This is a genomic window from Synechococcus sp. MU1651 (assembly GCF_023630635.1).
Classification (GTDB): Bacteria; Cyanobacteriota; Cyanobacteriia; order PCC-6307; family Cyanobiaceae; genus Parasynechococcus.
Genome location: NZ_JAKUHJ010000015.1, coordinates 1 through 42,239, shown reverse-complemented (window position 1 = coordinate 42,239; position 42,239 = coordinate 1). Strand labels below are relative to the sequence as shown.

At 59.1% G+C, this 42,239-nt stretch carries 50 protein-coding genes; 17 read left to right on the top strand and 33 right to left on the bottom strand.

The window, feature by feature from the left end:
- A partial coding sequence (locus tag NCN05_RS10425; RefSeq protein WP_250398028.1) for a hypothetical protein occupies positions 1–197 on the top strand: 197 nt, incomplete at its 5' end.
- A gap of 334 nt (positions 198–531) precedes the next feature.
- Entirely contained in the window at positions 532–3,789 is a 3,258-nt protein-coding gene (locus NCN05_RS10420; protein ID WP_250398027.1) for an SBBP repeat-containing protein, read from the top strand.
- Between the two features lie 281 nt (positions 3,790–4,070).
- Here the strand turns inward: NCN05_RS10420 and NCN05_RS10415 are convergent, their stop codons facing one another.
- The 3 genes from NCN05_RS10415 to NCN05_RS10405 form a co-directional block, all read right to left on the bottom strand.
- Complete coding sequence (locus NCN05_RS10415) at positions 4,071–4,355, bottom strand: hypothetical protein (protein WP_250398026.1); 285 nt, start codon at positions 4,353–4,355, stop codon at positions 4,071–4,073.
- A 237-nt stretch (positions 4,356–4,592) separates the two neighbouring features.
- Positions 4,593–5,465, bottom strand: coding sequence for a hypothetical protein (locus NCN05_RS10410; protein ID WP_250398025.1), 873 nt, complete (start codon positions 5,463–5,465; stop codon positions 4,593–4,595).
- Between the two features lie 751 nt (positions 5,466–6,216).
- Positions 6,217–7,278, bottom strand: coding sequence for a tyrosine-type recombinase/integrase (locus NCN05_RS10405; RefSeq protein WP_250398024.1), 1,062 nt, complete (start codon positions 7,276–7,278; stop codon positions 6,217–6,219).
- 237 nt (positions 7,279–7,515) lie between these two features.
- Between NCN05_RS10405 and NCN05_RS10400 the strand changes: the two genes are divergently transcribed.
- The 5 genes from NCN05_RS10400 to NCN05_RS10380 all read left to right on the top strand — a co-directional run bounded on the left by NCN05_RS10400 (position 7,516) and on the right by NCN05_RS10380 (position 10,576).
- A complete protein-coding gene (locus tag NCN05_RS10400) occupies positions 7,516–8,064 on the top strand; it encodes a DUF3038 domain-containing protein (RefSeq protein WP_250398023.1) in 549 nt (182 codons plus the stop codon).
- A gap of 10 nt (positions 8,065–8,074) precedes the next feature.
- A complete protein-coding gene (locus NCN05_RS10395) occupies positions 8,075–8,689 on the top strand; it encodes a DUF4335 domain-containing protein (protein WP_250398022.1) in 615 nt (204 codons plus the stop codon).
- A gap of 59 nt (positions 8,690–8,748) precedes the next feature.
- Entirely contained in the window at positions 8,749–9,117 is a 369-nt protein-coding gene (locus NCN05_RS10390) for a hypothetical protein (RefSeq protein ID WP_250398021.1), read from the top strand.
- 184 nt (positions 9,118–9,301) lie between these two features.
- On the top strand, positions 9,302–10,126 hold the full coding sequence (ppk2, locus tag NCN05_RS10385; protein WP_250398030.1) for a polyphosphate kinase 2: 825 nt from the start codon (positions 9,302–9,304) through the stop codon (positions 10,124–10,126).
- 237 nt (positions 10,127–10,363) lie between these two features.
- Positions 10,364–10,576 carry a DUF8641 family protein gene (locus NCN05_RS10380; protein ID WP_011364797.1) on the top strand — a complete coding sequence of 71 codons (213 nt, stop codon included), beginning with the start codon at positions 10,364–10,366 and terminating at the stop codon, positions 10,574–10,576.
- A 166-nt stretch (positions 10,577–10,742) separates the two neighbouring features.
- Here the strand turns inward: NCN05_RS10380 and NCN05_RS10375 are convergent, their stop codons facing one another.
- The 3 genes from NCN05_RS10375 to NCN05_RS10365 all read right to left on the bottom strand — a co-directional run bounded on the left by NCN05_RS10375 (position 10,743) and on the right by NCN05_RS10365 (position 13,361).
- Positions 10,743–10,964 (bottom strand): hypothetical protein, encoded by a 222-nt coding sequence (locus NCN05_RS10375; protein ID WP_041435027.1) that lies wholly within the window; start codon positions 10,962–10,964, stop codon positions 10,743–10,745.
- Between the two features lie 127 nt (positions 10,965–11,091).
- Positions 11,092–12,342, bottom strand: coding sequence for an organoarsenical effux MFS transporter ArsJ (gene arsJ, locus NCN05_RS10370; protein ID WP_250398020.1), 1,251 nt, complete (start codon positions 12,340–12,342; stop codon positions 11,092–11,094).
- Complete coding sequence (locus tag NCN05_RS10365; protein ID WP_250398019.1) at positions 12,339–13,361, bottom strand: ArsJ-associated glyceraldehyde-3-phosphate dehydrogenase; 1,023 nt, start codon at positions 13,359–13,361, stop codon at positions 12,339–12,341. Before NCN05_RS10365 ends, arsJ begins: the two co-directional genes overlap by 4 nt.
- A 61-nt stretch (positions 13,362–13,422) precedes the next feature.
- On the opposite strand from NCN05_RS10365, the gene NCN05_RS10360 reads away from it, so the two are divergent.
- From NCN05_RS10360 to NCN05_RS10350, 3 genes are all read left to right on the top strand, one after another.
- Positions 13,423–13,740 (top strand): ArsR/SmtB family transcription factor, encoded by a 318-nt coding sequence (locus NCN05_RS10360; protein WP_186510191.1) that lies wholly within the window; start codon positions 13,423–13,425, stop codon positions 13,738–13,740.
- A gap of 2 nt (positions 13,741–13,742) precedes the next feature.
- The gene (locus NCN05_RS10355; RefSeq protein WP_250398018.1) at positions 13,743–14,360 is read left to right on the top strand and encodes a DUF938 domain-containing protein; all 618 of its coding nucleotides are present in this window, start codon (positions 13,743–13,745) and stop codon (positions 14,358–14,360) included.
- Between the two features lie 65 nt (positions 14,361–14,425).
- A complete protein-coding gene (locus NCN05_RS10350) occupies positions 14,426–15,451 on the top strand; it encodes a mechanosensitive ion channel family protein (protein ID WP_250398017.1) in 1,026 nt (341 codons plus the stop codon).
- Here NCN05_RS10350 and NCN05_RS10345 read toward each other — a convergent pair.
- Positions 15,412–15,726 carry a Tat pathway signal protein gene (locus tag NCN05_RS10345; protein WP_250398016.1) on the bottom strand — a complete coding sequence of 105 codons (315 nt, stop codon included), beginning with the start codon at positions 15,724–15,726 and terminating at the stop codon, positions 15,412–15,414. The genes NCN05_RS10350 and NCN05_RS10345 overlap by 40 nt on opposite strands.
- Positions 15,727–15,764: 38 nt before the next feature.
- Positions 15,765–16,154, bottom strand: a complete 390-nt coding sequence (locus NCN05_RS10340; RefSeq protein ID WP_250398015.1) for a hypothetical protein — start codon at positions 16,152–16,154, stop codon at positions 15,765–15,767.
- A 70-nt stretch (positions 16,155–16,224) separates the two neighbouring features.
- Between NCN05_RS10340 and purS the strand changes: the two genes are divergently transcribed.
- The 3 genes from purS to NCN05_RS10325 are packed head-to-tail and all read left to right on the top strand — an operon-like array spanning position 16,225 to position 18,079.
- Positions 16,225–16,479: a phosphoribosylformylglycinamidine synthase subunit PurS gene (gene purS, locus NCN05_RS10335; protein WP_011364806.1), complete on the top strand. Its 255-nt coding sequence runs from the start codon at positions 16,225–16,227 to the stop codon at positions 16,477–16,479.
- Complete coding sequence (gene purQ, locus NCN05_RS10330; protein WP_250398014.1) at positions 16,476–17,126, top strand: phosphoribosylformylglycinamidine synthase subunit PurQ; 651 nt, start codon at positions 16,476–16,478, stop codon at positions 17,124–17,126. Before purS ends, purQ begins: the two co-directional genes overlap by 4 nt.
- Positions 17,126–18,079, top strand: a complete 954-nt coding sequence (locus NCN05_RS10325) for a S66 peptidase family protein (RefSeq protein ID WP_250398013.1) — start codon at positions 17,126–17,128, stop codon at positions 18,077–18,079. Before purQ ends, NCN05_RS10325 begins: the two co-directional genes overlap by 1 nt.
- A gap of 98 nt (positions 18,080–18,177) precedes the next feature.
- Here the strand turns inward: NCN05_RS10325 and fba are convergent, their stop codons facing one another.
- From fba to hisA, 19 genes are all read right to left on the bottom strand, one after another.
- Positions 18,178–19,251 carry a class II fructose-bisphosphate aldolase gene (gene fba / locus NCN05_RS10320; protein ID WP_250398012.1) on the bottom strand — a complete coding sequence of 358 codons (1,074 nt, stop codon included), beginning with the start codon at positions 19,249–19,251 and terminating at the stop codon, positions 18,178–18,180.
- A gap of 60 nt (positions 19,252–19,311) precedes the next feature.
- Positions 19,312–20,394, bottom strand: coding sequence for a Gfo/Idh/MocA family protein (locus NCN05_RS10315; RefSeq protein WP_250398011.1), 1,083 nt, complete (start codon positions 20,392–20,394; stop codon positions 19,312–19,314).
- Position 20,395: 1 nt separating this feature from the next.
- Positions 20,396–20,767 (bottom strand): hypothetical protein, encoded by a 372-nt coding sequence (locus tag NCN05_RS10310; RefSeq protein ID WP_250398010.1) that lies wholly within the window; start codon positions 20,765–20,767, stop codon positions 20,396–20,398.
- The gene (accD, locus tag NCN05_RS10305) at positions 20,764–21,645 is read right to left on the bottom strand and encodes an acetyl-CoA carboxylase, carboxyltransferase subunit beta (RefSeq protein WP_186540812.1); all 882 of its coding nucleotides are present in this window, start codon (positions 21,643–21,645) and stop codon (positions 20,764–20,766) included. Before accD ends, NCN05_RS10310 begins: the two co-directional genes overlap by 4 nt.
- Positions 21,646–21,700: 55 nt before the next feature.
- Complete coding sequence (locus NCN05_RS10300) at positions 21,701–22,498, bottom strand: prepilin peptidase (RefSeq protein WP_250398009.1); 798 nt, start codon at positions 22,496–22,498, stop codon at positions 21,701–21,703.
- Positions 22,486–22,773 carry a hypothetical protein gene (locus NCN05_RS10295; protein ID WP_250398008.1) on the bottom strand — a complete coding sequence of 96 codons (288 nt, stop codon included), beginning with the start codon at positions 22,771–22,773 and terminating at the stop codon, positions 22,486–22,488. The genes NCN05_RS10300 and NCN05_RS10295 overlap by 13 nt, the downstream gene beginning before the upstream one ends.
- A 67-nt stretch (positions 22,774–22,840) precedes the next feature.
- A complete protein-coding gene (locus tag NCN05_RS10290; RefSeq protein ID WP_250398007.1) occupies positions 22,841–23,743 on the bottom strand; it encodes a phosphoribulokinase in 903 nt (300 codons plus the stop codon).
- 64 nt (positions 23,744–23,807) lie between these two features.
- The gene (leuB, locus tag NCN05_RS10285) at positions 23,808–24,881 is read right to left on the bottom strand and encodes a 3-isopropylmalate dehydrogenase (protein WP_250398006.1); all 1,074 of its coding nucleotides are present in this window, start codon (positions 24,879–24,881) and stop codon (positions 23,808–23,810) included.
- A gap of 32 nt (positions 24,882–24,913) precedes the next feature.
- Positions 24,914–25,957: a UDP-3-O-(3-hydroxymyristoyl)glucosamine N-acyltransferase gene (gene lpxD / locus NCN05_RS10280; RefSeq protein WP_250398005.1), complete on the bottom strand. Its 1,044-nt coding sequence runs from the start codon at positions 25,955–25,957 to the stop codon at positions 24,914–24,916.
- A gap of 35 nt (positions 25,958–25,992) precedes the next feature.
- Complete coding sequence (proB, locus tag NCN05_RS10275) at positions 25,993–27,066, bottom strand: glutamate 5-kinase (RefSeq protein WP_250398004.1); 1,074 nt, start codon at positions 27,064–27,066, stop codon at positions 25,993–25,995.
- A complete protein-coding gene (locus tag NCN05_RS10270; RefSeq protein ID WP_115081822.1) occupies positions 27,063–27,584 on the bottom strand; it encodes a YqeG family HAD IIIA-type phosphatase in 522 nt (173 codons plus the stop codon). Before NCN05_RS10270 ends, proB begins: the two co-directional genes overlap by 4 nt.
- The gene (locus tag NCN05_RS10265) at positions 27,572–28,126 is read right to left on the bottom strand and encodes a DUF3727 domain-containing protein (RefSeq protein ID WP_115009429.1); all 555 of its coding nucleotides are present in this window, start codon (positions 28,124–28,126) and stop codon (positions 27,572–27,574) included. Before NCN05_RS10265 ends, NCN05_RS10270 begins: the two co-directional genes overlap by 13 nt.
- 20 nt (positions 28,127–28,146) lie before the next feature.
- A complete protein-coding gene (gene ruvX, locus NCN05_RS10260) occupies positions 28,147–28,623 on the bottom strand; it encodes a Holliday junction resolvase RuvX (RefSeq protein ID WP_115132089.1) in 477 nt (158 codons plus the stop codon).
- On the bottom strand, positions 28,623–29,654 hold the full coding sequence (locus NCN05_RS10255) for a hypothetical protein (protein ID WP_250398003.1): 1,032 nt from the start codon (positions 29,652–29,654) through the stop codon (positions 28,623–28,625). Before NCN05_RS10255 ends, ruvX begins: the two co-directional genes overlap by 1 nt.
- Before the next feature lie 38 nt (positions 29,655–29,692).
- Positions 29,693–30,853 carry a F420-0:Gamma-glutamyl ligase gene (locus tag NCN05_RS10250; RefSeq protein ID WP_250398002.1) on the bottom strand — a complete coding sequence of 387 codons (1,161 nt, stop codon included), beginning with the start codon at positions 30,851–30,853 and terminating at the stop codon, positions 29,693–29,695.
- A gap of 64 nt (positions 30,854–30,917) precedes the next feature.
- Positions 30,918–31,484 carry a thylakoid membrane photosystem I accumulation factor gene (locus NCN05_RS10245; RefSeq protein ID WP_186497352.1) on the bottom strand — a complete coding sequence of 189 codons (567 nt, stop codon included), beginning with the start codon at positions 31,482–31,484 and terminating at the stop codon, positions 30,918–30,920.
- A 15-nt stretch (positions 31,485–31,499) separates the two neighbouring features.
- Entirely contained in the window at positions 31,500–33,095 is a 1,596-nt protein-coding gene (locus NCN05_RS10240) for a DUF3685 domain-containing protein (protein WP_250398029.1), read from the bottom strand.
- A gap of 68 nt (positions 33,096–33,163) precedes the next feature.
- Positions 33,164–33,532: a Fur family transcriptional regulator gene (locus NCN05_RS10235; protein WP_226424454.1), complete on the bottom strand. Its 369-nt coding sequence runs from the start codon at positions 33,530–33,532 to the stop codon at positions 33,164–33,166.
- Between the two features lie 128 nt (positions 33,533–33,660).
- Positions 33,661–34,428 carry a 1-(5-phosphoribosyl)-5-[(5-phosphoribosylamino)methylideneamino]imidazole-4-carboxamide isomerase gene (gene hisA, locus NCN05_RS10230; protein WP_250398001.1) on the bottom strand — a complete coding sequence of 256 codons (768 nt, stop codon included), beginning with the start codon at positions 34,426–34,428 and terminating at the stop codon, positions 33,661–33,663.
- Between the two features lie 71 nt (positions 34,429–34,499).
- On the opposite strand from hisA, the gene NCN05_RS10225 reads away from it, so the two are divergent.
- Entirely contained in the window at positions 34,500–35,420 is a 921-nt protein-coding gene (locus NCN05_RS10225; protein ID WP_250398000.1) for an NAD-dependent epimerase/dehydratase family protein, read from the top strand.
- On the opposite strand, the gene NCN05_RS10220 is transcribed toward NCN05_RS10225, so the two are convergent.
- The gene (locus tag NCN05_RS10220; RefSeq protein WP_250397999.1) at positions 35,389–35,925 is read right to left on the bottom strand and encodes a CDP-alcohol phosphatidyltransferase family protein; all 537 of its coding nucleotides are present in this window, start codon (positions 35,923–35,925) and stop codon (positions 35,389–35,391) included. The two genes, NCN05_RS10225 and NCN05_RS10220, sit on opposite strands and share 32 nt — an antisense overlap.
- Positions 35,926–35,956: 31 nt before the next feature.
- Between NCN05_RS10220 and NCN05_RS10215 the strand changes: the two genes are divergently transcribed.
- The 3 genes from NCN05_RS10215 (at position 35,957) to NCN05_RS10205 (ending at position 37,797) form a co-directional block, all read left to right on the top strand.
- On the top strand, positions 35,957–36,430 hold the full coding sequence (locus tag NCN05_RS10215; protein ID WP_250397998.1) for a CBS domain-containing protein: 474 nt from the start codon (positions 35,957–35,959) through the stop codon (positions 36,428–36,430).
- A 34-nt stretch (positions 36,431–36,464) separates the two neighbouring features.
- Positions 36,465–36,734 carry a hypothetical protein gene (locus NCN05_RS10210; RefSeq protein ID WP_250397997.1) on the top strand — a complete coding sequence of 90 codons (270 nt, stop codon included), beginning with the start codon at positions 36,465–36,467 and terminating at the stop codon, positions 36,732–36,734.
- Positions 36,735–37,506: 772 nt separating this feature from the next.
- Positions 37,507–37,797 (top strand): 2Fe-2S iron-sulfur cluster-binding protein, encoded by a 291-nt coding sequence (locus NCN05_RS10205; protein WP_025362165.1) that lies wholly within the window; start codon positions 37,507–37,509, stop codon positions 37,795–37,797.
- Between the two features lie 248 nt (positions 37,798–38,045).
- On the opposite strand, the gene NCN05_RS12545 is transcribed toward NCN05_RS10205, so the two are convergent.
- The 5 genes from NCN05_RS12545 to NCN05_RS10185 all read right to left on the bottom strand — a co-directional run bounded on the left by NCN05_RS12545 (position 38,046) and on the right by NCN05_RS10185 (position 41,617).
- On the bottom strand, positions 38,046–38,171 hold the full coding sequence (locus tag NCN05_RS12545; RefSeq protein WP_284500621.1) for a hypothetical protein: 126 nt from the start codon (positions 38,169–38,171) through the stop codon (positions 38,046–38,048).
- Positions 38,172–38,337: 166 nt separating this feature from the next.
- Positions 38,338–38,862, bottom strand: coding sequence for a dCTP deaminase (dcd, locus tag NCN05_RS10200; RefSeq protein WP_250397996.1), 525 nt, complete (start codon positions 38,860–38,862; stop codon positions 38,338–38,340).
- 632 nt (positions 38,863–39,494) lie between these two features.
- Positions 39,495–39,809, bottom strand: a complete 315-nt coding sequence (locus NCN05_RS10195; protein WP_250397995.1) for a DUF3303 domain-containing protein — start codon at positions 39,807–39,809, stop codon at positions 39,495–39,497.
- Positions 39,810–40,490: 681 nt separating this feature from the next.
- Positions 40,491–41,018, bottom strand: a complete 528-nt coding sequence (locus NCN05_RS10190; RefSeq protein ID WP_250397994.1) for a hypothetical protein — start codon at positions 41,016–41,018, stop codon at positions 40,491–40,493.
- Between the two features lie 125 nt (positions 41,019–41,143).
- Positions 41,144–41,617, bottom strand: coding sequence for a hypothetical protein (locus NCN05_RS10185; protein WP_250397993.1), 474 nt, complete (start codon positions 41,615–41,617; stop codon positions 41,144–41,146).
- Between the last annotated feature and the right edge of the window lie 622 nt (positions 41,618–42,239).

The following is a 42,239-nucleotide window of genomic DNA, read 5'->3' as shown; positions in this document are numbered from 1 at the left end:
GAGCTGCAGAAATTACTGCGATTGCATCTGATCAAGGCTTTGCTGAATCGTCCACCGTTGCAGGCCAAGCCACAGCTCAGGCTGACCAATCTGCCATCGGCATGGATGGTTATTCCATCAACAACAGCTCCGATCTGCAACTTAGTGCACTAGCCGAGGTTGACTCCTCTGCTGATTCCAACGCTGTCAGCCTTTGATTAAATCGAACCCCTTGATTCGGAGCACACTTTCAGCAGTCCATTGAACTTCTCTGCGCAACACTCAGCATCAGCTCAACTACTTGCCGATTTGCATTGACAGGCCTTACATCTGTATAAATCTGCATCAAGGTTGGGTGTCACCATGGCGATAACCCCAACCTAAATGCATCGGTATCAGCTTATTGCTGCATTTATATGTGCAAGAGAAGCAAAAGATAGACTGAGGAGAAAGCTTAAGCAGTTATACCTAAAAAATAAATGCCGAGGAACCTTTAAATGAAAGTTCTTCGCATTGACCTGCAGAACTTCTCCGCAAGAGCAAGTTTGGTATGTGACCACACATCAAAAGTGTTATAATATAAATAATCTCATGGCTGTTATGACAAGCCAGGGGCATACGACTGAAGTTCCAGAAGGTGAGTCTCTTTATTGGAGCGTAACTGGTGATGTAGATGCTAGCGACTTTGAATCGGGTGTATTCCGTCGCGGTGATTCTGCATACGTTATCGTAGAGGGACCAACATGGAGCGAAGCAGAGGCAAATGCTCAGAAACTGGGTGGACACCTCGTTGCTATTAATGACTCAGACGAAAATGATTGGCTCGTTGAGACATTTAAAGACAGCAATAAATCACCTTTCTCCGAAACATTACCGGGATCTATAAATGTTGATATTTACTGGAATGGTTTAAGGCTTGTAGACGGCTCTTGGGAATGGTCCAATGGGGAAGATGTAATTTATTCAAACTGGGGGTATAAAGAGCCGTTTGGAAATGGAGACCGGGGTCATTTCATTCTCGAAGCTGATGACACATTAACCATACCTCTCTGGACTGATACAGCTGGGAAATGGAATGATGTGTATGAACCATTGGTGGAAAATAATGTTGACCTGGGACATCATGGAATCGCTGAGATCCCATTGTCGTCGAGGGATCAAAGAGAGAATATAAATATCATTCAATATACAGATTCTGTCAATGAAGGAGGCACACTGACAACGTCTGTGGCGACAACTGGCGTTCCAGAAGGTGAGTCTCTTTATATTATGGATTCGTTGACTAATGAGTGGACACAACTCCTAGGAACAAATCAGTCTGACTATGTAAACTCAGTCAGCACTGCTGACGATGGATCCGTTTACGTCGGGGGATTAACCTATGGAGATCTAGATGGGCAAACAAATAGTGGATCTTGGGATGGCTTTATCAGTAAGTTCGATAGTGATGGATCTAAGCAGTGGACACAACTCCTAGGAACAAATGATAATGACTATGTAAACTCAGTCAGCACTGCTGACGATGGATCCGTTTACGTCGGGGGATTAACCTATGGAGATCTAGATGGGCAAACTAAAAATGGATTAGCGGATGCCTTTATCAGTAAGTTCGATAGTGATGGATCTAAGCAGTGGACACAACTCCTAGGAACAAATAGGGGTGACTATGTACACTCAGTCAGCACTGCTGACGATGGATCCGTCTATATCGTGGGGGAAACCGGAGGAGATCTAGATGGGCAAACAAATAGTGGACTTTGGGATGGCTTTATCAGTAAGTTCGATAGTGATGGATCTAAGCAGTGGACACAACTCCTAGGAACAAATCAGTCTGACTATGTACACTCAGTCAGCACTGCTGACGATGGATCCGTCTATATCGTGGGGGAAACCGGAGGAGATCTAGATGGGCAAACAAATAGTGGACTTTGGGGTGGCTTTATCAGTAAGTTCGATAGTGATGGATCTAAGCAGTGGACACAACTCCTAGGAACAAATAGGGATGACAGGAATGACAGTGCATACTCAGTCAGCACTGCTGACGATGGATCCGTCTATATCGTGGGGGAAACCGGAGGAGATCTAGATGGGCAAACTAAAAATGGATTAGCGGATGCCTTTATCAGTAAGTTCGATAGTGATGGATCTAAGCAGTGGACACAACTCCTTGGAACAAATAGGGATGACAGTGCATACTCAGTCAGCACTGCTGACGATGGATCCGTCTATATCGTGGGGGGCACCGGAGGAGATCTAGATGGGCAAACAAATAGTGGACTTTGGGATGGCTTTATCAGTAAGTTCAACAGCGGAGGAACACCTAAAACCTACAGCATTACACAATCACCTCCAAATTCTGTCAATGAAGGAGGCACACTGACAACGACTGTGGCGACAACTGGCGTTCCAGAAGGTGAGTCTCTGTATTGGAGTGCAACTGGTGATGTAGATGCTAACGACTTTGAATCGGCTGGATTAACTGGATCAGCAACGGTGAATGCTGCTGGAGATGCCAGTGTCACTCATGCGATCAAAGCTGATGACTTAACAGAAGGCGATGAAACGATGGAAATATCTTTTTATTCTGATAGCGACCGCACGCAGCAAGTAGGAAGCACTGCATCATCAACAATTAAAGATACCTCCCTAACACCTAAAACCTACAGCATTACACAATCACCTCCAAATTCTGTCAATGAAGGAGGCACACTGACAACGACTGTGGCGACAACTGGCGTTCCAGAAGGTGAGTCTCTTTATTGGAGTGCAACTGGTGATGTAGATGCTAACGACTTTGAATCGGCTGGATTAACTGGATCAGCAACGGTGAGTGAGGCTGGAACAGTCGTGGTTGATCATGCGATCAAAGCTGATGACCTAACAGAAGGCGATGAAACGATGGAGATGTCCTTTTATTCTGATAGTGATCGCACGCAGCAAGTGGGGGAAAGTGTATCGACCTCGATTAATGATTCGTCAAAAGAATATGGAGACACTTATGCATGTGTTAATAAAGGTCTTCAAGGCAATGAGAACAGTCTGGTAGGAATCGTTCTTGACAATTCGCGCTTTGACGCTGATGCTCGGTTTGAGTCTGAACTGATCTCCACTTCAAACGCATCTGCAACTACCGGTGATGGTAATGCAGAAACATGCTCCAATCATTCTATTCTTGGCATAGGTTTATCTGATACATATTCAGATGGGGAAGCATCTGCAATTTCTATAGTTAGACACATAACAGACAATCATTCGCTTTCGACCAATGGTGATTCACAGAACAGTGAAGTCATTAGTGGAGTTGGAATTGATATTAATGATTTGGGGTCTACTGATGATGGTTCATTTGAATCGTTTGTAGTCATTGATTCATCAAACCACTCGGAAAGCAAAGTATCTGGTGATTCTAAGACCACTCTTAATAGTGGTGATAGTACGAATGACCCCAATCTTCTTGTAGGGATAAAGTCTGAATCGCTTAGCTCCGGGGATGATATGTATATGGCTTCTGAGGTGGTTTCTACAAATGATTCCACATCAAGAGCTTTGGATGGCGACGCTACGACAGCCGTTCGTCATTCAGTTCTTGGAATCAAAATCGGCGAATCAAGCAGTATTGCTGGTGACGCAGAAGTTATAACTGTCGTGACACACGAAAGTTTTTCAGAGGCTAGCACGCATCAAGGTTCTGCATTGGTTGATGAAAAATCATCAGTTACTGGTATCGACGTAGGCTCAATGACAGTTGAAGGAAATGCAATCTTTGCATCCACTGTTGTTGTAAGCGTTTCTTCGGATAGTGGTAGTTGACTTCGGTAATACTATTAATTTGAAAATTGCATTAGATAAAGGCTCTGCAGAAACTTCGACTGCTGAAGGGCACACACAGCAGCTGCTGAGCAATCTCCCATCGGCATGGATAGTTATTCCATCGGCAATAGCTCCGATCTGCAACTGACTGCACTAGCGGAGGTTGATTCGGCTGCTGATAGTTCAGCCACGATGATTTAACTATCTGAGGCAAAGACAACCAGCCGGTAATGCTCCGGCTCCAGGTTCACTTGAAGGTTGTTGGGCTTAGTTAAGGATGATTAGAGATCAAGACACTTGTTGAGATGCTTCTTACAAATGCTCTGATGCCTTTCCTTGGCCTTTTTCATCCGAGATGTTGCATAGCCTGGTGTCATATCAAGCAAAGTATTAGCGATAAAGACAGCCATATCAATGCGGAAAATTTCCCACTCATCAAATGATCTGTCCAAAAGCTTCTCTCTCTTTGCCCTGTCACCAATTGGCGGCTCTTGCACGATGAGATTATCATCATCGTCGAGATAATTTCCGTAGCCGTCGTCTGGGATTTCAATTGTGATTTTCATTAGATACTGATTTAAAAAAGTATGTTAGTGATTGTGAATTGGTTAGCTATATAAAGGCTCAAGCTATTGGTCTAATTATGATCAGAGAACCCATTCACTGATCATCGCCTGTGCATCGACTGGCTTTGACGCAAGGATGTGGTCGATACGTTGTCTTGCAGTCACTGCGATCTGACCACGACACCAAAATCTGATGTGTGGTCGTACATAGTTACTGCGTGGTTCTGGATTCATAAATTAATTGACAGAGCTAACTTCAATGGTTTTGTTTTTACTGACAAACTCTTCAAGCAAGGTGATACCTGTTTTGATTTCATCTATCAGGTGAGATTGGAGGGAAGGAGGGCATTGGGCGAGGCCTTGTTCCATCGCACCTGAAGCAAAGAGCTGGAAAAAGTGATCTATGTATCTTTGAGCGGATTCAGGATGAGTGGTTAGAGGATCCGCATCAGCGTCTGCCATAACCACCAACGACTGATGATTAACCACAGCTTGCGTTGTATCAGTCTGAGCCATGCACGTACCCGCTGGCTTTCTACCCCTTCTTTCGTTGAGCTTGACCGGATGCTCCCGCTGCAGAGCTTCTAACGCTTTCTGACTCATTCGAATACCTCCTTTGGCAAAGTGTCGATAGGCTTTCTTTCTGCCTTGCATCGTCATTCGACCGAGTACGTCTAAAGACCCCGCTCCAAATCCTCCAAAGTATTCAGAGAGTTTGTCAATAAAATCCTGTCCTGTCATTTCGGAGTTTGATCCGAAGTAACACCTGCCCTCTTCGAACCAGTCATAAGTTTGAAGAAACCTACCTGCATTAATTATCTTTGTGACTTTAGAAGGCTTAAAGCCAAGTTCTTTAAGGGCAATAGTCAAAGCTTTTGTTATTCGCTTGCGCTGATACTCATCCATATCAATCTCAAATGATTTTCTAACGAGGTGCACTGCCGGACCAACATGCTCTGATTCGAGCTTGCTTGTCTTTTCGTAGAACTCCTTGAGCTTTGCCAGACACTTCTCCCCAGCAAGTCCACATATTTGATTTGAAATCGATTGATACCGATGATCGATACTTCCATCATCATTCTTTGGTGTGATTAGCTGCTTTAGGTCCATCAGTAATTTTGAGTAATTAGTTTTTTCCGCGCGGAAAAGATTTGACCACCTGCTGGTAGCTCATTGTCCTGGCAGATGGTTATGTGAAATAACTGAATAGATATTCACTTAGATTCGGCTTGGGAAGTGTTGTCGTAGGCTCCGCCTACAGCACGTACTCCGAAAACACGAACCATCAAGCCAATCCAAAGATGGATTGGTTTTCACTTGAGTTCCTGGTGGTGCCGCTGTGTTACTGCGTCACGCTGACGGGGTCAGATAACGGGCTCTACTAAGCAGTGCCTAAAGCTGCTTGATCCCTGGCGTCTGACGACGCGAATGACGACCGACTCCCGAAGGCATTCAGAGTCACTCCTTTCTTTTACGTGGATTCCAAACCACGAGTGTTTATGTCTTTGCTTTGACTTACAGGGTTAGCGAGCTTCTCCCCTGTATACGTGTGGGATGGCCGAGCCAACGATACCTCCCTCCATACGTGAGCTGTTTCTAAGGAAAGCTTTTCTCCCTGTATACATTGGCAGTTAACAGAGCTTGAGCTCTTCTCCCTGTATACGGGAGGGGTTAAGCAAATGCTTTTCCCTCTATACATGAGGGGTTATTAGAGCCGCCTGGAAGCGCCTACAAGAAGCAAAAGGCGCTGCGTGATGGATTGATCATTTAGTGTTTGCAAGAGGCCTTGCAGAGGTGCACAGGCGCAAGTTGCTTTGTCTAAGATGCAATGAAGCACTCTGCGATACATAGCGCATTCGACTTAATCAGCCAACCATGCGTCGATCTGCTTCCATACAGGCTTCAGGGCGCTTCTTAAGACCTCTGGGTCATATCCCTGTCCATAAACATTGGACATCTGACTGATAGAGAGCCTGTGGCCAAGCAAGGCCTCGATGTGAGCAGGATCAACGTGATTGTTTCTACCCAAGTCTGTGATTCCGTGCCGGAAGCTGTGGCTTGTCAGATCAGGATTGAGGCTTCTGAGTCTGATGTTGAGTTGAGATGCAGTACCCCAACCCTTTTCAAAGGGGAACTGCTTCAACAGGTCCACAACCCTTTGCGGCAAAGGGATAGTCCTGACAGAGGCCTTGTTCTTTGCAGTGCCTAAAGCGACTTGCATCGTGCCGCGCTCCAAATCGAAGTCTTCACGCTTCCGGTTTCTGACCTCACTGATCCGCGTACCGCAATAGACCTGAATCAAGACAGGGATCAGCTGTCGATCGAGGAGCTTCGGCAAAAGGCCCGACAGATCGCGGTAGTCCTGTTCGACTGCTGTGTAGATGTGGTCAGCTTCCCCAGCGCTGTAGTCGGCAGCATCGAAAGGGTTCATAGCCATCCCCTGCAGCAACCCAGACCTCATGCACTTGGAGACCAGCGAGGAGAGCAGTGAGCACTTGCTGTTGATGGTCAGACCACTAAGTCCTGAGTCCTGCATTTGATCGATCCACTCTCTGATGGCTTCCGGAGTGGCTTCAGCCAGTTCGAAAGGACACTGCTTCAGGGCGATACCCACGTTTCGGTGCCAGCTAGCTGACAGGGGCGACTGGTTCTTTCTCCTGCGGATCCGTTCCACTTCACGAATCAGATCGTTCCAGACGAGCGGCACCTGCCTCTCGTAGAGCGCCTGAGCGAGTGCATGGGTGTTCTTGTCCAAGTAATCCCCTGTCGCCTCGTCTCGCTCCTGCTGGCCCGTGTATCCCTCTGCGGCAGTTGGGATGTCGACAACATCCGCCAGATCAAGCAGGTGCGCGAACTCCTTGGCTTCTCTCCATCTGGTCGCACCTTGCTGCCGGGCCTTGTGCTCAGCCTCGAGTTCTGCCATTGCTTGGCCTGCTCGGAGGCAAGCAACCTCGAGGTCCCTGGTCTGCAAAGAACGCATCACACGCCTTCCATCCAGATGCATCTGAACGCAATACACTCCGTTCGACCTTCTTTGGATCGGCTTCTTCGGTCTGCCCATGGCATCAGTACTGCGAGAGTTCTGCGACAGAGAACTGCGAGAGAGTCGTAAAACCCTCGAGACATCCTGTCTCCGACTGACTTCATTGTCATCGCAGCCATGACTGAAGCCCCAGCTGCCAGCGCACCCATCGACGGCGCACGTCTCAGCCGGCGGGGCGTCGAGCGTCTCGACCTCTTGCTGCTGACCATTGAGGCTCTTGACCTCAATGCTGGAGAGGCGATGGTCTGGACCAGCCAGCAGATGGGTCTCCAGGCGCAATTCCCCAACCGGGTTGAACTCTGGAAGAGGCGCTGTCATAACCCGCTTCGGCGCACCACCCGGCGGGACCAGCTCGACCCGGTGGACGCCGAATCACTGATCTGTCTGGTGTGTGCCATGGCAGATCGGCTCTACCCCATGCTCCACCAACTCCTCTCGAGCCGCGAACCCGAACAGCTCACCCAGCAGCGTTGGCAACTGTTCCATGAGCGCCTGCGTGACCTCATCGAAGAGCGGATGAATCAGCGCCGGGAAGCCGTTGTTCGCCTCCTCACGATGGAGCCATCGGGCCCTTTGCACCGTCAGCTGATCAGCACCCTGGCGTTCTGCGCAGGCCCAGGTGGAATCGATCGACTCCGCGCAACCCTGCTCGACCCCACGCCCTAGGCCGACCACCATGTTGAAAACGACATATCAATACGAACAGACCGCAGCTCGTCTGGTGGTGGAAGGCTTTCCCGACCTCTCCGCCGGACAGTCCAATGAGGCGATCGGCATCCTGTCGTCCTGGCGGCTGCAGTTGATCGGAGCACCGGAACTGGAAGGAACCCGAGATCATCTCGAAGCTCTGATGGCAGCGGTGATGCCCTACGCCAGGCATCGCTTGTCCGGCGTGCAGCGCCGCTTTGGCCTGGAGAGCGGTTTTGTGAGCATCGCGCCGGATCAGGCCAACCACAGGCTGGAACTGCGCAGCAGCCGAGAGGGCGTTGAGCCGCTGCAGCTCAAGCTCGATGACGCCGAACTGGCCGATCTGGTGCGTTGCCTCGATCGCTTGCGGCTCGACAACCGGGTAAAGCTGACCTGGACGTTCCCCGAAAACCGCCCGTTGAGGCGTCAGGAGATCGTCGATCGCATTCCTCTGCAGAAACGCCTCGGACCACCCCTTCTGGCTGGGGTTGCTCTGGCGTGCAGCATCACCACCGCCTTGCTTGTGCCTCTGCCCCAGGAGATCAAGGAGACATCGCCAACACCAGCACCGGTGGACAAGCCTGAAACGCAGTCCGACCGTTGACGTGCAGGAAACACGCTTCAGAATCGCCGCAGTGACGGCACCCTGATCACACCGATGCCATGAGGAAGGCACGCCGAAGCAGCAAACGTGATCAACGACGGGTCTTTCGCCCCCGTCGCCGCTTCCCCTATGGCCCCGTTCTGCGTCAGTTGACGGTTGTCGTGCTGATGCTGGCTGCTGCCGCAGGGATCGCTGTGCTGCTGCATCAGCTGCCCCAGCAGGTGGACATCATGCTGCTGCTGAGCCAGGCCATTGATGACCTGATTGGCGGCGTTCAGCAACTGCTGGAAGCCATGCTCGGGCTCGCCGCCATCGTGCTGATCGCTGCCATCGCGCTTCTGGCGGGCATCCTCTTGCTTGGTGCGCTCTGGAGGTTGATTCGCATCATCCGCCTGGTGGTATCGCCCCCTATTCAAGGCAGACGCTGAAGACGAAAACACCAGACATTCCGTAAAAAATCGGACCAGATCGACCCCGCAGATTGCAGAGCTGGCAGAACTGAACTGGCGATCCACCGAAAGCATGAGCCAACCCGTCGGCCACGACATGACAGCCGTCCTCGAGGCCATCGATCACTACAGCGATGGCGACGTCGACCAACCGCAGGAAATCATGGTGGAGCTGCAGGAGGGTTGCTCCAACAAGCACAAACTGCTGAGCAAAAAGGTCTACGAAAAAGAGCTGGCCAAACTCCAGACGGAACTGGTGAAGATGCAGTACTGGGTGAAAGCCACCGGCTTTCGCATGATCATCCTGTTCGAAGGACGGGACGCCGCAGGCAAGGGAGGATCGATCAAACGGCTGACGGAGCCCTTGAACCCCAGGGGATGCCGGGTGGTGGCCCTGGGCACGCCTTCAGAGCATCAGAAAAGCCAGTGGTATTTCCAGCGCTATGTAGAGCATTTTCCCAGTGCCGGAGAAATCGTTGTCTTTGATCGGAGCTGGTACAACCGGGCCGGCGTGGAAAAGGTGATGGGCTTCGCGACACGCGAACAAGTGGAGCAGTTTTATGTGTCGTGCCCACAGTTTGAGCAAATGCTGGTGCAGGACGGAATCCTGCTGCTCAAATACTGGTTCTCCATCAACGATGACGAACAGGAGAAACGTTTCCAGGAACGCATTGATAACGAAGAGCGTCGCTGGAAGATGAGTCCGATGGACATCGAGTCGCGCAACCGCTGGGTGGAATACTCGAAAGCGAAGGACACCATGTTTGCCAAGACGCATATCCCGGAAGCCCCATGGTTCACCGTGGAGGCCAATGACAAGCGCCGCGCCCGCTTGAATTGCCTGCGCCACATTCTCAGCAAGGTGCCCTATGAAGACATGACACCGCCACCCATCAAGATGCCGAAGCGCCCGAAGCAAGGAAGCTACAAACGGCCTCCCTTCAATGAGCAATTCTTTGTACCCAACAACTATCCATATAAGAACTGAGAAAACACTGCGTAAAAAGAGAAAAGCAATAAGCTCAGATCAACTATTAGCTTGGGCTACTTCAATCAAGCAGCCCTTTTTCATGCGATAAATAATTATTTTCTGTTCACTTCCTCAATTAAAAGCTAGCCGACCAGCAAAAAATCACCTTGCTTGGCTTGAGTCCACACAGCAGCACGCTTTAAGGTGATCGACCATCCAGTTCTGCAGGCTTTGCTCGGTTCCTGGCAAGTCCTAATGCGGTGTATCGCCAGCGCGCTGTTCCTGGTGGCCCATGGTCTGCTGGTGCTGGAGCACATCACCATTGGAACGGCACTGCATGGGATTGCGGAGCTGTTCCTTGCCCCCTGGGCCATCCGCCACAAAGCCTGGGACATCATCGTGATCGGACTGATTTTCTGCGTCTTCGACCTGTGGGGAACGCTGCGTCTGACAGGCGTGTTGGTCTAAGGCCCTTCAACCACTCAGCCGCTGAGACCAAAAACCAAACAGCTGCCACGACGACCAGAGGAACATCCCCAGGAAGACCCAGTTCAGCCAAGCCGGACGTCGGTCGTTTTCAAACATCTCTCAGGACAGCGAAAGGCGACACCTGACCTTATCGGTGTCAACAGGATCACTTCGCCGAAGAACTCCAATCGGCCGAACGAAACGACACATTGGCGCCACCACTGCGCTTCAGGTCGTGCATGCCCTCCAGCTGGTTGTAGACCGACAAGAGCTGCCGCCGCATGTGGTCGGTATGGGGCAGATCAGCGATCAAACGCAGCACATCCTCCAGGGATCGCTTGGCATCGATCACCAAACGACAATCGGGGCTGCCAGGCTCGTCACGCATGGGATCAGAATCGATTTCATCCATTCAGCAGAAAATCTCTGCTTGCGGGTGTCTGAATCCCTACCAACGCGGCGATATTCAGCAGAAATTCAGAGTTTGGCCCCGTCCTGCTTCACCCATGCCCCGATCAAGTGGCGTTTCGCACAGCAGGAAGCCTGAGGCTGCTGAACCACGACAACAACACCAGCAGGGATGAAGCCCAGAGGCAGGCCTGCATGCCCGCGGCTTCGGTTCGGCCGAGCATGAACACGGCCCCCGAGAGCAACGTGCCCACCAAGCGTCCGGCCGCATTGGCCATGTAATAGAAGCCCACATTGAGGCTGACGCTCTCCGCATCGGTGTAAGCCAGCACCATGTAGGAGTGGATCGACGAATTCATCGCGAACACCACCCCAAAGGCGGCAAGGCCTGCGGTGATGGCGACCGCCACATCCACCTGGCGCCACAGCGCCACCGCGATCAGGGCGGGAATGGCGGTGAGCACAGCACTCCAGAACTGCACAGCAGAAGGTCCCGGGGATGTGGTCTGCCCCCAGAGCCGTCTCAGACCAGGCGCTGATCCCTGAACGATGCCGTAGCCAATCACCCAGAGACCGAGGAAGCCACCGATCTCCCAGAAACTCCAGCCCAGGGAGGCCTCAAGGAACACGGGCAAGGCCACCACGAACCAAACATCCCGGGCACCAAACAGAAAGAAGCGCGCCAGGGACAGCACGTTGATGCCCTGGGATTTGGAGAACAGCGACGAAAAGGCCGGTTTGGACTTCATCTTTCCGATCTCCCCGGGCAGCACCAGCGTGAGCAGGAAGGCCAGGGCCAGACCTGCCGCCATCCAGCCCACGGCAGCATTGAAGCCAAAGGCAGTGAGCAGCACCCCACCGAGGAAGAAGCCCACACCCTTGAGGGCGTTCTTGGATCCCGTGAGGATCGCCACCCACTTGAACAGCTGCTGCTGCCCCTGCTGCTGATCCTCCGGCGTTTCCAAAACCACCGTCTTGATGGCACTCTTGGCGCTCATCTTGTTGAGATCTTTGGCGATGCCGCTGATGGCCTGAGCGGTCATCACATAAATCACGCTCAACAGTTTCGGCCAACTGGCGGCGACGGGCATCAGCATCAACAACGCAAAAATCTGCAGCAGCGTTCCCACCCAGAGGGTGAGCCGAAGCCCATAGCGGGCACCGATCCAACCGCCGTACAGGTTGGTGAGCACCCCAAACAACTCATAAAAGAGGAACAGGAAGGCGATCTCGAGGGTGGTGTAGCCGAGTTGATGGAAGTGGAACACCACCAACATCCGCAGGGCCCCATCGGTGAGCGTGAAGGCCCAGTAGTTGGCGGTGACAATGCCGTATTGCTGCAGAGGGGAGAGCTTCATCCGTCCAGACCAATCACGTGGCAGGTGAGATCGGCCATGCGGCAGCTGTAGCCCCATTCGTTGTCGTACCAGGCAAACACCTTCAACTGGTTGCCATCAACAACCATCGTCGAGAGGGCATCGACAATCGAGCTGCGGTTGTCGTTGGTGTAATCGCAGGACACCAACGGGCGTTCCTCGTAACCCAGGATTCCTTTCAGAGGCCCTTCCGCAGCTGCTTGGAACGCAGCATTCACCTGCTCCACCGTGACGCTCTGCTTGAGCTCGAACACCGCATCGGTGAGCGATCCATTCAGCAGGGGAACACGAACGGCATGACCGTTGAGCTTGCCCTTCAGCTCAGGGAAGATCATCGCGATCGCCTTGGCCGAGCCGGTGGTGGTGGGAATGAGTGAGCTGAGCCCGGAGCGCGCCCGGCGCAGGTCGCTTTTGAAGGAATCGATCGGCACCTGGGTGTTGGTGATGTCGTGAATGGTGGTGATCAGGCCGTGCTCGATGCCGAAGCTCTCGTGCACCACCTTCACAACAGGCGCCAGGCAGTTGGTGGTGCAGGAGGCGGCCGTCACCAACTTGTGGCGCGCCGGTTCATAGAGGTGGTGATTGATCCCGTAAACGATGTTGAGCGCGTCCTCACCGGCAACCACACCCTTCACGGGACAGGCAACCACCACCCGTTTGAGGCCAAGCTGATCGAAATAGGGATTGAGCGTCTCCGGCGTTTTGATCTTGCCGCTGGCTTCAAGCACCATCTCCACCCCCCGATCGCTCCAGGGCACGGCGGTGGGGTCCTTGTCGCTGGACCAGGTGAGTGCGGATCCCTCCACGCTGAATCCATCAGCACTGCTGGTGATGCCTCGATCCCAGCGACCATGCACAGAATCGAACTCCAGCAGGTGGGCCGCGGTTGCTGCATCGCCAGCGCGATCATTGACATGCACCAGTTCGATGCCAGGCCGTCCCCAGAGGGCCCGGAACACCAGGCGACCAATCCGTCCAAAGCCATTGATGCCGATCCGCATACCAGCTCCCTTTGATCAATCAAATTATGTTGATCCAAACAGAGCGGGGGGCACTGCTCCTGTGATCCAGAACACCCTCAACAGGGAGCAGTCGAGGCAGCTGCTCAAAGCACTGGCCGACCCGATCCGTCTCGACGTGATCCATGCGCTGGCACAGGGGGAACGATGCGTCTGTGACCTCACCGGTGAGCTCAACCTCTCCCAGTCGAAGCTCTCGTTCCACCTCAGGGTGCTGCGAGAGGCGGGGCTGCTGACGGATCGGCAGAGCGGCCGCTGGATCTACTACCGGCTGCAACCGGATGCCCTGGCAGCCCTGGAAGCCTGGCTGGCCGAACTGCGCCGCCACTGCAGCCAGAGCGCTACCCCCTGCCCGAGCTGACGATGGACCAACGGCTTTTCTTCCCGGCCACGGAACGCAACCGCGGCCCCATCGGAGATCTGCTGAAACCGCTCTTACCTGGCTCAGGAGCCGTGCTGGAACTGGCCAGCGGCAGTGGTGAGCACGCCGTCTGCTTTCAGCAGCGCTTTCCCCATCTGCGCTGGCAGGCCAGCGATCCGGATCCAGACCATCGCGCCAGCATCAACGCCTGGATCCAGCACCAGGGTCTGAGCCAGGTGATGCCCGCAGCCCTCAACCTCGATGTTGAACACCGCCCCTGGCCCCTGCCCCAGAACCTCCAAGGGGCCGTGAAGGCTGTTGTGTGCATCAACCTGCTGCACATCAGTCCAGCCAGCTGCACGGATGCTGTGCTCGAGGAATCAGCCCTGTTGCTGCCCAGCGGCGCCCCCTTGATCATTTATGGCCCATTCAGGCGCAATGGTGCTCACACGAGCGCAAGCAATGCCGCCTTCGACCAATCCCTCAGGGAACGCAACCACCAATGGGGATTGCGGGAGCTGAATCAAGTAACAGCCATCGCCGCCAAGGCTGGCTTCAACACCGAAAACGTGGTCTCCATGCCCGCCAACAATTTGACTTTGGTGTTTCAGCGCGCTTGAGCCCCATCTCGCTTGCCAGCGCCTGGAAGGCCGTCGACAATCACGCGGTATCTCCGGTGTGAGCGATGGATCTGACTGATTTCTTAGCGAAGCTGCTGATCGGTTCAGCCATCACTCTGACCCTGGCGTTTCTTTGTAAGACAGTTTTTCCTCGGTTCACCAAGCGAAGCAAAACCGACTTCGACGACTTTGTGCTCAATGCCTTCGCCGCTTCGGTGGTGCCTTTCGGCTTGGTGGTCACTCTGATCCTTGCTCGGGATGATTTGGGCTTGCCCAACAACATTGCAAGGGCCTACGACACATCGCTGCGCATTGTTGGCACGATCATTCTGATTCGGTTGGTCAACCGAATCGGAGCGCGATTCCTTTTCGGATTGGTGCGCCGTGCAGGCGCGGATGATCTTCAACAACTCCTCCAAAGCCTGCTCCCGCTGCTGAAAACCGTGGTGTGGGCGATCGGCACCTTGGTGCTGCTGCAGAGCCTGGGCGTGAAGATGACGGTGATCTGGGGTTTGCTCAGTGCCGGCGGCATCGGCATTGGCTTGGCCCTGAAAGAACCAGCCCAGGAATTGTTCGCCTACCTGATGATTCTTCTGGACAAGCCTTTCACCGTTGGGCAATTCATCACGGTGGGCTCCACCTCGGCAACGGTGGAACGCATCGGGGTTCGCTCCACCCATCTGCGCAGCCTGCGCGGCGAACAGGTGGTGATGAGCAACTCCACCCTTACAGGCTCAACCATCCTCAATTTCGCTGAAATGGCGCAACGCCGGATGATCTATTCAATTGGCGTCACCTACAGCACATCGCTCGAGCAGATGAAGGCAATCCCGACGATGGTTCAGGCTGTGATCGATGATCAGGCCCACAGCACCTTCAACCGCTGCCACTTCACCGAATTTGCTGATTCAAGCTTGAATTTTGAACTGGTTTATTACATCGACACCCGTGATTTCACGGTCGCTCTGAACGAACAACAAGCCATCAACCTCGGAATCATGGAGGCCTTCGCCCAAGCAGGCATCGACTTTGCCTTCCCAAGCAGGACGCTCTACTTGGAGGGAGATTCACTCGCCGGCAAAGCCTCCTGAGCCGTCGGCACAGCAGAGCGCCAAACAACACCACCGATCAACAGGGCCAAGGCCGCCACAGCAGCGGTGAGGGGAATCAGGCGACGACGATCAGAATTGGAAGCAAGGGCGATCGGGCTGGAGAGGTTGTCGCGTCGTGACGCCAGAAATGCCCCCTGCCGGCAGCGGGTGCACACCGTGTTGGTGACGCCTGCACTCTTCAACTTGAAGCCGTAACGCCCCGGAATCTCAACGGGTGTTCCACAGCTGGAACAAGGGAGAGAAAAAACTGCCATGGGGAATCTGCCCTCAATTCAGATCTATCACCCCGGTTTCACTCCAACGGAACGTCTCCCGTGGCACAAACGGAACCCCAGCAGAGGCTGTGGTCCGCCGTCCAGAAGGGTTGCCCCTCCCGCCAGTCCGCGCCCTCACCAACCCGCATCATCATCTGGCCGCTGCCGTCATGGACAAATTCGACGCGCTGCTGATTCCAGGTCAACACCCAGCGCTCTCCAGGACTGGACGCCACCATCCGACAGGGACTCCAGGCCTGCTGCGCGATCCGGCAGCGCATCGAAGCCGCTGCTGCTGAGCTTCCAGCTGCAGAGCTGCCCATCAGCAGCAGAGCCGCGGTCCAGAGCTGAATGCGAAACACAGACACTGTCTCGGAAGCACGCTGGCGAAAGGCCTCCTTTTCACCATGGGGCCGGGCGATGGTCACGCCGTTGAGGCGCACAGGATCTCTTCAGGGTTTGGTGTCTGTCAGGATTTGATCAGACCAGTTGCTGATCGTGCCGCGTTTTCAAGCCCGCGTCCTCGTGCGTCTGCGCCCCTCCGTACTCGATCCAGCCGGAGAAGCCGCGCGTGGTGCCGCTGAACGACTTGGGGTGGAAGGCCTCAGCAAGCTGCGGATCGGTAAAGCCGTGGAAATGGAGCTGGAGGCTCCTGATGAGGCCGAAGCCCGCCGCAGGTTGGAACTGCTCAGTGATCGCTTGCTGGCCAACCCGGTGATCGAAGACTGGAGCCTGGAGCTGGAGCAGTCATGAGCATCGGGGTCATCGTTTTTCCCGGCTCCAACTGCGACCGGGATGTGCAATGGGCAACCGAGGGTTGCCTTGGGATGAGCACGCGCAGGGTCTGGCATGAGGAGACCGACCTCAGCAGCTTTGACGCCATCGTTCTGCCGGGCGGTTTCAGCTACGGCGACTATCTGCGTTGCGGCGCCATTGCCCGCTTCGCACCAGCCCTGCAGTCCTTGATCGACTTTGCCGCCAAGGGGGGTCGTGTGCTCGGCATCTGCAACGGATTTCAAGTGCTCACGGAACTGGGCCTGCTCCCCGGTGCCCTTACCCAGAACCGGGATCTGCACTTCATCTGTGAAGACGCACCCCTCAAGGTGGTGAGCCAGCGCACGGCCTGGATGCAGGGCTACAACGACGGGGCCCTGACCCTGCCGATCGCCCACGGTGAAGGCCGCTACCAGTGCAGTGATGACACGCTCAAGCAGCTGCAGGACGACGACGCCATCGCCCTGAGCTACGGCAACAACCCCAACGGGTCGGTGTCCGACATCGCAGGCATCACCAATGCCAGCGGCAGCGTTCTGGGCCTGATGCCCCACCCCGAGCGGGCCTGTGATCCGGCCACGGGAGGAACCGACGGCCGCCGCATGCTGGAAGCCCTGCTGGGCTGATGCCAACCCGCCGGACGCTGCTGATCTCAGGGGCATCCACGATCATCACGGCCCTGCTCTCCCCCAGGGCCATGGCGGCCCAGCGCAGGCTGAAACCCTTGAAGCCTGGATCACGCATCCGCGCCGTGAACCCAGGCACCTGGATGGATCTGGACACGGATCTTCAAGCCTTGCGCGAGCGCTGTGATCAACAGCAGTGGCATCTGGAGATTCCCGCAGCCGTCACCCGTCAATGGCGCTATTTCTCAGGAACCGACCAGGAACGGGTTGAGGATCTGAGGTCAGCCTGGAACGATCCAACGGTGGATGCCGTGGTGACCCTTGGCGGGGGCTGGGGGGCCGCCCGCGTGCTCGAAGCCGGTTTTCGTTTTCCGCGCCATCCCAAATGGAGCCTGGGGTTCTCCGACACCAGCTCCCTGCTGCTGGCCCAGTGGGCCGCTGGCCTGCCGGGGGCCATCCATGGATCCAGCGGCGGCACAGAGGCGCAATGGCAACGCACGGTGGATTTGCTCTGCGGGCGTCCGGTGGCGCCCCTGCTGGGCGAGCCACGACGGCGGGGGATCGCGCGCGGACCCTTGGTGGTCACCAACCTGACCGTGGCGACCCACCTGATCGGCACGCCCTGGCTTCCCTCCCTGAAGGGGGCCATCCTGGTGCTGGAAGATGTGGGCGAAGCGCCCTACCGGGTTGACCGGATGCTGACCCAGTGGCGCAGCTCAGGCCTGTTGCAGCAGTTGGCGGGGGTGGCCTGCGGCCGCTTCAGCTGGGCTGAAGACGACATCCTTCCCGGCGATTTCACGATGGACGAGATCCTGGAGGAACGCCTGGACGATCTGGGCATTCCGCTGGTGCTGAATCTGCCGCTGGGCCATGGACGGCCCAACCAGGCCTTGCCCCTGGGAGCGCAGGCACAGCTGGACGGCAAGCACGGCCTGCTTAGGCTGATGGCCTGATGTGATGGCCTGATCAAAACATGACGCTGCTCACGAGCAGCACCACAAACAAAGGGGGCCTTTCGGCCCCCAGTGATTGAATCCATTGATCGTGATGATCAGGCAGCGACGGCAGCCTTGGGATCAAGAGCACCCTTGGCGTAGAGGCCGGCGTAGTAGGTGATGCTCTGCTGCTGGATCTTGCTGGCGTTGCCGGCAGCCCAGAACTGCTGGTAACGGTCCAGGCAGACCTGCTTCATGTACTTGCGAGCAGGCTTGTTGAAGTGGCGGGGGTCGAAGTTGGAAGGATCGGCCATGGCCGCTTCACGCACAGCAGCGGTGAAGGCGAGACGGTTGTCGGTGTCGATGTTCACCTTGCGCACACCGTTGCGGATGCCTTCCTGGATTTCCTCGACGGGAACGCCGTAGGTCTCGGGGATGGCACCACCGTGCTTGTTGATCATCTCCAGCCATTCCTGGGGAACGGAGGAGGAGCCGTGCATCACCAGGTGGGTGTTGGGGATGGCTTTGTGGATCTCAGCGATGCGGCTGATGGCCAGCACTTCACCCGTGGGCTTGCGGGTGAACTTGTAAGCGCCGTGGCTGGTGCCGATGGCGATGGCCAGGGCGTCGCACTTGGTCTTGGCGACGAAGTCGGCAGCCTCAGCGGGATCGGTGAGCAGCATGTCCTTGGACAGCTCGCCCTCGAAACCGTGGCCGTCTTCGGCTTCACCCTTGCCGGTTTCCAGGGAGCCCAGGCAACCCAGCTCACCCTCAACGCTCACACCCACGGAGTGGGCGAAGTCCACCACCTGCTTGGTGACGTTGACGTTGTAGTCGTAGCTGGCGGGAGTCTTGGCGTCGGCTTCCAGGGAACCGTCCATCATCACGGAGGTGAAACCGTTGATGGCAGCGGAGTAGCAGGTGTCAGGAGCGTTGCCGTGGTCCTGGTGCATCACCACGGGGATGTGGGGATAGGTCTCGGTTGCGGCCAGGATCAGGTGACGCAGGAAGATCTCACCGGCGTAGCTGCGGGCGCCGCGGGAGGCCTGGAGGATCACAGGACTGTCGGTCTCGTCAGCCGCTTCCATGATGGACTGGACCTGCTCCAGATTGTTCACGTTGAACGCAGGAATGCCGTAGCCGTTCTCAGCGGCGTGGTCGAGCAGGAGCCGAAGCGGAACGAGCGCCATGGATAAATCCTCGGAGGGTTGGGGTCGTCAAAGACGAATCGCCGGCAATTTTACCGCGTGTTACGCAAGATCCAATGTGCTGCCTGCTGCTTGATCGCAGGCCACACGACTGGCCACGCCCTCGGCCAGTCCAGGCAGCATCGGTTGCCCACAGCGAATGCTCTCGGCCCACCAGCCCAGCACCCTGGCCACAGGGGCGATGCGGCCATCCGTCCAGGTTTCCGGAAAGGCGAAGTCGGCATCGGCTTCCACGGCGCGGAAGGGCTCACCGAGCGGGGCGTGCTGCAGCTCAAAGCCATGCACGTAGTCCTTCTGATTGGTGCTGCTGAGCAGCAGCGATCCCGACGACCCCACCACATCCAGGCAGAACCCGCGACCGTTACGCGACACGGAACTGAGGCTGACCTGCGCCGGCACCGGCAGGTCCTGCCTGCCCTGCCAATGGGCCACGGTCTGCAGCAGCGACACATCGGAAGCATCCACGGCGGCCAGACCACCATCGGGATGAGGGCGTTGCTTGATCGAAACGCTGTTCAGGGCCTGGACGCTCCCCAGGGGACCGATCAGCCAGGCCAGCATGTCCATGGCATGGGTTCCGAGCGCTCCGATCACACCGCCGCCCTGATCCGCTTGGGCATACCAGTTCCAGCCGCGCTGGGGATCGGCACGGCTGCCCATCAACCAGTCGAGCTTCACCAGCCAGGGTGTGCCGACGGCACCGGCCTGCAGAAGGCGTGCGGCCTGCATGAACAGGGGCACAGCGCGGTATTCGTAGTCCACAGCCACCGACAGCCCCCGTGCCAGGGCTAACCGCTGCAGCTCGCGGGCTTGATCGGCATGCAGCGCGATGGGCTTCTCCAGCAGCAGGTGCTTGCCCGCCTCCAGGGCCCGTCGGGCCAGGTCGAAGCGGGGTGCAGGGGGTGTGGCGATGATCACCGCATCCACCGCGGGATAAGCCAGCAGGGCATCCCAGTCGCTGAATCCCTTCAAGCCATGGGCAGCCGTGGCGGCATCCAAGCGCTCCTGGCGCGGGTGCCAAAGCGCCACCGCCTCAAGATCAGGCGCTGCTGCAAGGGCCGGCAGGTGCACCTTCTCCCCGAAGCCGAGACCGGCGACGGCAACACCAAGGGGCTGTGGGGACATCTCAGCTGGAGAGGGGTTCGGCACAGACAGCCTCAATCACTGAGGTGATCAGACCGTCATCCCCGGCAGGCTGCCATTGGGCACGAAAACGCGGCAAACCATTCACCTGTTTGTCGCGATACAGCTCCTGGGAGCAGTCCAGCTGCATCACATAGAGCTCGCCGGAGGGCTGCTCTCCATCTTGAGTGGCCGCTGGGGTGAACCGGCTGAGCACGGTTCGGTATCCATCCCGATCGATGCGCACACTGCCGCGATCCCACCACTGCTGGCCCGCGTCGGTTGCAGGCACCTCGATCCATTCCACGGGGCCCGCCAGCACGGGGGCCACCCAGCAGACCAAGGCCAGGATCAGCACACAACCAGCTCGGATCATGCGCTGGTGAGCTCCATCGGTTTGCAGCCGTGCAGGCGCAGAAGATTGGCCAGGGTGGAGCGCAGCTGGGTGCGGGGAACGATCGTGTCCACGAAGCCGTGCTCCTGCAGGTATTCAGCCGTCTGGAAATTGTCGGGCAGCTTCTCCCGCAGGGTCTGCTCGATCACCCGGCGCCCAGCAAAACCAATCAACGCCTTCGGTTCCGCCAGGATCAGGTCGCCCAGCATGGCGAAACTGGCGGTCACACCCCCCGTGGTGGGGTGGGTGAGCAAGGGCATGTAGAGCAGCTCGGCTTCGCGGTGGCGTTCCAGCGCTCCGGAGATCTTCGCCATCTGCATCAGGCTGAGCATCCCCTCCTGCATCCGGGCACCGCCGGAGGCACAAACGATCAGTAGCGGCAGCTTGCGGGCGGTGGACTCCTCGATCAGACGGGTGATTTTCTCCCCGACCACCGAGCCCATCGATCCCCCCATGAAGCGGAAGTCCATCGCTGCCAGACCCATGGGGATGCCTTCCACCCGGCAGAGCCCGGTGACGACACCATCCCGTAGCCCCGTCGAAGCCTGACTTTCCCGCAGCCGGTCGGCGTAGGCGCGCCGGTCTTTGAATCCGAGGGGATCCACCGGTGACAGATCCGCATTCAGCACCTGGAAGCTGTCGGGGTCCGCAATAAGTGCGATGCGTTCAGCACTATCGATCCGGTGGTGATGGCCGCAGTTGGCGCAAACACTGGCGTTGAGTTTCAGGTCTTTGAGATAAACGACCTGACCACACTCCGGGCATTTGCTCCACAGCCCATCGCCTTCATCGGGTTCCTGCTTGATGTTGGCGACGTACTGACCCTTGCGGCGATCAGCAAACCAATCGAACAGAGACACACAGGGCTGTCAGCTCACACCATTAAAAGCCGGACTGGGAATCGACGCTGGGGAATCAAGCGCCCAACAGCATCACCCAGGTGCTCCACCACCACTGCGGACCGGTCAACCAGACCAGCCAGATGCCCAGGGCAATGAAGGGACCGAACGGGAATGGTTCCCTGGGGCCCAACCGGCCACTGAGGCGAGCGGCGCTTCCAACCAAGGCTCCCGAAACAACCGCAAGGGCCATCGCCGCTGCGATGCCCCCGGGGCCCAGCCATGCCCCACCCAGCGCCGCCAACTTGGCATCGCCCAGGCCCAGCGCAGGCTGTCCCAACAACCGTTCGGCCAGGGCACTGAGACCTTCCAACAGCAGCAGGGCCAGCACCGCAGCGATCAAATGATTGGCCAGAACAGGAATGCCAGCAGCCGTGCTGACGAGCAGGCCCAGCACCACCCCCCAGCGGCACAGGGGCTCCGGCAGCCAAAGGTGATCCAGATCGATCAACACCAGCGGCAATAGCAGCGCGATCAGGGGGAGACCAGCCCAGGGGAGCCAGAGATTAGGGAGCCCCCCACCAGCACCAGGCCACACCAACAGCGCCGAGATCCAGAGGCCGGCACTCAGGGCCTCCACGGCGGGATAACGCCAGCTGATCGCTGCATCACAGTCGCGGCAGCGGCCCCTCAGCAGCAGCCAACCGAGCAAGGGGAGATTGTCATGCCAGCGGATGGCATGGCCGCATTTGGGGCAGTGGCTGCCGGGAAAGACCACCGATTCCTGACGGGGCAAGCGCCAGGCCACCACGTTGGTGAAGCTGCCGACGCAGGCGCCCAGCAGGCCGGTCCAAGCCAGGATCAACCCTTCCATCGGGTCCGACCACGGCTCGTGCGTCCCCGGATCAGATCGATGGCAATGAACTCTTCGTCCGGCAGAAGAACAGGGGTCTCGAAGACCACGCGGCCATCGGGTTCCTGCGGATCCACCACCACACCAAGAGGCTCCTGCCCCGCAGGGGTGCTGGAGAGATAGGCGAAATAAATGCGACGGGCCTGGGCGATCAGCGAGCGGCTGTCAATGAGATCCCAGCGGGGAGACGAGGGCGCCCCCGAGGCTCCGCGGATTTCAAAGGAGGGCGTTGACAAAGAAATAGAGCCCACCTGATCACTCAGATGGGCCCATTGTAGAGACGATTGTTGATAGGAGAAGCGATCAGCTGAGCTTGTTCTTATCTTCGATCATGCGGTGAATGATCGGAGTGAGGATCAGTTCCATGGCGAAGCCCATCTTGCCGCCGTTCACCACGATGCTGGTGGGGCTGGACATGAAGGAATCGTGGATCATGTTCAGCAGGTAACCGAAGTCGATTCCCCACTTCTCACGAGCACCCTTGCGGAAGTGGATGATCACGAAGCTTTCATCCGGGGTCGGGATGTTCCGGCAGATGAAGGGGTTGGAGGTGTCCACGGTGGGAACACGCTGGAAGTTGATGTCGGTCTGGCTGAACTGCGGGCAGATGTGATTGATGTAATCAGGCATCCGGCGCAGGATCGTGTCAACGATCGCCTCAGCGGAATAACCACGCTCAGCGTTGTCGCGGTGGATCTTCTGAATCCACTCAAGGTTGGTGATCGGCACCACACCCACCAGGAGGTCGGCCAGGGCGGCCACGTCGTAGCCCTCGCCCTTCACACCGCCATGGAGGCCTTCGTAGAACAGCACGTCAGTGCCGGTCGGGATGTCTTCCCAAGGCGTGAACTGACCCGGCTCGAGGTTGACGCCAAGACGAGCGTTGTGTTCAGCCGCTTCTTCAACGCTGTGGAGGTAATAGCGCTTCTGACCAGCACCGGTTTCGCCGTAGGTGCGGAACAGTTCCTCGAGCTTGTCGAAGAGGTTGGCCTCAGGGCCGAAGTGGGAGAAGTTCTCACCCTTGGCCAGGGCATCCGCCATGGCCTGTTTCATGGGCATCCGCTCGTAGCGGTGGTAGCTGTCGCCTTCCACCACTGCAGGGGTAATGCCTTCCCTCGCAAAGATGTGCTCGAAGGCGCGCTTGACGGTGCTGGTTCCAGCTCCGGAAGAACCGGTAACAGCGACAACCGGATGACGCTTCGACATCGACGCAGGGACTACGGGCCCGGCGATCTTGCCAGATCAGGGCCCGATTGCACCAATCTCTGGCTTACAGAGCTTTGAGCAATTGCTCACCCATGGCGCGACAACCCAGCTGGGTGCAGCCTTCTGCCATGAGATCACCCGTGCGGAAGCCACCGGCCAGAACGGCATCCACAGCGGCCTCAAGATCATCGGCAGCCGCGGCCTGCTTTAGGCCGATGCGCAGCATCATTGAGGCCGACAGCACCATGGCCATGGGATTGGCCTTGTCCTGACCGGCGATGTCGGGGGCTGAACCGTGCACAGGCTCAAACAGACCAGGGCCCTCACTGCCGAGGGAGGCTGAGGGCAGCATGCCGATGGAGCCGGTGAGCATCGCCGCCTCATCGCTGAGGATGTCGCCGAAGAGGTTGCCGGTGAGCAGCACATCGAACTGGCGCGGATCACGCACCAGCTGCATCGCCGCGTTGTCCACATACATGTGGCTCACCTCCACAGCGCTATAGCTGGACGCCATGGCATCCACGCGATCCCGCCAGAGCTGGCTCACATCGAGCACATTTGCCTTGTCCACCGAGCAGAGCCGGCCCCGCCGCTCCTGGGCGATCTCAAAGGCCACCTTCGCGATCCGATCCACCTCCGAGGCGGAGTAGGTCATGGTGTTGAAGCCGCGCTCGTCCCCCTCGGTCTCAATGCGTCCCTTGGGCTGACCGAAGTAGATCCCCCCGGTGAGTTCCCGCACCACCATCAGGTCCACCCCCTCGATCACCTCACGCTTGAGGCTGCTGGCATCGATGAGGGCCGGAACAATCTTCACCGGCCGCAAATTGGCAAACAGCTCCATGCCGGCGCGCAGGCCAAGCAGGCCGGTTTCCGGGCGTTTCTCTCGGGGAAGGCTGTCGAAACGGGGGCTGCCGATGGCGGCGAGCAACACCGCATCGGCTGCCTTGCAGGCTTCCAGGGTGCTGGCGGGCAACGGCTCACCGGTGGCATCGATGGCGCTGCCACCGATGGGCTGCTCCTCAAAGCTCAACGAAAAGCCATGGCGCTGGCTCACCACCTCAAGCAGCTGACGGGCGACAGCGGTGATCTCGGGGCCGATGCCATCACCGGGCAGGAGAACAACGCGGTGCTGAGCCATGACGGTGCGGTACGGCAGGTCGACCGCTGAGGTTACTGAGGGGTGTCCCGCTTGAGCTCCCGCAGGGTCTTGGCCATCTCCGGCAGCTTGCTGAAGGTGGTGGCGCAGCGCAGCCAGAGGCGATTCGGAATCGCGGGAAAACCACTCACCACCGCTCCGGGGGCCACATCAGTGTGAATGCCGGTCTTGGAGCTGGCGATGGCGCGATCGCCGACGACAACACGATTGGCGACCCCCACCTGGCCCGCCAGGATCACCCCCTGGCCGATGTGGGCGCCGCCGGCGATGCCCACCTGGGAGGCGAAGGCACAGCCACGGCCGGTGGTGACGCCATGGCCGATCTGCACAAGGTTGTCGATCTTGGTGCCGGCACCAATGCGGGTCTCACCGACGGAAGGGCGATCAATGGTGGTGCCGCTACCCACCTCAACGCCGTCTTCAAGAACCACCTGGCCGGTCTGCGGCATTTTTCGCCAACCTTTGGCCGTCGGCACGAAGCCAAAGCCCTCAGATCCGACAACGGCATTGGAATTCACCACACAGCCACGCCCGAGAAGGCTGCCGGGGTGGAGCACGGCATTGGCGTGCAGCTCACAGCCATCACCCACCACCACGTTGTCGTAGATCACCACCCCGGGGTGAACGATGCAGTCGGCACCAAGACGGCTTCCCTCCCCGATGCAGACCCGCGGGCCCACCGCTGTACCGGGGCCCACCACAGCCCGTTCATCGATCACCGCCGAAGGGTGAATCTCCGCCAAGGGCCGGCGGCGGGGATGCAACTGATCGAGGGCTTCAGCAAAGGCCAGACGCGGATCCGCGAAGACCGCAAAGGCGATGCCACGCTGCGAAGCCAGATCAATCAGATCCTGTTGGTCGGGCAGCAACAGGGCACCCACGCCGCTGGCGCCCAAGGCCGCGGTGAGGGCGTTGCCCTTCTCCAGAAAGCTGAGCTGCGCGGCTGAGGCCTGATCGAGTGAAGCGGCACCCTCAAGCCATGGGTCCAAGCCCGGCTGGCTCCAGCGCAGACCTGCATCACCGGTCTGCAGAACCTTAATCAGGGTGCTGAAACGCATGGAGGCCAGGGCAGTCCGGCGGATCGTAGACGTGGTTAACGGCTGCGAAGCACCAGACCATCGCGATGCACCACCACCGGGGAGGACTCCCCCGGCGATGGGTCATTCATCGCGGCCCGCAGCTGGTCGCTGTCCATCGAACAGAGGCCACGGCCCAGGTCCTCTCCATCGGGGTCCAGCAACTGAACGGGTTGATTGGCGGCGAACTCACCCCGCACCGCCGTCACACCCACCAGCAGCAGGGACGCACCACGGTGCTGCAGCGCTGCACAGGCCCCCGCATCCAGCTGCAGTTCACCCTCAGGCCGAAGCACGTGGGCCAGCCAACTGCGTCGGTTGCCCAGGGGTTCGGGGTGGGGATGGAACACCGTTCCCCCCCGTTCGCCCAACAGCAAAGCCTCGAGACGCGCGGGGTCGCGGCCATCGGCGAGCTGAACGGTGATGCCACTGGCGGTGGCGATGCGGGCTGCCGACAACTTCGTGGTCATGCCGCCGGTGCCCCAGCGCCCCCCGTCGCCGGCCCCCTGTTCCAAGGAGTCCAGCTCCCGAGGGTGGCGAACATCCGAGATCGGTTCGGCGTTGGCATCCACCCGCGGATCCGAGGAATAGAGGCGATCAACATCCGTGAGCAGGATCAGTTGCTGGGCTTCAACGGCGGCGGCCACCAACGCCGAGAGGGTGTCGTTGTCGCCGAAGCGCAACTCCGCCGGCGAAAGGGCATCGTTCTCATTGATCACCGGCAGCACCCCCCAGCTCAGCAGCTGCCGCAAGGTGCCCGAAGCGTTCTGATACCGACGGCGATCGGCCAGGTCGGAGCGGGTCAACAGCACCTGCGCCACGGAACGACCATGACGTTCCATGGCCCGTTCATACAGCGCCATCAGCGCGCCCTGGCCGATGGCTGCAGCCGCCTGCAGGGCCACCACCGTGTCGGGTCGGTTGGTGAGGGCCAACTTCTGGCAGCCCAGGCCGACGGCACCACTGGTGACCAGCACCACATGGTCACCGCGGTCCATGGCCCCTGCGAAGCAGCGGGCGTAGCCATCAATCTTGGTGGCGGTCTCCCCCCGAAGCAGGCTGGTGCCGATTTTCACGACCCACAGGGTCATGCTGAAGGCGCCCCCATCACGCGGGCCATGGCGCGTTCAAACCGCTGCACCCGGTCATGGCGGCAGGGCTTGCCATCGTCTCGAACCGGTCGAACCAACACCGTGTAGAGCCCCATTCGGTTGCCGCAGAGCACATCCGTGAACAGGCGGTCGCCGATCATCGCGATCGCCTCCGGGGGCAGCGCGAGATCACGAACAACGCTGCGCAAGGCGCCACGGCGGGGCTTGCCGGCCCCAAAGGTGAAGCTGACCTGCAGCTGATCAGCCACGGCAGCAATCCGATCGCGGGAGGGGTTGTTGCTGAACAGATGCAACTGCAGGCGGCGGCCGGCATCCACCAGCCAGTCGCGCACGGGCCCTGGCAGGGTCACGTCACGACCGGGCAGAAGGGTGCGGTCGACGTCGATCACGGCGGCCTTCAGGCCGTGGGCCGTGAGGTGAGGCAGCGAAAGCTGGGCAATGGTGAGGTGGGGATCCCAATCGGGGGTCAACCAATGCTGTGCCGTCAATCCGGCCATTCACGCTCCTCCAGTTCCGCCTCAATCAGGGGTTGAACGCGGTCGAGCTCATCGTCGCTCAGCAGCACAGCCTGGCCATCCACCATCCGCACCAACACCAGGAACGGATCAAGGGGGATGTAAAGGCCGTATTCCTCCGCGTCGACCATGAAGCTCACCAGCAGCTCAAAGGTCTCAGCATCCTCATCAACGTCGTCGTCCTCTTCCAGCTCGTCGAGCTCGTCCTGATCCGGCTCCTCCAGTTCACCACTGACGGTGAGGGTGATCGCCGATCGCACCAGAACCAAGTCGTGCTCCTGGAGCACCACATCAGCCACCGAGAGAATCGGCTCGCTGCTGGCAACTTCCGTAATCGGCACCGGCTCTGCATCGTCATTGAGCCGAAACAGCGAAACCGGTGTGTCGACCGGCGAGAGCAGGGCGTAGTCCTGCCCCTCGATGGGGATCAGATGCTCGAGGAAGCACAGCAGGTCGTGGCCCTCGCGGTCGCGGACCAGCAGGGTGGGGTGATCGCTGCTCTTACCGGGGCCCGACTCAGACATCGACGCGGCTCTGACTGGGCTCAGGATCCACCATCGCCCGCCCCGGCGCCCGACCTTGACGCACTCTGTTGGGCCGGTTTGAGCTCCGGACCCTCCGCCAGCCATTGCTCCAGCAGCAGGGCAGCAGCTGCACTGTCCAGACGTCCGCTGCGATCGCCCGTCAGCCCGAACTGTTCACCGGCCGCCCAGGTGCTGCTGTGTTCATTCACCCAGGCCAAGGGCAGATCGAGGGCGGCAGCCAGCCGTAGGCCGTAACGCTGGCAATGCTCCGCCTGGGCCGTGGGCTGGCCCGCGGCATCCAGAGGCAAACCCACCACGAGCCCCTGCACCGACCGTTCACGGCAGTGGGCCCGCAGAACGACCAAATCCGCATCAAAGCGACCACGACGCAGGGCGGCGAGGGGCGTGACGCTGATGCCCAGGGCATCGCAGCCGGCCAGGCCGATGCGCCGCCGGCCCACATCGAGGCTGAGGATCGAACAGGGACGCGGCCGCATCAGTGCCGATCACCCAGGCTTGGTGTGGGCAAGGGTGTGCCCTGAGGCCGCAATCGGCCCAGCACCTGATCGAGCGATCGGGTCAGCTGCAGGTTGCGCTGGGGTGACTGACGCCGCCACATGCTGCGTCCGAGCAGCAGCTGCTCGTCGCCACGGGTCCAGCCCTCCGCCTCCAGGATCCGGCTGAGGGGGGCATCGTCAAAGGCCGTGAGCAGCCCGCGGGGGCGGCCGCGCTGAAGGATCCCGTTCAAAACCTGGGGAAGGGCCTGATCCAGCCGGGGATCCCAGGCGACGTCGCGCATCAGTTCCAGGAACCCGGCCTCTCCCGCATCGGGAAGGCGGATGCAGCCCGCCAACACAGCATCTCCAGCCATCAGCACGCCGCAGCCGGGGCCGTTGCGGTCCAGCAGATCCAGCCAATGGCGGTCGGTGATCTGACGCAGGTGGCTGTGGCTGCCCCCCTGCTCGATCGGCCAGAGCAATTGGGCGGTGCGGCGGTTCAAGGCCGCCCAGCGCATACCCCCTGGCAACTGATCGGTGCCATGGGGATCAACCCCAGCCCCTGGTGGACACCAGCACTGGTACGGACGAAGCGGTTGAAAGCCCAGCTCCCGCAGCAGGGCAATGGCATCGGCATCGGTGGCCGGGCAGCGGATCACCCAGCTGCAAATCTGAGCAGTCCACGACTGCAGAGCCTGCTGAAGCAGGGACTGCTGAATGGTGCGATGGCTGTAATTGTCCAGCGGGCCCAGCAGCACCGGCAAATGAAGGATCCAGCAGCTGCCGCGGCGGTTGAACGGCCGGGCCACCACACTGGCCACCGGGCGATCCCCCGCGAGGGCCATCAGGCAACGGGGCGAGCGGCTGGGGAGCAGATCGGGAAAGCGTTGCTCGACCCTGGAGAGCCATTCACCGATCAGAAAGCCCTGAAAACGTGAGAGCTGATCGATCGGCGCATCCTGAACCCACTGGGCCAGGTGGGCCGGATTGAGGGGCTCAATGCGGATGGAGGTGGTCTTGGGTTCTGTCACCGGATACCCTCCAACCCCAACTGCTCACAATGTATCGCTCATTCCAGGCCTGGCCGCACCAACACCAGGGGGGTGCGCTCATTGGCATTGCCGGCGGGATTGGGACGCAGGGCCCGGCCCAGCAAGGCCTCATCACAGCCGGGGCTGGAGGCCAGCACCTTCACTCGGCCAAGGTCGTTGACGTCAACGATGGCAACTTCGACCCCGAGTTCGGCAGAAGCATCACGACAGAACTGCTCAGCCCGGGATGGCCCCAGAACAATGGTCTGGTCATAGGGCGGTGTGGTGCCGGTGATGTCGTCGATCAAGCGAGCCTGATCCCCGGCGAGGCGATAGAAGCCACCGGGGATGCCCACCAGCTTCATCAGCAGACCCCCCAGCCAGGCGGCCAGCACCCGGGTGGGCCCCACCAGATCGATCAAGGTCTGCATCCCGCAGGCCGTGGCCAGGCTGCTGGTGGGGTGAAACACACGGCAGGCCAGGCGCGCCACCATGCCGGGCTCCACCTCACTGGGGTGGCGGTAGCGACCCTGGATCACAGCCACGGGGGTCTCGCCGATGGTGAGGATGTCGCCGGGCTGCACCAGATCAGCGGCGTAGGTGCGCAGGACGTCGATGGCGTCGTCCAGGGGACCGAGCAGGTGGGTGCGCAGCGGCAAGACACGGCAGCCTTCCCCCTGGCGGAAGCGGGCTTGATCGGGCTGCAGGGGTTGGGGACGGCTCAAGGGCACCAGCACGCCCTGACGGCGCTGCAGGCGACCGAAGGGTCCGTAATTCACCCAGTGGGCATCCACCCAGAGGCTGTCGACCCGAGCGGATGGGGTCGGGCCGGTGATCTCGATCGAGACCCGGGCACGCGTGGTTTTGCGTCCTTTGACGATGTAGGCCGCCCAGTAGCCGTCTGCGCGGGTCTCCTCGTCGGGATGGTCGGCAATGATCCGCGTTGTTACCTCCAGGCCGGCGGGATCAGAGGACCCCAGCAGCACGGGCTCGACCCGCAGCTCCGGCACAAAAATCTCCATGCGGGGGTGGGGGTTGCTGATCTCCAGCACCCCCTCGATACGGAGCCGCCCGCCCAGATCATCAACCCGCCAGTCGCGAGGCATCATCCGCAACGGTGAGGCGGGTCTGAGGCGATGGCGGAGCTCCAGCCAGGCCACAGCAAGTCCTAGGCCGAGCGGAGCAAGCAGCAGCGACACAGCGGATACGGCTCAGCGACCGGGACAACTGGCCGGCAGCGTAGGCGCCATGGCGGTGGGCGTCTCAGTTGGCGGTGACTTCGATGTTCACTTCGTTGAAGCTGCCTTCCTGATCAATGCGTCCCAGATCCGGAGCGGGAAGACCGGTGGAGGCGCTGATGGCGTCGTTGATCGCCGCCAGGGGAACCTGACCGTTCTGATCAAGCACAACCCGGCCATCGGTGCCGATCACCACCACCTGCGGAATGGTTCCGGACCAATAGGTGGCTGGATCTCCGGCCCCCAGCGCTTCACGGCCCTGCAGCGGATCGGTGGAGAGGGGAAGCAGATCGATGCTGCGGCCCCACAGCCGTTGCAGTTCCGACACCACCGGAGCGAAGCGTTTGCTCACGGCGCTGTCGTCCAGGTAGTAGACGATCACGGCCGTGCGTCCCTCAGCGAGGGACTCCTCCAGGGTGCTGGCGGGGGGAACCAACGAGCCATTGCCGGCGTAGAGGGCATAGATGTTGCCGTCGTAGCTGTCGCTGTTCAACACAGCGGCGGCTGGTGCGACATGGAGCAGCAGCGCGATCGAAACGGTGATCAGACAGCGCACCAAAGCAAGCATCAAGCCGAAGCAGCGGATCGCCATTGTGGACCCAGGGGCCTAACCGCGGCCGAAGCTGCGTCCCATGCCCTGGGCAATGCCCCGCCCCACCAGACCGATAGCGCGCCCCAGCACCTGGGTGAGCAGGATCACGGCAAGGTCGCCGATGCGGCGCACCAGGGCCTGCACCTGGGGTGCGAGGGCATCCCGGGCTTCCAGGAGCAAGGCCACCTGCCGCTGCCACCAACCCAGCTGATTGAGCTCCTTGTCGCGGGGCTCCGTCAGTAGCAGCGGTTCGATGCGACCGGAGCGCAACTGAAACAGGGTGCGCTGGCTTTCGTAGAGCTGAATGGGGCGCTCCACCCAATCCGCCCAACGCAGCTGGGTGTTCAAGCGGTTCCTGAGCCGGTCGAGTTCCCGGGTGGCCAGGAGGGGGTCCCGCAGCAGGTAACGGCGCAGCTCCGGCCAGTCACCACAGGCATCGAGCAATTCGGCACCAATCAGTTCCGCCGTCCTCACCAGCCAATTGCTCACCAGGGTTTCGAGTTGCAGGAAGGCCCTGGGGTCATCGGCCGGCAGCAGCAGGCCGTTCACCAGCATCGGTTGATCGGCCACCAGCGGCGCCAGCATTCCGGTTGGATCGGGCAGCTCGCCGTCGGCGCCGGTGAGATCAGCGCGGCTGAGCAGCGAAGCCACCACCGGCTGCAGCTCGCCGTCGCAGGGGATCTGGACGTAACTGCCGGCCAGGGCGGTGAGGGCCTGCTGGCGCAACTCGGGCTGCAACGAATCCCAGGCCTGAGCGATCGCCGTGGCGTCCTGGCGGCTGCGCAGGCGCTGCAGGACCTGATCAAGCTGTTGCAACAGGGCCAGCAGCAACTCCCGGCGACGATCCGGGTGCAGGCCCTCAATTGCCAGCAAACGGCCGGTGGAATTGGTCAATCCAGCCTGAACCGATGCATCGATGCGGTCGCGGATGGCATCCCATACAGCAACGGCATTGCGTTCGCGCAGGCTGATCGCCGTGGTGGTGGGTGATCCATCGCTGGAGACGGAGGGGCCCAGGGGTTCTGCATGCTCGAGGCCCATCTGCAGTGGCCCCCATAGCCAGAGCAGCAAGCCCTTGGCGAAGCGCAATTCACGGCGGCGCCCCTGCAGCAGCAGGAACAGCAACGGCTGCTCCGGGGGTGGATTGAGCAGGGCCTCCACCCGTTGCAGGTCCCGGCTCACCTGCTGCAGGCCACTCACCAGCAGCCACTGGCCCAGGCCCATGGTCTGCTGCTGGCTTGGCGTCTCCGGCGCAGCCTCCAGGCGAATGTCCCGTCCGCCCTGCAACAGGGTTTCGATGGCGTTCTGCAGGCCCTGGGCATCGACGTTCTGCAGCAGGCCGGCCGCGGGCAGCTCCAGCAGCTGCTCCCGCGACAGGCGTAACTCGCTGGGCAGCAGCAGCAGCACCGGGGCGGGCTGCCAGCGCTCCTGCAGAGCGAACAGCTCCTGCTGAAGCGACGCCAATGAGGCCACGCTGTCGATCGACCAGATCACCAACGCCGGGGCACCCGTCAGGCGTTCAGGGCGAAGCACCACCTCCCAATCGTCCCGGGAGGAGGTGAGTTTCAGCGCCAGCGACTCCCCGAGCAGATCCGGAGCGAGTAGCAACATCCGCACCGGCGAAGGGGAGACCAAGGGTTGAGCCCGAAACAGTTGAGCTCAAGGTAACGAGCTTCTGCTCAGTTCTCCAGGGTGCGCCGGCCGTTCAATTGCAGGGTGTACGACTCGATGCGAAAGCCGGTGCGCTGTTCGATCTGACGCAACAGATCGTCGGGGAGAACAACGTCGATGTCTTCGATCGAACCGCTGTCTAGACAGGTGAGATGGCTGTGGGGATCACTGCGGTAGCCGTACAGGCGACCACTGGCGCGGTCGAGACACTCGATCACCCCAGCCGACTGAAGGGCTTCGAGGTTCTGGTACACCGAGGTATGGCCGATGCTGCGGCCCCTCAGATTCAGCTGTTCAAAGATGTCGCGGGCGCTGAGGTGGCTCTTCTCGCTCCAGAGCAGATCGAGCACCATGCGCCGCTGACGGCTGAGGCGCATCCCCAGCCGCCGGCACTGCTCAAACACCTCCTGCAAGCTGCCCGCGGGGGACGGCGTGCTGCTCTTGCCGGCGGCTGCACTTACCACAGAAGAGGCCTGCTTCTTCAACCATAAGGCCCTAGGCCAGCTCAGGCGATGTCTGCCGCCACGGCGGTGACGTCTTGAAGCCTTGCCTCACCCAACGCGGCGATGGCCTCCGCCAGGTCGACACGGCCGTCGTAGAGGGCTCGGCCAACGATCACCCCCATCACACCAAGGGGCTCCAGGGGCAGGAGCGAGAGCAGGTCGGCCATGCAGCCGATGCCACCGGAGGCGATCACCGGAACAGCGCTGCACTGCGCCATGGTTCGCAGGGCCTCCAGGTTGGGGCCGGCGAGGGTGCCATCGGTGGCGATGTCGGTGGTGATGATCGCCGCGATGCCGGCGGCACTGAACTGCTTGGCCAGATCGGTGGCCAGAACATCGCTCTGCTCGACCCAGCCCCGGGTGGCCACCCGGCCATCGTTGGCATCAATGCCCACCACGATGCGACCGGGATGGCGTTGGGCCAACTCCTGAACCAACTCCGGCCGTTCAATCGCCACCGTGCCGAGGATGACCCGATCCAGGCCACAGGCGATCAATTCTTCGGCGCGCTCGAGCGAGCGCACACCACCACCGAGCTGAACAGGGATGTCGAGCGCGGCGGTGATGGCCCGCACCGCTGCGTCATTGATCGGCTCACCCCGTTTGGCGCCATCGAGATCCACCAGATGCAAACGGGTTGCCCCCTGGCTCTGCCAGCTGAGGGCCTGCGCCACAGGATCCTCACTGAAGCGGGTCACCTGGTCGTAATCCCCCTGGTGAAGCCGAACACAGGCTCCATCGAGCAAATCAATGGCGGGAATGATCTCCATCGGGGTCGGACCAGAGACCCTCCATCCTGCAGCGCCACGCTTCAATGGCTGCGCTTTTTGGGCCCAAGTGCATGAAGATCCTGGTGATGGGGGGAACCCGCTTCGTGGGCCGGCCCCTGGTGGCCCGCCTGCAGGCCCAGGGCCATGCACTCACCCTGTTCACCCGCGGCAAGAACCCCGTACCCGCCGGCGTGGAACACCTGTGTGGCGATCGCAGCAGCGATGAAGGCCTCAGCGCGCTGCAGGGCCGCAGCTTCGATGTGATCGTCGACAGCTCCGGACGCAAGCAAGAGGACAGCAGCCGCGTGGTGGCTATCACCGGGGCCCCCAGCCATCGCTTTGTGTACGTGAGTTCAGCCGGGGTGTACGCCGATTCGGAGCAGTGGCCCCTGGATGAATCCAGCCCCACCGATCCCCAGAGCCGTCACGCCGGCAAGGCCAACACCGAGGCCTGGCTGCGCAAGGAAGGCATCCCCTTCACGAGCTTCCGGCCCACCTACATCTATGGCCCGGGCAACTACAACCCGGTGGAACGCTGGTTCTTCGATCGCATCGTTCACAACCGCCCGATTCCGCTGCCCGGTGACGGCACCACGATCACCCAACTGGGCCATGTGGAGGATCTGGCGGAAGCGATGGCCCGTTGCATCGAGGTGGATGCTGCCGCCAATCGCATCTACAACTGCTCTGGCAAGCAGGGCATCAGCTTCCGGGGCCTGATCCGCGCCGCCGCCGTGGCCTGCGGCCGCGATCCCGATGGCCTCGAGCTGCGCAGCTTCAACCCCAGCGATCTGGACCCCAAGGCGCGCAAGGCCTTCCCGCTGCGGCTCAATCACTTCCTCACCGACATCACCCGGGTGGAACGCGAACTGGCCTGGCAACCCAGCTTCGACCTGGCCAAGGGCCTGGCCGACAGCTACGCCAACGACTACGCCCTGAACCCAACCGCAGCGCCAGACTTCAGTTCTGACGAGGCACTGATCGGGGCGTGATGTAGCCCAGAGCTGAGCTCAGAGCCAGGGCGAGGGAGGGCCAGTACAGCCACCAGCCCAGGCTCTGAAGCCCGGCAGCAGCGATCCAGCCGGAGGGCCAGAGCATCAGCAGCAGGCTGAGGAACTGAAGAATCGTCTTGGCTTTGCCCGAAAGCGAAGCCGGCCCACCATCACTGGCCTGGGAGCGCCAGCCCGAGATCAGCAATTCACGGGCCAGCAACAACCAAACCGCCCAGAGCGGCAGCACAGCGGACGACGCCAGCCAGAGCAACGGTGCCGCGATCAGCACCTTGTCGGTGAGGGGGTCGAGGCGGGCTCCCCAGCTGCTGCCACCCCCGGCGCGCCGGGCCAGCCAGCCATCGGCCGCATCACTGAGCCCGGCCAGCAGCAGCAACCACCAGGCCCAGCCCTGACAGCCGAACTGCAGGGCAAGGATCAGCGGGAAACCGGCAACGGCTCGCGCAACGGTGAGCCCGTTGGCAATCGAACGCAAAGACAGAAACAACGCTCAGAATGTGAGGAGCTGAACCTTGATCATGGTCCTGCAGCTGACGGTTGCTGATGTGATGACCCAGCCGGTGCTGACGGTCACGCCCGACACCCCGCTGCAGCAGGCCGTTCAGATGATCAGCGACCACCACGTGAGTGGTTTGCCGGTGGTGAATGCAGAGGGGCGTCTGATCGGCGAGCTGACGGAGCAGGATCTGATGGTGCGGGAGAGCGGTGTTGACGCCGGCCCCTACGTGATGCTTTTGGACAGCGTGATCTACCTGCGCAATCCCTTGAACTGGGACAAGCAGGTGCACCAGGTGCTCGGCACCAAGGTGAGCGATCTGATGCGCAAGGACTCCCACAGCTGCGATACGGCGTTAGCGCTGCCCAAGGCGGCATCCCAGCTGCATGAACGGGGCACGCAACGCCTGTTTGTTCTGGACAGCAACCAATGTCCCGTCGGAGTGATCACCAGAGGCGACGTGGTGCGTGCCCTCGCCGCCCATCAAGACGGCTGATTCAACTCATCGTTCGTTCCCCCTTTCCAGGCCGATGCTGCGCTCCTTACTCATGGCCTGTCTGCTGGTGGTTGTTCCCCTGCATGGCTACGCCAACCCCACGGCCGAGACCGAGGAAATGGCTTTCCTGGACCTGGTGGAGGGCGAGGGCAACGTGCTGATCCAGGCCAAAGGCGTTGATGCGGTGAATGCCGAAGCCCGGGCCCAAGGCCTGGCTTTTCCTGCCCTGGGGTACTGGTCTGTAGAGGGTCACTGCTTTGTGAAGCCTGCTCCAGGCGACTGCAACGGCGTGTTCAAGCGCTAAGGGCGTTCCGCCGTTTGCGATACCGGGGCAGGCGGCACGCGGTTGTCCACGCGCAACGGCGAAAACAGCACGAGGTTCCCTGCCACCAGGCCGGCGGTGACCACAACAGCCGCGAGAACCTCTAAGCTTTCTGATCTTTTGGGTTGCATGGCTCGAGCATGCGCCGCTGTGTTGCCCATGGCGAGGCCTTGTTTGGCTTTCAACGTGTGCGAACAAACGGAGTCAGTTGATACGTCAACCGTCGAACCAGGAGAGTTACGACGGAGCAGTTGATGCGCCCAGCCCTGTGTCGCTCATCTCACGATTTCACGACGACACAGGTGATGTGCCTCCGATCAAATTCGAGACCGGGCATCAGGGTAAGGAGGCAGAACGCCTGACTCGATTCATCTGGAATCAAGTGATTCAACTGCTGCTGGCTGGCAAGGAGTTAGAAGCCAACTCGCTGTTGGAAGAATTTGATGAACCACCGCTTTGGGACGACCCACTCGACTGACAAGCCATGGGAACGCCACTCACGCAATGGCTTCAGCTGGTGGGCTGGGTGCTGCTCGCCACAACCCTGATTTGCCTGAGTGCAACTGGGGTTTTCTGAGTCGAGCAATTAGACCACCCCCCTCAATAGCAATCAATCTGATCTGCAAAATCAGTGATCAAGAACATCGAAATCAATCCGGTATGACTTGCTACATCGATCCCGAAGTCTTCCTTGAATGCATCAGCAGCGCCATCCAATTGGATTTTTGATTGATGCATGCATTGATTGAAACCAATGGCTTCGTATCAAATCACGATCACCACATCGGAAGGCTCCTCCAGCTTTGCCTGTGCCGACGATCAGTACATCCTTGATGCGGCGGAAGAAGCGGGTGCTGATCTGCCCTATTCATGCCGAGCTGGCGCCTGCTCCACCTGTGCAGGCAAGCTCTCGAGCGGCTCTCTAGATCAATCAGATCAGAGCTTCCTGGACGACGAACAGATCGCCAAAGGCTTTGCCCTGCTTTGCGTGGCTTACCCAACAAGTGATTGTCAGATCAAAGGAGAAGCCGAAGAAGACCTCTGAGCTGACCAACCCCATCCTCAAGATTCAAGACCGAAGACTCCCGCCGGGGAACAATCGATGCCCGTCCCCCTTTTTTGACCAGCTCAATTCATTCCATTCAGCGACCACCTAATTCGCCCAGGCGGAAGTCATCAGGGATAGGCGCCCAATGCCGCCATGCTTCTCCTGTTGATTTACACCTGCTAGGAGCGGCGAAGCTAGCTTCCAAGGGCGTTGCTTCGCTTGCCAAGCAAGGCTCGCCGCCAGGATTAGACACCAAAGAAAGCAAGGACTGCTTCTAAGGCTCCGAGACCCAACAGAAAAACACCAGCAAGCAAGGCAAAGTCTTTTTTGGAGTTAGCCACAGATGCAACGGTTGCTCCGACGAACGCCAACAGGACAAACCTAAAGAGAATCGGAAGGGCAAACATTGCGGAGGATGTACATCTCCGATGAGTTATGTAAACCCGCTGCGGTGCAGTGAGTTAACGGCTTGATACCAACGTTGAGTTACTTAATTCCTCTCAAAGGAAGTAATCAGGATGACGAAAGGCAACCCTCCTAAAAACTGCTCTGGCTTTGCCCAGCGAAGCGGCCCGCGTAGTGCTCTTCACCATCCATGCGCTGGAAGATGAACTGACAGATCAGCGTGCCCGGCACCACCGCCAGTGGAGCCGGACCGAAATTGCTCATTTCCAGCACCTGCTGACTGTCGATCCCCGGCCCCATGAACGGTGCACTGATGTGCACCATCAGCCCCAAGCGTGCGAAGCGACTGCGGCCCTCAAGCCAACCGCAAAGGCCTGGGCCGAGCCTGACCCGCTCGCGGGTGATCCCCAGGACGGTCTCCCCCGGCATGATCAGGATGTGGCCGCCCTCAGGGATCTCCAGCTTGTCGGTGCATTCGCGGTAGTCGGTGTGATCGCGAACCTCGATCACTTCATGAACCTTGCGGAACACGCGAAACGTGGAGCCGAGGGTGAGATCCACCGATGCCGGCCCAACATGGTCGGCATTGAAGGGCGTGATCGAGATCAGGCCATCGTCGATCGCTTGAAGAATGGCCTGACGTCCAAGCACCGCCATGGGTTGATCCCCTGCTGGGCCATGAGTATGAACGCCTCAGATGCCTGGGTGCTCAAACAGAACCGTCGACCGTTCTGACTCGCTCAGCTCGACAGCATCTTGCGTCTGAGGCTGCTCAAGCGGTGGAGCGTCGGGAAGCCGGAAGGCTTTTTCGAGGTCTGTCTTGATGGCACCAAAGGGGTAGGTCATAAAAAAAGAGGACCGCCCACAGCCCCCTCGAAACGACTTGACGACGCATCCCTGCGCCTCCGTTACATTAGTCAACAAAGTTTTGTAACGAGAGCTGTGGCCTTCACCACCCAAGACCTGCTCATCGCCTTCGGCAGCTTCGGCATTGCGCTCTTCGCCTTGAACCTCTACAAGCTGACCAAGCCGGCGAACGGCTGATCAAGCAGCTGTATCGCTCCTTCCAGTGCGCAGCGTCCCGCGCCACCAATCCCCCACCGGTGAAACCAGGCGGTGAAGGGATGGGCATTGCTGCTCCCTTGCTCGTCACCTGTCACCCGATAGACAGGTCCATCTGCGCATAGGGCCGGGTGTGATGACCCGGCTTTTTTGTACCTCTGCTCAGGCAATAAAAACCCCCGCCGCGGCAGGGGCTGCAAAAGCACTTTTCAGGGTGTGAGCCTGAATCAGTCCCCCATCATTTCGAACAACTCCTTGTGGCATGCACAGGCTTCCTCATCGGTGAAAGCAGGCTGCATATCGAATTCCACACCGAACATCGCGCGCCAGGGGGCGAAATGCTTGAACAGCACCATGCTGCTTTCTGCTTTGCAGATCACTACGCCACTACCGGTTTGAGGGCAGTGAGTGCGGCTGATCAACTCGAAGCCGTCAATGTGATCACCTTCTGCGCCGCTAGCCATGTACTCAATCAACTTGGCGTAAGCAGCCTTTTGCCCTTCGATCTCAGGGAACTGCCAAGTGACGTTGTAAAGCTGCATCTGTTCTCAAAAGTGAAGCCACCTTCTAGCACTGACATCCTGAACGCAACGCAGCGCAGGCGACTTCAGCCAGCTTGAGGAGATTAACCAGCCCCTTATGGGTCCAAAAGTTGGGAACGACGTGGGTGACGAGTTCAGCGCAAACCACCGCATCACGCCGGGTCGGATAGCAGGTCAGCCGTGAAGCAATAACGCCAAGAAGAAACCAATCAGTAGACCTTTCCCGAAGGTGATCCAGAGCATTTGGTATCTGCTCAGACCAAACCGCTGCCTAATCCTTTTGATGTACGTCTTTTGCCAATGCGCGACATGGTTGGCCTTCTTCAACTTCTTGGATTTCATTGCCATAGATCAATCATGGCCCCTGGCTATTCCGCTTGTGTAGCAAGTAATGCGTCAGGTCGTTAAACACCAGGACTAAAATTGAATTGCTCGCAGTTGATTTGCACCTCTGAGAGCGGCGAGGACACCTCTGAGTAGGGGGTGGCTTCGCTTGTCTATAAAAAGCCCTCGGGCAACGAAACCTGGATAAGGGCTTCCCTCACCTTGGCAAATCACTAAGCGAACTGGAGGGTTTGACTGGTGACCCACAACAGCAGCTGATCACGAACGTCATCTGACCTTGAGCCGACTACCCGCAACAGGTGAAGTGAGAAGACAATGCAGTCGAATGTCTTGCCCTTATTCCGGCACCGCCATTGCTTCTTGAGATTGAGGTGATGTACGCGGCGAGGTTGAGTCAGAAGCTAGAGGATGTTCTGAAGGGTTCTCCTCACTACTGGTCATAGCCATATCCTCAACGTCTGAAACCGGTTTATCAGTCGATTGATTTACTGACGACTCAGGTTGAGATCGAGGGGCTGCGACCCTTGTGGCGCAGTCGCGTCTGATTTTTTGGACATCCACTGCGAACTGATTGGCTGCTCCCCCTGCCAGTAAGGCTTGCTGCATATCTCCTAGTTCCTCCATCAGGACTGCAAACGCTCGGTATCGAGGAACAAGCAAGTCCATCCCTGCAGTGATCCTGCCGCTGTTGGCGCACAGCCCATCAAGGTCAAGGTCTGCGACCTTCTCGAGGCTCTTGTCCACCTCTTCGAGAAGCTCATTGATTTGCGCTTGAAGCCTTTCTGCTACCTGAGCGGCTGTCGGCTCCGCGGGTTCACAAGCTGCCAGCAAAAGCAGCGGAAGAAGCAGCAGAAGTTTTTTCATACCATTAATTGTGCCTGCATTTCGCCTCTGGAGCCCAGCCCATTTGCTTCTGTACTAATCAGGGGGTAACGATTTGGGTCGCCGGATCGGTTCGAGTGTGTAATGCCCACCGTGGTCGACGTTGATCACAGTTGGTAGCTGCAGGTTGTTTGCCACTGATCACGACCGCCATAACCGTCGTTTTCCAAGTAAGTCAAACGAACATCGACACCGTTGATTTCGTTTGCGACGTACAGGTGATCTACGAAGACATAACTCACTGGATCCCAGAGAGCAGCCTTGATCGCATGCTCACAGTTTTTAACTAAGCCCTGACGCGAAGCAGCCTTCAACCTTTCGGCAGGCTTCGTATAGGACTCGAGCTGTTCACATTTGAAATGCTTGTCTCCTAATCCCGGTTCAGCCTTGTTGAGTTGGACACGAGTCCAGTGGCACCTTTTGAAGTCAGAGATGATTCCTGCGCTCTTGAAATCAAAGTGGGCTTTGGCCTGCTTGCCGTTTGAAGCAGGAGATGCAACGTCATTGCCAGCTAACGCTTTTGAAAGGAATGCGTCTGCATGGCTGTAGTAACCCCGAGCTGCTACGCCAGCCACAGTCACAAGCACAGCGGAGGGGATCCAGTAACGCCTTCTCATAAGCCCATTAAGGCTCAGACCAAAGATGTAAGCGGTAGCGATTCAGACTCTCGAAGCGATATGGGTCACGTGGTCAGCGTCAACCCAGTTGATGCCTCGCTAGTGGCGTTGGCTCAGTAGCCAATAGGGGCTCATATGTCGATTTTCTGTAGCCATTGCGACTTGCTTAGAGGACATTCGCGGAAGAAATTCTTGATCCCAAAGGTCTCCGAAAAATGGTGTGCAGCCCCACTGGATCTTCCCTATCAATGGTGCCTGCGACATATCCTCTTACGGCTGAGTGAGCCATCGCAGCAGCACGGGAGAGCGACCCGTAGCTGGCAGACAATCCAGTCCCAGTACACGGTAAGCGTGATGGGGCTGGCTTTCTGCGCTTAACCCCGTCTTCCAACAACGGGAAAGATTCAGTGCATTGCACTTGATTGAACAACACCTCGTCAGCGTTAAGGGACGGACCGCATCGCTCGGGGAGAACGTCGATCTCTTCGCGGTTCCGTGGCCTCACATCATTGATTCGGTAAGGCTGTTGGAAGTCAGCCCCGCCGATAGAAGGGGCTGCAGAGCCGAGTGTTGATTGCTATCTGGT

Coding starts and splice junctions, on each gene's coding strand:
- NCN05_RS10415 (WP_250398026.1), bottom strand. CDS start 4,355: ATGAAAATCACAATTGAAATCCCAGACGACGGCTACGGAAATTATCTC.
- NCN05_RS10410 (WP_250398025.1), bottom strand. CDS start 5,465: ATGGACCTAAAGCAGCTAATCACACCAAAGAATGATGATGGAAGTATC.
- NCN05_RS10405 (WP_250398024.1), bottom strand. CDS start 7,278: ATGGCAGAACTCGAGGCTGAGCACAAGGCCCGGCAGCAAGGTGCGACC.
- NCN05_RS10400 (WP_250398023.1), top strand. CDS start 7,516: ATGACTGAAGCCCCAGCTGCCAGCGCACCCATCGACGGCGCACGTCTC.
- NCN05_RS10395 (WP_250398022.1), top strand. CDS start 8,075: ATGTTGAAAACGACATATCAATACGAACAGACCGCAGCTCGTCTGGTG.
- NCN05_RS10390 (WP_250398021.1), top strand. CDS start 8,749: ATGAGGAAGGCACGCCGAAGCAGCAAACGTGATCAACGACGGGTCTTT.
- ppk2 (WP_250398030.1), top strand. CDS start 9,302: ATGGTGGAGCTGCAGGAGGGTTGCTCCAACAAGCACAAACTGCTGAGC.
- NCN05_RS10380 (WP_011364797.1), top strand. CDS start 10,364: ATGCGGTGTATCGCCAGCGCGCTGTTCCTGGTGGCCCATGGTCTGCTG.
- NCN05_RS10375 (WP_041435027.1), bottom strand. CDS start 10,964: ATGCGTGACGAGCCTGGCAGCCCCGATTGTCGTTTGGTGATCGATGCC.
- arsJ (WP_250398020.1), bottom strand. CDS start 12,342: ATGAAGCTCTCCCCTCTGCAGCAATACGGCATTGTCACCGCCAACTAC.
- NCN05_RS10365 (WP_250398019.1), bottom strand. CDS start 13,361: ATGCGGATCGGCATCAATGGCTTTGGACGGATTGGTCGCCTGGTGTTC.
- NCN05_RS10355 (WP_250398018.1), top strand. CDS start 13,743: ATGGACCAACGGCTTTTCTTCCCGGCCACGGAACGCAACCGCGGCCCC.
- NCN05_RS10350 (WP_250398017.1), top strand. CDS start 14,426: ATGGATCTGACTGATTTCTTAGCGAAGCTGCTGATCGGTTCAGCCATC.
- NCN05_RS10345 (WP_250398016.1), bottom strand. CDS start 15,726: ATGGCAGTTTTTTCTCTCCCTTGTTCCAGCTGTGGAACACCCGTTGAG.
- purQ (WP_250398014.1), top strand. CDS start 16,476: ATGAGCATCGGGGTCATCGTTTTTCCCGGCTCCAACTGCGACCGGGAT.
- NCN05_RS10325 (WP_250398013.1), top strand. CDS start 17,126: ATGCCAACCCGCCGGACGCTGCTGATCTCAGGGGCATCCACGATCATC.
- fba (WP_250398012.1), bottom strand. CDS start 19,251: ATGGCGCTCGTTCCGCTTCGGCTCCTGCTCGACCACGCCGCTGAGAAC.
- NCN05_RS10315 (WP_250398011.1), bottom strand. CDS start 20,394: ATGTCCCCACAGCCCCTTGGTGTTGCCGTCGCCGGTCTCGGCTTCGGG.
- NCN05_RS10310 (WP_250398010.1), bottom strand. CDS start 20,767: ATGATCCGAGCTGGTTGTGTGCTGATCCTGGCCTTGGTCTGCTGGGTG.
- NCN05_RS10300 (WP_250398009.1), bottom strand. CDS start 22,498: ATGGAAGGGTTGATCCTGGCTTGGACCGGCCTGCTGGGCGCCTGCGTC.
- NCN05_RS10290 (WP_250398007.1), bottom strand. CDS start 23,743: ATGTCGAAGCGTCATCCGGTTGTCGCTGTTACCGGTTCTTCCGGAGCT.
- leuB (WP_250398006.1), bottom strand. CDS start 24,881: ATGGCTCAGCACCGCGTTGTTCTCCTGCCCGGTGATGGCATCGGCCCC.
- lpxD (WP_250398005.1), bottom strand. CDS start 25,957: ATGCGTTTCAGCACCCTGATTAAGGTTCTGCAGACCGGTGATGCAGGT.
- proB (WP_250398004.1), bottom strand. CDS start 27,066: ATGACCCTGTGGGTCGTGAAAATCGGCACCAGCCTGCTTCGGGGGGAG.
- NCN05_RS10270 (WP_115081822.1), bottom strand. CDS start 27,584: ATGGCCGGATTGACGGCACAGCATTGGTTGACCCCCGATTGGGATCCC.
- NCN05_RS10265 (WP_115009429.1), bottom strand. CDS start 28,126: ATGTCTGAGTCGGGCCCCGGTAAGAGCAGCGATCACCCCACCCTGCTG.
- ruvX (WP_115132089.1), bottom strand. CDS start 28,623: ATGCGGCCGCGTCCCTGTTCGATCCTCAGCCTCGATGTGGGCCGGCGG.
- NCN05_RS10245 (WP_186497352.1), bottom strand. CDS start 31,484: ATGGCGATCCGCTGCTTCGGCTTGATGCTTGCTTTGGTGCGCTGTCTG.
- NCN05_RS10240 (WP_250398029.1), bottom strand. CDS start 33,095: ATGTTGCTACTCGCTCCGGATCTGCTCGGGGAGTCGCTGGCGCTGAAA.
- NCN05_RS10235 (WP_226424454.1), bottom strand. CDS start 33,532: ATGCGCCTCAGCCGTCAGCGGCGCATGGTGCTCGATCTGCTCTGGAGC.
- hisA (WP_250398001.1), bottom strand. CDS start 34,428: ATGGAGATCATTCCCGCCATTGATTTGCTCGATGGAGCCTGTGTTCGG.
- NCN05_RS10225 (WP_250398000.1), top strand. CDS start 34,500: ATGAAGATCCTGGTGATGGGGGGAACCCGCTTCGTGGGCCGGCCCCTG.
- NCN05_RS10215 (WP_250397998.1), top strand. CDS start 35,957: ATGGTCCTGCAGCTGACGGTTGCTGATGTGATGACCCAGCCGGTGCTG.
- NCN05_RS10210 (WP_250397997.1), top strand. CDS start 36,465: ATGCTGCGCTCCTTACTCATGGCCTGTCTGCTGGTGGTTGTTCCCCTG.
- NCN05_RS10205 (WP_025362165.1), top strand. CDS start 37,507: ATGGCTTCGTATCAAATCACGATCACCACATCGGAAGGCTCCTCCAGC.
- dcd (WP_250397996.1), bottom strand. CDS start 38,862: ATGGCGGTGCTTGGACGTCAGGCCATTCTTCAAGCGATCGACGATGGC.
- NCN05_RS10195 (WP_250397995.1), bottom strand. CDS start 39,809: ATGCAGCTTTACAACGTCACTTGGCAGTTCCCTGAGATCGAAGGGCAA.
- NCN05_RS10190 (WP_250397994.1), bottom strand. CDS start 41,018: ATGAAAAAACTTCTGCTGCTTCTTCCGCTGCTTTTGCTGGCAGCTTGT.